The following is a 57,671-nucleotide window of genomic DNA, read 5'->3' on the forward strand; positions in this document are numbered from 1 at the left end:
CAGGTAAGATAAAGATTCCCGTTCCGATAACTGCTCCTACTCCCATAGCTAACAGATCCATGCTAGACAACGATCGAGTCATTTTATGATCGAGTTTCAAATAAGCAGATAATTGTGGTTTGCGAAAAATTTTCATATGAGTCACCTTTTTATTCTTTTCTTATACCACCAAACTAGTCCGTACATCATAAATAGAAGAGCAATTGCCAAAACTATTAAAGAATAGTCTTCAAAAACCAAAACGATTAGTTGCCAATTGCTTCCCATGAAGTAACCAAGCGTGATAATAACCGAATTCCAGATCAAGCTACCTAATGTTGTATAAATGATGAAACTAAAGAGGTCAATTCTTGCAATTCCTGCCGGAATAGAGATCAAACTTCTAACTATTGGAATAAATCTACCGAAAAAACACTTTTTGTGCCATAACGATTGAACCAATTTATTGCTTTTATTACGTCATTCGGTTTAAAACCCAATTTTTTAAACAAATTATGTTGTAGTAGCGACATTAACCGTTCTTGCGAAAGGATTCTTCCTATGTAGAATAAGATTAAAGCCCCAATTAAAGAGCCAATTGTAGAAGCAACGATTAACAAGGGAACTTTTAAGGAACTACTGTGACTTAGAAATCCACTGAATGCTAAAACGACTTCTGAGGGAATAGGTGGAAAGACACATTCAAGAGTAAGCAATAAAATAACTGCAAGATACCCGAAGTGATTAATTAGATGAAAAATCCAGTTTATTATGGACACCCCCTTTGATAAATTAATATTGTTATAATGATAACAAATTTCAATTACAATCGCTATAGTAACCTAATAATCATATACGGCTTGTGGTTGTGGTAAAATTTAAGTGCTGTATTTTGAGGTGATAATTTGGCAAACGAATTGATTGAAAACAAACTAAAACTTTTACCAGAAAAGCCTGGCTGTTATTTGATGAAAAATGTCAATGGAACAGTTATTTATGTAGGAAAATCAAAGAATTTAAAAAATCGCGTTCGTTCATACTTTAAAAGTACGCAAGTCGGTAGACGTGCGGAGTTAGTTAAAGAAATTAGTGATTACGATATTATTACGGTTTCAACGGACAAAGAGGCATTTCTACTGGAAATAACATTGATAAAAAAGTATATGCCTTATTACAATGTCCAATTGAAACAAGGGACAGGATATCCATATATTGAGATTACTAATGAACGAAATCCACAAACAAAATTAACGAGCATTGTAAGAAAGGATAAAGGCTACTATTTCGGACCATATCCTAATGTTTATGCTGCACAAGCAACTTTAAAATTTATTCAAAAAGTTTATCCATTGCGTCGTTGTAATGGTTATCAGGGAAGACCTTGTCTTTACTATCATATGGGTCAGTGTTTAGGCGCATGCTTTAAGGAAGTTCCAGAAACTACTTATGACAAGCAGATTAAAAAAATCAAGCGCTTTTTAAATGGCGATATTGCAGCTGTAAAAAAAGATTTGACTAAAAAAATGGAAGCAGCATCTCAAGATTTAGAATTCGAGCGTGCTGCAGAGTACCGTGACCAGTTGCATTATATTGAAGAAACCGTTGAGAAACAGAAAATTATTTCGAATGATTCAACGCAACGTGATATTTTTAATTTTTATGTTGATAAGTCTTGGATATCTATTCAGATTTTCTTCTTGAGACAAGCTAAGTTATTAAGAAGAGAGACTAGAATGTTTCCACTGACTGATACAAATGATCCTGAAAGTGAATTTTCTTCATTTATTGTGCAATTCTATGGGCAACGAAATCGAGTATTGCCTAAAGAAATCTTGGTCCCAAAGGGTTTGGACAATGATAGTCTAGCAGAACTATTGAATGTAAAGGTGAGAACGCCTGTCCGTGGGCAAAAAAAGGCGCTCTTGGAGATGGCCAAAGAAAATGCACAATTGAAACTTGATGACAAATTTAGACTTTTGGAATTGGGTAATCGAAAAACTAAAGGTGCACAAAAGGAAATATTTGATGCATTAGGGATGCCGTATGGGCATGTGATCGAAAGCTTTGACCACTCACATATTCAAGGTGCTGATCCAGTCTCTGCTTTGGTTGTATTTAAGGACGGTGAGCCTGATAAAACGGCTTATCGTAAATATAAACTAAAGGGAGAAGTCGAGCATCAAAAGGGTGGCGACGAAGTCAAGAATACGAGAGAAGTCGTAAGGCGCAGATATAGTCGCTTATTACGAGAACATAAGCCGATGCCAGATCTGATTTTAATGGATGGTGGTCAAATTCAAATTGAAGCGTGTCTTGATGTGTTGCGCAACGAATTAGATTTAAATATTCCTGTGGCTGGAATGGTCAAAGATGACAAACACCGAACAAATCATTTGCTTTTCGGTGATCCTATAAATGGAATTCCGTTAAGATTAATTCCAATGGATCCAAAATCTCAAGGCTTTTATTTGATGACTAGAATTCAGGATGAAGTTCACCGGTTTGCGATTACTTTTCATAGAAGAACTCATGCTAAAAATGCTCTTTCGAGCAAGTTGGATTCAATTAAGGGAATTGGACCTAAAACAAGAAATAAATTATTACGTGAATTTGGTTCGTTGAAAAAGATCCGTGAAGCGTCAATTGATGATTTGCGAGCGGCTGGATTATCGCTTACTCAAGCGCAAGCAATTAAATTAAGTTTATAAAGAAAACTTAGGAATGATCAATGATATATGGTATCATTAACTAGTTATAGATACGGGGGTTAAAGAGCATGCCTACATTTGTAGATCAAACAAAAATCGAAGTTCAAGCGGGCAAAGGTGGCGACGGAATGGTAGCCTTTCGCCATGAAAAATATGTGCCTAATGGTGGACCTGCAGGTGGCGATGGTGGCCGTGGTGGAAGCATTATTTTTGTTGCTGACGGCGGTCTTAGAACACTAATGGATTTTAGATATCGGAGAAAGTTCAAAGCCGAAAATGGTGAAAATGGTCGCATAAAATCGCAATATGGTCGAGCAGCCAAAGATTTATATTTAAAAGTTCCAGTAGGGACAACGGTCTATGATTTTAATACTAATGAATTAATTGGAGATCTAGTAAAATCAGGACAAGAATTAGTTGTTGCCCATGGCGGTAGAGGCGGAAGAGGTAATATTCACTTTGCCAATAGCGTTAACACAGCACCTGAAATAGCTGAAAATGGCGAACCCGGGGAAGATCGGGTTTTGCGGTTGGAACTAAAACTATTAGCTGATGTAGGTTTAGTAGGATTCCCATCAGTTGGGAAATCGACATTACTTTCAGTAGTAACTAAGGCAAAGCCTAAAATTGCAGCTTATTCATTCACTACTTTGACGCCAAACTTAGGGATGGTTATTTTACCTGATGGCCGTGATTTTTCAATGGCGGATTTGCCTGGATTAATTGAAGGAGCTAGTCAAGGTGTTGGTTTAGGAATCCAATTCTTGCGTCATATTGAGCGTACTAAGGTCATTCTTCATCTAGTATCGATGGATCCTGATAATGGTCGTGAAGCCATTGATGACTATCACACGATTAAACATGAGTTAGCCAGCTACACTACTGACTTATCCGGTAAACGTGAAATTATCATAGCTACTCAAATGGATATCCCTGGAGCTGAAGATAAATTAGCAGAATTTAAGGAAGAATTAGCAAAACAAAACATTGATCTTCCAATTTTTGCTATATCAAGTATAACTCATAAAGGTGTCGACGATTTGATGCAAGCGACTGCATCGTTATTAGAAGAAGTTGAAGCAGAGCAACCAGAAGTAGTTGCTACAGAAGCTGTTAAGGAATATCGCTTCAATCAAAATGAAAAAGCAAGTGACTTTACAGTTGAACAAATTGGTGAGCATGAGTTTGAAATTCATGGAGAAGCATTGGAAAGATTGGTTCAAAGAATTAATCTTGATCACCAAGACGGAGTCATGTTGTTAGCACGTAAGTTGAAGAATCTTGGTGTTGACGAGGCATTGCGTGCAAACGGTGCTGAAGATGGAGACGATGTTTACATTGGAGATTTCACTTTTGAATTTGTACAATAATTAATTATTTAGGGGCTTTAGATATGAAAAAGAATCGTTTTATCTCAGGCTATTCTGGCTTGAGAGCATTAGCCGTAATTGGCGTTATCTTATATCACCTGGATCCAAATCGTTTCATAGGTGGCTATCTTGGTGTGCCTATTTTCTTTGTTTTAGCCGGCTATTTAGTGACAGATCATATATTTAGATCTTATTTAACTACTGGGTATTATGACAATAAGAAGTTTTATTTAGGGCGACTAAAGCGACTTTATCCGCAACTTTTGTCAGTATTGTGGTTATCCTCAACTTGGATATTATTATTTCAGCGAAATTTATTGGCCAAGTTAAATCAAATTGTTTTTGCAAATATCTTTAATTACTACAATTTTTGGCAAATCTTTAATGGTCAAAGTTACTTCGAACGTTTTGCTGCCAATGAATCACCGTTTACCCACTTATGGACAATGTCGATTGAAGCTCAGTTTTATATTCTTTGGCCACTAATTGCTTTTTTGCTCTTTAAGTTTGTTAAGGCGAGAAAACGTATCTTTTGGACTTTAATTGGTTTTTCTTTGGCTTCGGCAATAGAAATGGCCATCTTGTATCATTTAGGGGCCGATATTAATCGTCTATACTATGGTTCTGATACCAGGTTCTTTGCTTTAGGATTAGGTGCAGCTCTAGCAATTGTTTGGCCAATTGAAGATTTAAGAGAAAAAGTCGAAACAAGCACTACCGTAATCTTAGACACGACAGGTTTAATAGCATTCTTAGGGATGATTTGGCTAACTTTCAGTAAAACTATGAATGCAGAAACTGCCTTTCCGTATCAAGGTGGAATGTTTCTTTTTACCTTATTCACTACGATTTTTGTAGGTGTGATCGCTCATCCTGCTAGTCATTGGAATCAAATATTGACAAATAAATTATTCGATTGGATTGGATCGCGAAGCTATGGCATTTATTTGTATCAATTTCCAGTAATGATCTTTTTTGAAGATAAATTTCAAGATATTGCTGATCATGTCATTCTTTATAGAATCATTGAGATTGTTATTATATTGGTTTTGAGCGAAATCTCATATCGTGTTATTGAGAAACCTTTTGCCAAAATCAATCGAGATAAGATCAAGCTATACTTTAATCAGGTTATTTTTAATCCTTCAAAGAAACTGGCAGCTAAAGTTCCATTTATCTTAGGCATTATTGTGTTTGTTTTGGGAACAGTGGCCATAATTGTTTCACCACAAGTAAAAGGTGAAAATTTCAATCAATCGCAACTAGCACAGCGAATAAAAAAGAATAAGGCCGCACAAGAAAAAGACAATAAAAAGTTAATTGATGAATACAAGAAAGAGCATGCTAAGAAGAAAACCAAGCCACAGGTCGCTGAATCAGCAATAGTTAAAAAAGCTAAAGAAGATGCTAAAAAACATCCGGTAAATAAGAGTTTTGAAAAATATGGTATCTCACAAGTGGATTTACAATTAGCACAGAGTCTTTCCCTCACGGCTATTGGGGATTCTGTTATGGCTGGATCGAGTAATGATCTTAAGCTGTTGATGCCTAAAGCAATTATTGATGCTGCAGTTTCACGTCAAGTCAGTGCTGCTTTTCCATTGATTTCAAGTTATGCTTCTCAGGGAGCATTAGGAGACAATGTTTTAATAGGTTTAGGAACTAATGGACCATTCCCAATGTCTGATCTTGATCAAGTTATGAGATTGGTGGGGAAAGATCGTCATGTTTTCTGGATTAATACACATGTACCTTCAAGACCTTGGCAAGGACCAGTAAACCGTCTTTTAAATCAAGCTGCTCAAAAATACCATAATCTTACAATTATTGACTGGTATGGCTATTCTAAAGCACATAAGTCATGGTTCTACCAGGATGGGACTCACCCTAATATTAATGGTTCAAAGTATTACAGTGCTTTCATTGTAAAAACGATTATTAAAAATATGAAGTTTTAGAATTAGGTAATAAATGGAAATACAATTTTTAGGAACAGGGGCTGGACAACCTTCAAAGCAGAGAAATGTTGCTAGTCTGGCTTTAAAGCTATTAGATGAATTAAATGAGATTTGGTTATTTGATGTAGGCGAAGCTACGCAACATCAAGTTTTAAAAACTAATATTAGACTGCGAAAAGTAACAAGAATTTTTATTTCTCATAACCATGGGGATCATATTTTTGGCCTACCTGGTTTATTAGCAACACGTTCTTTCCAGGGGGATGTTGGTCCATTAACTATTTATGGTCCAGCTGGATTAGAGCAGTTTGTTCGTACTGCCTTACGAGTTTCTAAAACAAAAGTGTCATATCCGATTAACTTTGTCGAACTTGATCAAGATGGGCTGATTTGTAATGATCGTGGCTTCAAAGTTTATACTAAAAAATTAGATCACCGAGTTGCCAGCTATGGCTTTAGAGTAGAAGAAGCTTCACATCCAGGAGAATTATTAGTTGATGAATTGGCAAAATATCATATACCAAACGGGCCAATTTATGGTAAATTAAAGGCGGGCGAAAAGATTACGCTCGATGATGGAACAGTAATTGACGGGAAGAATTTCTTAGGCCCTGAAAGACCTGGTAGAATAGTTTCCGTCATATATGATACTCGTTCTACACCTGCAATAGCTGAACTGGCTAAAGATGCTGATGTTTTGATTCATGAGTCTACTTTTGGAGGCAATGAAGCGAAATTAGCCAAAGCATATTACCACTCAACCTCTGTACAAGCTGCAAAGGTTGCAAAGGAAAATAATGTCAAGCTTTTATGTTTAGATCATATCTCTGCAAGATATTTAGGCAGTAAGGCAAAGAAATTAGAAAAACAAGCTCAAAAAGTATTCGAAAATACCAAGTTAGCTAATGATCTGGATTATTTTGTAATTCCAATGAAAGGATCAGAAAAATGAGTGATTCATTGAGAAACAAAGTTGTTGTAGTTACTGGTGCTTCAAGTGGCATCGGTAAGTCGATTGTGATGGAAAGTGCCGGTCGTGGTGCCACTGTAGTTTTGCTAGCAAGAAATCAAGGGAAACTAGCTGAAATTGCAGCTGAAGCGCGGGAACTTTCAGGAGCACAAGCAATCGTATTGCCAACTGATATGGGCAAGGCTGATGATATTGAAGCCAGCTTTAATCAATTAGTGGGTGCTGTTGATCATGTCGACTACTTAGTCAATTGTGCTGGTTTTGGAAAATTTGAAACATTTTTAGAGAGTGATATGCAGAACTCAACTAGAATGTTTCAAGTAAATGTTTTGGGATTAATGTACTTTACTAGACTAGTTGGTCGTTTAATGATGGAGCAGAGATTAGGTCAAATAATTAATTTTGGCTCAATTGCAGGAAAAGTTCCGACAACGAAATCTGCGGCCTATAGTGCTTCCAAGGCAGCTGTAATTCAATTCTCAAATGTTTTACGGTTGGAATTAAAGCCATTCAATGTTGATGTTATGACTGTTAATCCAGGACCTGTATATACTAATTTTTTTAACATTGCAGATGAATCGGGTAACTACGTAAAAAATGTACAAGAATTTATGCTCGATCCAGATGATGTTGCATGGCAAGTAGTACATTATTTTGGTAGCAGTAAGCGAGAATTAAACCTTCCGTTGAGTTTGGCTTTAGCTGCTAAATTATATGCTTTGTTCCCAATGATTGGTGATAAGCTATCGCTAGAATTGGCATCTAGGAAGTAAAAATGGATGAAGAAAAGAAACGACAAGCTAAATTAATTGGAAGTTTAGGGTTGATTTTATTAGCTGTAATTTTTGTAGTATTAAACACTGATACTGTTGCAATTAATTTTGGTTTGTTTAAGTTGAAACTACCTTTAATTATCGTATTAGTAGTAATGATAATTATTGGGGTAATTATTGGCTGGTTTTTTGGTCGAGATAGTAAAACTAACAAAAATTAATATCTTGATTTATTATCGGCAAAATAGTATGATATAAACAATGTAAGTGATCAAGTTACGTCTACTAGTGGTTTGATCCTTAAAGACTACAATAAAGGAGATCAAAGTAAATGGCAGTTCCTGCAAGACATACTTCTAAGCAAAAGAAACGTTCACGTCGTGGCCACATTAAATTGACTGTTCCAGCAATGCATTATGATGCAACTACTGGTGAATATCGTTTAAGTCACCGCGTTTCACCTAAGGGTTATTACAAAGGTCGTCAAGTTGTTACTGAAAGCAACTCAAGTGACAATAACTAATAAGAGGCACCAGAGTTGGTGTCTTTTTTTATACCTAAAATGGAGAAGAATATATAGATGAAATTAGTATTTTTACATTCAAGTGATACGCATGGCTTTTTGATGCCTACTGATTATCAAGTTAGTGGGGATTATACTGCTCCTATTGGCTTAAGTCGAGTAAGTTCTGTAGTTAAGTCAGAAAGAAAAAAGTATGGCGCAGATAAAGTGGTTGTAACAGATGCTGGAGACTGCCTTCAAGGATCTCCACTTGCATCATATGCTCATTCTACTGGGGATATGACTGATCTAGATACTTTTACTCAGGCATACAATAAGATCAATTATGATGCTAGATGCCTTGGCAATCATGATTTTAATTTCGGTCAAGATTATTTGGCATATTACGTAGATAATAATAAAGCATCGATTATTAATGACAACATTTTTGATGCTGAAACTGATGTACCAGCTTTCGGTAAAGAATTCCAAATTATTGAAAAGTCAGGCGTAAAAATTGGCTTTTTAGGAATTACTACACAATACATCCCTCATTGGGAATCTGAGGATCATATCAAAGGCTTGGCTTTTAAGTCGGCATATGACCAAATTAAAAAGTACGCTAAGATTTTACGACCTCAAGTCGATATTTTAGCTGTAATTTATCATGGCGGATTTGAAAGCGATCCTCAAACTGGAGAAGCAACTGAACCTCATCGAGGAGAAAACGAAGGTTATAAGATACTTACAGAGATTCCCGAGGTTGATGTTTTCTTAACTGGTCATCAACATCGTCGATTGAATGATGTTGTTAATAATACTGCTATTGTTCAACCTGGATATCGTGGTGAAGCAGTTGCCAAGGTTGAAGTAGAATTAGATGATCAAACCAAAAAGATTGTCTCAATGAGTACAAGTCTGATTGATACCAAGGATTATGAACCAGATCCAGAAATCGTAGATTTGGTTAGCGATCTTGATAAAAGAACTCAAACTTGGCTTTATCAACCAATTGCTACACTGGATGAACCAGCTCCAATTGAAAATGCCATGAAGGGTAGACTAGAAGGAGCACCATTTATTAACCTATTGCAACAAATGCAACTATGGTTTACCAATGCAGATGTTTCTGCAACTGCAGTCATGAGCGAGAAAGCCAAGGGTTTTGATAAAAAAGTAACTTTAAGAGATGTAATTTTAAATTATCCCTATGCTAATCAATTGTGTAGAGTAAAATTAACAGGAAAAGAATTGAAAGAAATTATTGAACACAGTGTCAGCTTCCTTAAAGAGGATGAGACTGGTAAGATAACATTTTTGGATCGTTGGATTAAGCCAAAACCACAGTTGTATCATTTCGATGTTTTCTATCCTGTTAAGTATGAAGCGGATATTTCTAAACCTGTAGGTGAGCGAATTACTGAATTAACTTTAAATGGTGAAGAAATCGACGATAGTAAGACTTATCATTTAGCCGTAAATAATTATCGTGCAATGGGAGGTGGATTCTATCCAGAATATTCAATGGATAAGATTGAGTTCACTTTAGATAAAGATTATGTACAAATGTTTACGGAATATTTGACAAGCGGTGAAGTAAAAGTTGATCAAACTAAAAACTACCGCTTCTATTAATTAGATGTAACAAAAAAGCGTTAATTCAGAACGAAAACTGAATTAACGCTTTTTGTTTCTTTACTTTAATTTCGAAAACTTGGTTTGATCTTTTCGAGAATGAGCAGTAATTGTTGGCATAATGGCAGCAAATAAAATACCAAAAACTACACCAACAATTAGACTTTGCATTGGATTAAAACTGTTCTGTGTTAATGGTCCTGCGATAAAGCCTACAACCATCATGTAAATTACACTCCAAAAAATTGTTACGAGATAGCGCCCCATAATTCTACCTTCTTTCAATAGATGTATTTTATCAAAATTCAATTTTCATTTCAAACATCATTTAAGATAGTTTGCTATACTTGTTTTAAAAGAAAGGCGGTATTGGTGATGAAAGTTGCAGCTATTCAAAATATTAGCTCTTTTACTTTATTGGAAAGTCCTACAAGAATTAAGCAATTAATTGCAACAGCTGAAAAAAGAGGCTATGGGGCAGTTGCACTTGCTGATGTTAATGTTACTTATGGGCTGGTTGATTTTTATGAGTTAGCGAAGAAATCTGGAAAAATAAAGCCAATATTAGGGATGCAAGCAAGGCTTAATGGAATTAACCAAACGGCTGAAAAATATGATCTAATTATTCTTGCCAAAAATAATAAGGGCCTAGAGAACATCTTAAGACTTTCGACGGCAATTAATATTCTTACTGAAAATGGTCAGAATCAAAAAATTATAACTTTGGAAGCCTTAAAGAAATATCTTACAAACATAGTAATCATTGTTCCTGCTAATAATAGGAGTGAACTTATTAAATTGCATCAAAGCAATGAGGCTTTGGGTAGTGACTATATAAGAAAATTGCTAGAATGTGTTGGAGATAATAGTTCATTGTATTTAGGGGTTTATGCACGAAAAGAACAAAGAAATTATATTTCTTATGTTAAAACCTTAGCTAAGCAATTTTCATTAGAACTAGTAGCAGTTGAGGATACGCAATATCTCAATCCTAAGGATCAATTTTTAAAGAAAACGCTTGTTGCAATAAAAAATGGTGAAAACATACAGGATTTGCTAGCCCTGTCTACTCAAGATGGGTCTCATTTTTTAACTACTGCGACCGAAATGATAAAGCGTTATGAAGAGTTTGATCTAACGGATGCTTTACGTAATACATGGAAAATTGCTGAAGAATGCAATGCGGAAATAACTTTTAGTGATCCAATATTACCTAAATTTAAACAGGATAAGTTTCCAAATTCTAAAGATTATCTTGCTTATTTAGCACAAGCAGGGTTGAAACGAATTTTTCGTAATCGAAATATTCCTAAGACATACATTGATCGTCTTAATTATGAACTATCAGTAATTGACGAGATGGGTTTTAATGATTATTTCTTGATAGTTTGGGACGTAATAAACTTTTGTCATCAAGCAGAAATTACTACTGGACCAGGTAGAGGATCAGCTTGCGGATCATTAGTTTCATATGCTTTAAACATTACAAGGATAGATCCTTTACAGTATAATCTGTTATTTGAACGATTTTTAAATCCTGCTCGTCATGAAATGCCAGATATTGATTTGGACATTCCTGATAATAAGCGGGATTTAGTAATCAATTATATGTATGACAAATATGGGATGAATCATGCCGCTCAAATACTTACTTTTGGAACTTTAGCAGCTAAGCAGGCATTGCGTGATACAGGTAGAGTGTTTGGAATGAGCATGCCCCAAATGGCTAAATGGAGTAAGGCAATTCCCTTTTCTAAGACGCAAATTACTTTGGCTCAAGCTTATGAAGAATCACGTGATCTCAAGGTATTGGTAGGTGCAAGTGCCGAAAATAAATTATTGTTTGAAACGGCACAAGCAATTGAAGGATTGCCTCGACACTATTCAATTCATGCTGCAGGATTGGTTATTAGTGATCGCAAAATTTCAGCTATTTCTGGTCTACAAGCCGGTCAAGATCGTGTGCCAGTAACTCAACAGACAAAAAAGTATGTTGAAAAGTTGGGATTGTTAAAGATCGATTTTTTAGGTTTACGAAATTTAACAATTTTGGGAGATACCTTGGCTTTAATTAAGCAACAAGGACAAAGTGTTGATCCTGAGCAAATACCATTAAATGATGAAGCAACAATTCGGCTATTTCGGGCAGGAGATACTGATGCTGTATTTCAGTTTGAATCTGAAGGAATAAGAAGAGTCTTACAAAATCTGCACCCAGATAATTTTGAGGATTTAGTGGCGGTTAATGCTCTGTATCGTCCAGGCCCGATCAAAAATATCGATACTTTTATTGCACGAAAAAAAGGTCAAGAACCGGTATCATATCCAGATCCTAGTCTCACTGAAATCCTTCGTCCGACATATGGAATCTTGGTTTATCAAGAACAAGTAATGAAAACTGCTCAAATATTAGCAGGCTTTGATCTTGGAGAAGCTGATATTCTTAGACGGGCAATGTCAAAGAAAAATCAACAGGTGATTGATCAAGAACGAGCAAAGTTTATTGCTGGGACTGTAGCGAACGGTCACGACCGATCAGTTGCAGAAAGGGTTTACGATTATATTGAACAGTTTGCTAATTATGGTTTTAATCGATCCCATGCAGTTGCTTATACTAAAGTAGCGTTTTGGTTAGCATATTTAAAAGTTCATTATCCAGCAGCTTTTTATACTGCTTTGTTGAACTCTACAGGGGCCAACAAGTTAAAAGCGCAAAACTATATTATGCAATTACGCAATAGCGGGGTGAGAATAAAAAATCCTGATATCAATTTAAGTAAAATCGATTTTTCAATCAGAGATAACGCAATTATGATTGGTTTGAAAGCGATTAAGGGCGTAAGAATTGATTTTGTAAAAGCAATCGTAACTTCAAACAGTGAGTATAAGTCGTTTGATGATTTTTTACGGAAGATTCCAAATAAATATTTACAAGTTGAGCCAATCAAAGCTTTGATTAAAGCTGGTTGTTTTGATGGTTTTGATAATAATCGAGCAAAATTGTTGGTTAACTGTCAAGATATGATTGAAAATATTCAATTAACGGGTAACAATTTGTCTTTGTCTGAAGCTTTAGGAACCGCTCCAATAAAAGAAGTGTCCGCCCCCTCAAACACGAAAAAAGCAGAGATGGAAGAAGAGGTTTTAGGCTTTGCCGTAACTGATACGCCTTTGGTTGCAATTCAAAAATATGCTCGTAAATATAATGCCCAGGCGCTTAATAGCATAGCCAACACAGATTATGCTGTAGCAGTAGGAAAATTGATGAAAATCAAGTTGATTAGAACTAAAAAAGGGACAACGATGGCTTTTGCAATTTTTGCAGATTCAACTGGACAACAGGAAGTGACGATTTTTCCAGGAATCTATGAAAAAATCAAGAATCAGCTTAGAGAGGGCGAAATATACCTATTAGGCTTAAGAGTACAAAATGATCGTTATGATTTTAACAAACGTCAATACTTATTGACTAATCTACGTCTTGTTCGCTTTAAACAGTAGTTTGAAATACTTAGACTTGATAGGTAGTAGATGTAAGCGATAACACTGATATAAAAGGCTTAAAAGAGAAAATAATCTAAAATTTATAGAGATTTTTTCTCTAAAAAATGTTAATATTTATGTGATGTGAGAAATTACACAAATAATCATGATGAGGTGAATTCATGAAACGGATTGGTATTTTGACTAGTGGTGGAGATGCCCCTGGTATGAATGCAGCCATCAGAGCCGTTACTAAAACTGCAATCCATCACGGATTGGAAGTTTTTGGAATTAGATATGGTTTTGCTGGTCTTGTATCAGGTGACTTTATTCCATTGACCACAGCAGATGTCGATCACAAGATTAGTCTTGGAGGTACTTTCTTATATTCAGCTCGTTATCCAGAATTTGCACAGGAAGAAGTGCAAAAGAAGGGTGCAGAGCAATTAAGGAAGCACGGGATCGACGCTGTTATTGTTATAGGTGGCGATGGTTCTTATCACGGTGCATTAGCTTTGACTCGCCTTGGTATTAATTCAGTTGGTTTGCCAGGAACGATCGACAACGATATTCCTTACACTGAATATACTATTGGTTTTGACTCAGCTTGTCGCACTGCGATGGATGCAATCGATAAGATTCGCGATACTGCAAGTAGTCACCACCGTGTCTTCATTGTCAACGTTATGGGACGTGACTGCGGAGACATTGCTATGAGAGTTGGTTTAGCAAGCGGTGCTGATGCGATCGTTGTACCTGAAAAGTCATACGATGTTAAGAAGATTGCTGAAACTTTGAAGCGTGGCTTTGCTGATGGTAAGGACCATGGTATTGTGGTTGTTGCTGAAGGTGTAATGAGTGCTGAAGACTTCAGAGAAGAACTCTTGAAGTATGGCGACTTTGATGCTCGTGCCAATGTATTAGCTCATATGCAACGTGGAGGTTCTCCAACAGTTGAGGATAGAGTTAACGCAACTAAGATGGGTAATTTCGCTGTAAACTTGTTACTTGATGGTAAAGGTGGTTTAGCTGTAGGAATGGAGAATGGTAAGCCAAATACTCACGACATTCTTGATTTGTTCGATGCTAAACATAAAGGCGACTTTAGCTTACTTGATGTAAATGAAGAAATGACTAGTCTAAATTAGTCGATTTTTGGAGAGGATTTTTTTAATAATGAAGAAAACTAAGATTGTTAGTACTTTAGGACCAGCTTCTAACGATAAGGAAACTATTACTAAGTTAGTTGAAGCAGGTGCAAACGTATTCCGTTTCAACTTTTCACATGGTGACCATGCAGAACACCTTTCAAGAATGAACATGGTTCGTGAAGTTGAAAAGGAAACTGGTAAGCTTTTAAGTATTGCTCTTGATACTAAGGGTGCTGAAATCAGAACTACTGATCAAGAAGGTGGAAAGTTTACCATTAACACTGGTGATACTCTCCGTATCTCAATGGATGCTACTCAAACTGGTAACAAAGACAAGATTTACGTTACTTACCCAGGTTTGTACGATGATACCCATGTAGGTGGTCACGTTTTAATTGACGACGGTACTGTTGACTTGCTAATCACTGAAAAAGATAAAGAAAACAAGGAATTAGTTACTGTTGCTCAAAACACTGGTTTAATCGGTTCTAAGAAGGGTGTTAACGCACCAGGTGTTGAAATTCGCCTCCCAGGTATTACTGAAAAAGATACTGATGATATTAAGTTTGGTTTGCAACATGGTATTAACTACATCTTTGCTTCATTTGTTCGTAAAGCTCAAGATGTTTTAGATATTCGTGCTCTATGTGAAGAAGCAGGTGCAGATTACGTAAAGATCTTCCCTAAGATCGAATCACAAGAAGGTATTGACAACATTGACTCAATTCTTCAAGTATCTGATGGTTTGATGGTTGCTCGTGGTGACATGGGTGTTGAAATTCCATTTATCAACGTACCATTCGTTCAAAAGAGCTTAATTAGAAAGTGCAACGCTTTGGGTAAGCCAGTTATTACTGCAACTCAAATGCTTGACTCAATGCAAGAAAACCCACGTCCAACTCGTGCAGAAGTAACTGATGTTGCTAATGCTGTTTTGGATGGTACTGATGCAACTATGCTTTCTGGTGAATCAGCAAACGGTTTGTACCCAGTTAAGTCAGTACAAGCAATGCACGACATTGATGTAAGAACTGAAAAGGAAATTCAAAAGCGTAACACTTTAGCTCTTCAAAGATTTGAAGAATACAAGGGGTCAAACGTAACTGAAGCTATTGGTGAATCAGTAGTTAGAACTGCTGAAGAATTAGGTGTTAAGACCATTATCGCTGCAACTAAGTCTGGTTACACTGCTAGAATGATTTCTAAGTACCGTCCAGATGCTGACATTATTGCCTTGACTTTCGATGAAAAGATTCAACACTCATTAGCAGTTGTATGGGGTGTTCAACCATTATTGTCAGAAAAGCCAGCTTCAACTGATGACATGTTTGAAAAGGCTGCAGAAGTTGCTAAGGCACAAGGCTTTGTTAAGGATGGCGATCTTGTAATTATCGTTGCTGGTGTTCCTGTTGGTGAATCAGGTACTACTAACGTTATGAAGTTACAAATCATTGGTAACAAGCTAGCTAAGGGTCTTGGTGTAGGTAACGGTTCAGTAGTTGGTAAGGCTGTTGTTGCTACTTCAGCAGAAGAAGCAAACGCTAAGGTTAAGGAAGGCGACATCTTAGTTTCTAAGGTAACTGACCCTGACTACATGCCAGCTATTAAGAAGGCATCAGCTTTAGTTGTTGAAGCTTCAGGTTTGACTTCACACGCAGCTGTTGTAGGTTTATCATTAGGAATCCCAGTTGTTGTAGGTACTACTGATGCAACTGAAAAGATTTCAGAAAACACTACTATTACTGTTGATGCTCGTCGTGGTGCAGTTTACCAAGGCGAAATCACTAACTTATAATAAAATAGTTAGATATATAGATAAAATAGTCAGTTTTTAAACTGGCTATTTTATTTTGCTAAAAATTCTCGTATACTGATTAAAAGGAATATGTAAAGTAGTCAGGAGAATTTTATATGTTAGGTACAATACAAACTGGCAAAGTTACTGATCAAAATGATGATGCCTTTTACGTACAGGTTGAAGGAATTACTTATGAGTTGAAGCGCTACGAGGTAACGCAAGAAAAGATCCCCGAACTTGGAGATGAAGTAACTGGATTTATTTATGAAAATCAACACCATGAAAAGGAAATGACTCAGTTCTTGCCTTTTGCTGGTCAAGACCAATATGGCTGGGGCAAAGTAACAGCTGTTAGACCAGGCCTAGGTGTTTTTGTGGATATTGGGCTTGAGGATAAAGATGTAGTTCTTTCAATGGATGATCTTCCCCGTGATCATGCACGTTGGCCAAGAAAAGATGATCGATTAATGGTTAAACTAGAGACTGATGATAAAGATCGTATTTGGGCTAAGTTAGCAGATGAAAATATTTTTGATCAATTATCAGCACATTTTCCAAATAGTATGGTAAATACAGATGTATTTGCGACGGTTTATGCAAGTCGAGAAATTGGAGCATTTGTGTTAACAGATAAGTACTACCTGGCTTTTATTCATAGTAGTCAGATGGTTCGTCCACTTAGATTAGGGGAACAACTTAAAGCAAGAGTAATAGGTATTAGTAGATATGGAAGGTTAAATCTAAGTAGTTTACCACGCGCTTTTGAAGAAATCGATGACGATGCTGCTATGATTTTAATGAGTTTAAGACGAAAACCAACAAAAACCTTACCATTTTATGATAAATCCGATGCTGTAGAGATAAAAAATTATTTTGGTATTTCAAAGTCAGCTTTTAAGCGCGCTTTGGGACATCTATTAAAAAACGGTTGGGTGACGGAAGATAAAGAAAGTGGAACAATTACTTTAGTTAAAGATCCGGATGAGAACGATGAGTGAACTTAAAGATCAAATCGATGATTATTTGCGCTATGCACAATTAGAAAGAGGCTTGAGCGAAAATACGATTTTAGCGTATCGCCAAGATTTAATGGCATTCTTACAATTTTTGGAAAAAGAACAGCTAATATCCTGGCCAACTGAAGCGATTGAAATCGATGCTTTTTTGGCAGAACAAAAAGATCAACATAAGGCTACTAGTTCAATTAGTAGGATGATTTCAAGTTTAAGAAAGTTTTATCAGTGGTTAGCTCGACAGAATATTCAAAAATTAAATCCAATGATCGAGGTTGATCCGCCTAAAAAGGAACATCGCTTGCCAGTAGCTCTGTCAGTTGAAGAAATTGAAAAATTGCTGATGCAGCCGGATGTTAAAAAGAAATTGGGTATACGTGATAAAGCTCTTCTAGAAATGTTATATGCAACGGGAATGCGCGTAAGTGAGTTGATAAGCCTTACTGAAGAAAATGTTCACCAAGATTTGAAGTTGATCAAAGTCTTTGGCAAAGGATCTAAAGAACGCCTTGTTCCTATTAGTGATCTTGCCCTTTCCTGGCTAGAAAAATACGAAAAAGAAGTGCGTGAGCCAATGCTTTTGAAAAATGGCGATTATTCAGAGTATGTTTTCTTAAACAATCGAGGAGGATCATTGACAAGACAAGCTGTTTGGCAAATAATAAAACATTATTGTCAAACGGCTGGAATCGAAAAAGATGTTACTCCACATACTTTAAGACATACTTTTGCCACACATTTGCTTGAAAATGGTGCAGATTTAAGAGTTGTTCAAGAGATTCTAGGACATTCTGACATAAGCACGACGCAAATATACACGAATTTAACACAAAAGCATATTTATGAAGTATATCAAAAGACACATCCACGAGTTTAGGGAAGAATTATGTTAATACCTTATAAAAAAGATTATGAAAAAATTGCCATGGGCTTACTATCATACTTGCCTGACTACAAAAATCTGATAAATTTGCAAGCTGAAATGTCTTTGATTCAAAAAGACAACGAATTCCACCTATATTTATATAGGGATAATAAAAACAATGTTATGGGAATTATTGGAACACAGGAAACTGATAAATTTGTAGTAATTCGTTATATTTCGCTTGCACCAGGATATCGAGATGAGTTGGTTGCTAAAGAGATGGTGATAGAGCTAAAACAAACACATCTTGATAAACAACTTTCAGCTTTACCAGAATATACCTACCTATTAAAAATGCTTGGATAAAATAAATGGAAAATGATGATTTAAAATTAGAATTGCCGAATTTTCAAGGACCGCTTGATTTATTGTTACATTTGATCAAAGTTCAAGAAATCGATATTTATGATATACCGATAGCTAAAATCACTCGACAGTACATGGCATACCTACAGCGGATGCAGAGCTTAAATTTGCAAATTGCTGGCGAATATTTTTTGATGTCTGCCACGCTTTTGCGGATAAAGTCACAATATTTATTACCTAAGAATGACTTCGAAGATGATGTAGCTTACGAGGAAGATCCTAGAGATGAATTGGTAGAGCAGTTGATTCAGTATTCTGTTTTTAAAAAGGCTTCTGAATATTTTAAAGAAAGGGAGCAGAACGTACCGATTATTGTTAGCAAAGAACCAAGTACTTCTTCTGAAAATAAGCTTAATCTGTTGCCTAAAGGAAAGATTTCTGTGTCTGATTTAACTGCAGCTTTTGCTACTGTAGTTAGAAAACAAAAGTTGCGACAACCAGTTGCAGCAGAAGTTAAGTTGCGTGCTAAAAGTATTCCTGAGATGATATCTTTTTTACAAGAAAAACTGACTTTGAATCAAAAAGTAAGTTTTTTCACTTGCTTAAATAATTTTTCTACATTAGCAGATGCAATTGCATTATTTTTAGCGACTTTGGAGCTTTGCAAAAATCATCAAGCAACTGCGTGGCAGATTGATAATTTTGAGGACATACAACTTGAGAAGGTATCATATAATGGATGATAGTAAATTAATACGAAATTTGGAGGCAGTGCTTTATTTAGCTGGCGATGATGGCATTGATGTGCATAATTTGTGTGAATTGCTTAATATTTCTATTCCAGAACTAGAAATGCTAATTAAAGAGCTGATAGAAAAATATCAAAGGGATGCAAGTAGTGCGCTTCAAATTATTCAAATAAATAATATCTATAAATTAACAACTAATCGTGAAGTGAGCTCAATTGTAGAAAAATATTTTGCTAAAGACTTGGCAAAGAATTTGAGTCAATCGGCATTGGAAATTCTTTCGATCATTGCCTATAAGCAACCAATCACTCGAGTTGAAATTGATGAAATTAGAGGAGTAAATTCCTCAGGTGCGATTCAAACATTAATTTGGAGAGGTCTCGTCAAAACTGATGGAAAAAAAGAAGCGCCAGGACATCCTAATTTGTATCGTACAACGGATTATTTTTTGCAGTACTTTGATTTTAAGTCGCTAGCAGATCTACCTTTAATTGAGGACTTTGAAGAAGATAGCACTCCTACAGATTTGTTTGAACAAAATGGTAATTTAGATCCTAAATAGTATATGAAAGGATAATTATGACATTAGAAAGATTACAAAAAGTAATTGCTGAAGCAGGAATTGCTTCTAGAAGAAAAGCAGAACAGATGATTGTTGCGGGGCGCGTGAGAGTAGATGGAAAAGTAGTTACTAAGCTAGGAACTAAGGTAGAAACTTTTAGCAATATTACTGTTGATGGTGAACCAATTGAACGTGAAAGCTTGCATACGTATCTTTTTTATAAACCACGTGGCGTTGTTTCAACAGCAAAGGATGAAAAAGGAAGAAAAACTGTTGTAGATTATTTTGCAGACGTACCATATCGGCTTTATCCTGTTGGTCGTCTTGATTATGACACTTCTGGTGCACTTCTGATGACGAATGATGGTAAGCTGGCAAATTTATTGATGCATCCTAAACATGAAGTAGATAAAGTTTATGTGGCCAAAATTGAAGGCAGTTTGTCTGAGGATGAGATTATCAAACTAAAACAGGGTGTTCGCTTTGATGGACACAAGAGTGCTAAAGCTAGGGTGAGAGTACTAAAAACTAATCCTAAAAAGGATACTCAGTTAGTCCAGTTAACGATTCATGAGGGACATTATCATCAAGTAAAGAAGATGTTCAAAGCCGTTGGACATCCAGTGATAAAACTATCAAGAGAGCGGTACGCATTTTTAGATTTAAAGGGACTAAATTCTGGTGAATATCGGGAATTGTCACGCGTAGAAGTTGACAGATTGCATCGAGTTGATTAGAATACAATTGTAATTGAATATTAGTTTGTTGTCTTCAGGGCAGGGTGAAAGTCCCGACCGGCGGTAAAGTCCGCGACCCACGCAAGTGGCTGAATTCTTAAGTGATACCGATAGTTAAAGTCTAGATGGAAGAAGACAGACACCTTAAAAAGAGAATAACTTACTTTTTAAAGGTCTGTTGCTGAAGCAACAGACCTTTTGTTTATTCAGAAAGGAAGAGTAAGTTATATGGAACGTTCAACTACCGGAGTAAAAAATTTAGCTAATGTAATTGCATATGCACTAATTGGAGCAATTGCTTTTGTGATTATGAAATTTGAATTTCCAATTTTACCAGGAATTGGATTTTTGAAATTTGACTTTTCTGATGTTGTAATTACAATTGGGACTTTTTTGTTTGGAGCAGGCCCAGGAATGTTTATTGCATTTGTTAGAATGCTTTTAGGGTTAGTTTTAAGTGGCTTTGCTTTGCCAAGTGTGGTAGGTCAAATTGCAGCCTTTGTAGCAACAATGTCTTTTGCTTTGCCATTCTATTTCATTGCTAAAGGAATTACTAAGGAAAATAGAAACACTGTAAAAGGCCATTTGTATCCAGTATTGGGCTTATTAATTGGAATTGTAATGATGACTTTGGTTCTATCTTTAACTAATGCATTTATTTTAACTCCAGTATATGCAGTAACGTCTATGGCTAATGTACCACACATTGCTAACTATGCAGCATTGTACAATTTCACTGAAAAAGTCTATCTTGGTCAACTATTACATTTGCCTTCAATGTCAGCTTATATTTTTGGCATTATCGTACCATTTAATTTGATCAAGGGTGCTATTAATGCAGTAGTAGTATTCATTTTATTTGAATCAGTATTAAAGAGCATTAGACCATTTGTAAGAAGGAAATTTAATTTGAGCAAGTAATATTAAACTGACACAGCACTTGGTTGCTGTGCTTTTTTGATAGATTTTTTTATGTAATGATAAACGATATATGTTAAAATCTAGATTAGAAAATAAATGGGAGGAGGATTCTTATGGATGATAATTCCAAGGGTCCATATAAACACTATGAGCGCCCAAATAAACCTAGATCTACCAAGACTAGTCCAGATAAAAAATCATGGAAAGTTTGGCTTGGCTTAATAGTTGTGGTTTTAATCGCATTAGTTCCAACTGTCTATTATTTATCTGCACAGCAAAGAACTGCTAAAGTTTATACCCTTGAAAAAACTAGTAAGAGCGACAGTGCAAAGAGGAAGTCATCAAAGTTGTCATCTAAAAAGGGATCGGTAGAATCCTCGAAGAAGTCAACAGCTTCAAAGAAATCAGTAACTAAAGCTGCGTCCACTACTAAGAAGAATTCGACTTCAGCCAATAATGCTGATACTTATGTAGTTAAGTCTGGCGATACTCTTTCAGGTATTGCTACGGAAAACGGCATGACAGTTGACCAGCTCGCTGAATTAAATGGAATTACTGATACTTCACAGCTTTACGCTGGACAAGTCTTAAAACTTAAATAGATAAAAGAAAGGAAAACGAGTTTTAACTCATAAGTAAAGAATGCAAGTTGCAATTGATGGTCCTGCTTCAGCAGGAAAAAGTACAGTAGCAAAGATTATTGCTAAAAGATTATCTTATATCTATATTGATACAGGAGCGATGTATCGTGCTTGTACAGTAATTGCTAAGAATCATAATTTAGATTATGGCGATGAAAAAGGTATTTTAGAAGCCGTTGCTAGCGACGGAATTGAATTTAAAACTGAAGGTGGAGAACAGCTGGTTTATTCAGCTGGAAAAGATATTTCATTAGAGATCCGTACACCTGAGATTTCTGCAAATGTTTCGCAAGTATCTGCTTTACCAGGAGTAAGAGAAGAAATGGTGAGTTTGCAGAGAAAAATGGCAGGTTCAACTAATGTAGTCATGGATGGCCGTGATATCGGAACAACAGTTTTACCTAATGCTGAAGTTAAGATATTTTTAGTGGCATCAGCAAGATCAAGAGCTGAACGACGGTTACTTGATTTAAAGCAGAGGGGTATTAAGTCAGACCAAACTGTTGAAGAAATTGAAGCAGATATTGCCGCTAGGGACTACAAAGACTCTCATCGTGCAGTTTCACCATTAAAAAAAGCCGATGATGCTGTTGAAATAGACACTACAAATATGACTATTGAAGAAGTAGTTCAGAGCATTTTAGAACAAATTCAAAAAAAGTTATAAAAAACATCGTAAAATAGTAGAAAAAAGTCTCGCTTTCCTATAAAATGGAGATTGATATTTGGGAGGTACATATGTCAGATAATAGTAATCAATTTTTAGACGCATTAAAACAAATGCAAGGAGTTGAGGTCGGAGATATTGTTGATGTCGAAGTATTAGACGTTGAAGATGGTCAACTTGATGTTGGCGTAGTTAACGCTGGTGTTGAAGGTGTTATTACTCGCCGTGAATTCACTACCGACCGTAATGCAGATTTAACTGAATTAGTTAAACCTGGTGAAACTATCAAGGCTTTGGTATTAAAGAGAGCTGGTGGCGATAAGGAAAATGGTGAATTCTTCTTCTCAGTTACCCGCTTGAAGGAACGTGAAGCATTTGATAAGTTGCAAAAGGACTTTGAAGAAGGTAACGCAATTGAAGGTACTGTTACTTCTTCAGTTCGTGGCGGTTTGTTAGTTGATGTTGGTACTAGAGGTTTCTTGCCAGCTTCACTTATTTCAAGTCGTTATGTTTCAGATCTTAAGCCATACATTGGTAAGACTATGAAGCTTAAGATTACTGAGATTGATCCTAACAAGAATCGTTTAATCCTTTCACACAAGGATCTTGTTGAAGAAGAACGTGAAGAAGCTTTTGACAAGGTTGCATCACAATTAGTTGTTGGTGACGTTGTTGAAGGTAAGGTTTCTCGTTTAACTAACTTTGGTGCTTTCATTGATGTCGGTGGCGTTGATGGCTTGGTTCACATTTCAGAAATTTCATACAAGCACATTGATAAGCCAAGCGATGCTTTGAGGGTTGGCCAAGATGTTAAGGTAAAAGTTATCGGTATCGATGATGATAGACACCGTATCTCCTTGTCAATTAAGCAAACTGAACCTTCTCCATTTGAACAAGCAACTTCAAGCTTGAACGAAGGTGACGTTTTTGAAGGTGAAGTTAAGTCTTTAACTAACTTCGGTGCTTTTGTTGAAGTAACTGATGGTATTCAAGGTTTAGTACACGTTTCAGAAATTTCAAACAAGCATGTTGATAAGCCAAGCGATGTTTTGAAAGTTGGTCAAAACGTTAAGGTTAAGGTTTTGAACATTGATCCAAGTGAAAAGAGAATTTCACTTTCAATCAAGGCAACTGAAGAAAATGCTGCTAGTGAAAGTGCACGTCCACGTCGTCCACGTACTGACAATTCAGTAAATAAGAAGTACATGAACAACGATGACAATGGTTTTGCATTAGGCGACATTATCGGTGACCAATTAAAAGATCGTAATTAATCATTAATCAAGAGGGCCGGCTCTAAGTCGGTCTTTTTTGATAGCAAAGGAGATGACAAGACATGTTACCAACTGTGGCAATTGTTGGACAACCAAATGTAGGTAAGTCGACATTGTTCAATCGGATTATTAATGAACGGTTAGCCATTGTAGAAGATCGACCTGGAGTTACAAGAGATAGAAATTATGCTCCTGCAGAATGGTTAGGACATAAGTTTAATATCATTGATACTGGTGGTATTACTTGGGAAGATGGCAAGATCGAAGAAGAGATAAGAGCACAAGCTGAAATTGCAATTGATGAAGCTGATGTAATTATTTTCCTAACCAATGTTCTTTCAGGAATTACGGATCTTGATGAAAAAATTGCTCAACTTCTTTATAAAACTACTAAACCGATAATTTTAGCAGTTAATAAGGCTGATAATCCTGAACAAAGAGTTAATATTTATGATTTTTATAGCTTGGGATTAGGTGATCCAATCCCAGTTTCAGGAAGTCATGGAACTGGGATCGGGGATTTGCTTGATAAAGTTGTCGACAGCTTCCCTGAAAAATCCGATAAAGTTGATGATGAAACTATTGCATTTAGTGTAATCGGAAGACCTAATGTTGGAAAATCATCGATCGTTAATAAGCTTCTTGGTGAACAACGAGTAATCGTTGCAAACATGGAAGGTACTACCCGAGATGCAATTGATACTCCTTTTACAGATGAAGATGGTACTAAATTCCGGTTGATTGACACCGCTGGAATTAGAAGAAGGGGAAAAGTCTACGAAAAAACTGAAAAATATTCAGTTATGCGTGCGCTGGGTGCGATTGAACGCTCTGATGTAGTTTTATTGGTTTTAGATGCAAGTACTGGCATTAGAGAACAAGATAAGCATGTTGCTGGATATGCTCACGATGCTGGTAAAGGCGTAATTATAGTAGTTAATAAATGGGATTTGCCTAAGAAAGACAGCAATAGCGCTAAAGACTTTGAAAAGGTAATTCGTGATGAGTTTCAGTATCTAGACTATGCTCCAATTATCTTTGTCTCTGCAGAAACTGGGCAAAGAATTAATCAATTACCGCAACTGGTAAAGAAAGTTCATGAAAATCAAACTCAACGAATCCAATCAAGTGTGTTGAATGAAATGCTACTAGAAGTAAGTAAATTAGTTCCAACTCCAATGGTTAAGGGAAAGCGGCTTAGAGTGTACTATATAACTCAAGTTAAAGGAAATCCGCCTACATTTGTTGTGTTTGTTAATGATCCAGAACTGATGCATTTCTCCTACAAGCGTTTCTTAATTAATCAATTGCGTGAAAACTTTAATTTTGAAGGTACACCAATAAAAATTATTGCTAGAAAGCGAAAATAATTGTTCAAACCCTTGTTATTAAGCGGTTTCTGTGCTATTTTATCAGTGTGGGAGTAAAGTTCCTCCCAGAATATTTTCTGGTTTTTATAGAATGTATAGTTTTTGACCATGGACCCTTTCCTGGTCAGGAGGTTTTCAATTATGGCAAATAAAGCAGAATTGATTTCAGAAGTAGCTGTTAAAACTCAATTAACTAAAAAAGAAGTTAGCGCAGCTGTAGAAGCTTTACTTAGCTCAATTCAAGAAGATTTAGCTAAAGGCGATAAGGTGCAATTGATTGGCTTTGGAACTTTTGAAGTTCGTCACCGTGCTGCACGCAAGGGTCGTAACCCTCAAACTGGTGAAGACATTGAAATTCCTGCAAGTCAAATCCCTGCATTTAAACCAGGTAAAGCACTTAAGGATGCTATTAAATAAGTATTTTAATAGTGAAAAAGCATTGGTATCCTAATCGAACCGATGCTTTTTAATTTGTTGTAGAAAGATAGGAAAAAAGAATGATGTTTTCTGAACAATTACTAGATGCAATTGAAGGACATGATTTTTCTCAGAGTAAGATCCTATTAAGAAAAGCTTTGGAAAACGATGATCCTGAAGTACTTGCCTCTTTAGCCGAAAATTTAACAGATTTTGGGTTTTCAGATTTAGCCAAAGATGTTTATCGTGATTTAATAGCTAAGTTTCCAAGAGAAGATATTTTTAAAGTATATTTAGCAGAAATACTTTTCAACGATGGTAATGATAATGATGCTCTTACTTTACTGTACGGTATTTCAGAAAGCTCCCCAGCATATCTTGATAGTTTGTTGGTTCAAGCAGATTATTATCAAACTGAAGGCTTATTAGAAGTAGCTAAAGACAAGTTGCTTAAAGCTAGTGAAATTGCACCTAAAGAAGATACAATTAAATTTGGTTTGGCTGAATTGGATTTCTTAGCTGGTGAATTTGAAGAAGCAAAATCGCTTTATGAAGATTTATTGACTAGAGAAAATCAAATTGGAGAGGTTAATTTAAACCAACGTTTATTCCAAACAGAGGCTAAGCTGGGAAATTATGAAGAAGCAGCTGAAATCATCAAAAAACATACAAGTGAATTATTAGATATTGACAGTAAGTATCAAGCAGGGGTAATTCTTCTTTATGCCAATGAAGTTGATGATGCAATCAAACAGCTAGATAGTGTAATTGACCAAAATCCGGATTATGTTAATGCATACCCAATGCTAGCTCAGGCATATCAACTGAAGAATGATTATGATCAGGTTTTGCGTTCGGCTCAAGCAGGGTTGGCTTATAACGAGTTAGATGAAACCCTGTATTCGATGGGAGCAATTGCTGCCGCTAAATTAGGAGAATTGGAAACTGCAGAAGACTTGCTACAAAAGGGCTTAAAAGTAGCACCAGATAATAGTGAACTACGCTTACAGTTGTCAAATGTCTACCTAAGCGAAAGAAAATATCAAGATAATATTGATTTGTTTGCCAAGCTTGATGATGAAGACAAGGATGCACAGGTTCATTGGAACTTAGCACAATCATATCAATTTTTAGAAGACGACAAAAAAGCCAAAAGCGAATATCTTTTGGCTTATCCTGACTATCAAACTAATCCTGACTTTTTGAGACAGATGATTATATTCTTTAATACACAATTTGATAGTAAAAATATTGTTCTTGAATTGCTTCGTAAATATTTAGAACTAAAACCTGAAGATTACGAGATGCAAGATCTGTATAATGATTTGGCTAAATAATTATTTACGTATGAAAAAATGATTTTTCTTGGTTTTATAGGTAAAGCCTTCGCCAAGTGCTTCATGTACTTCAAAAATCGTTATGAAAGCATTTGGGTCTTCATGATGAATTAGTTGCTTAATCTGTGGTATTTCTCTAGGAGAAACTACAACATAGATAACTTTTTTTTCATCCTCTTGATAGCCACCAAGTGCGTTTAAATAAGTAAATCCTCGTTCCAGTTCAAGATCGATCATTTTAGCGATTTCTTGATAGTGATCGGAGATAATTAATAAACCTCTCGCACTATAAGCACCTTGTTGTACTGTATCTAAAACTCGCGAAAGAATGAAGGAAGCTAGCAATGTATACATCATATGCTTTATATCAAGATATGACAGCGATGCGAAAAGAACAACTGCATCACAAAGTAGTAGCATCTTTCCAGATGAAATTCCAAATTTTATTTGAAAGATTCGGGCGATAATATCAGTACCTCCAGAAGTTCCGTTATATCTGAAGACAATTCCGAGGCCAAAACCAGATAACGTTCCTGCTAAAATAGCTGAAAGAAAGAGATCGTGATCTAAATTTAATTGCGTTATAATAGGGAATAGGCGCCAAAGCCAAAGAAAAAACGACAGTGATACGGTGCCCCAGATAGTGTAAGCAAGCAGGAGCTTTCCCATATAACGATATCCTAAAATAATTAGAGGGATGTTCAAAACTAGGGTGGCTAATCCCATGTCAATGTTCCAAAAATGGTGAAGGATCAAAGTTACCCCACTTAGTCCGCCGTCGGCTAGTTGATTAGGAACAGAGATCATATCTAGACTAAGAGCATAAATGGCACATCCAAGGGATACCATGATTAGTTCAAAAGTTACTTTTTTGTAATTTATTTTTGGCATATCAGTACCTCCAAGTTTGTCACTAATAATAAAATAACACAAAAAGAATAGAAATAATATTAAAACGAGTTGGTTTATTTGATGATGAAAATTACAGAACTACCGCAAATTTTTATTGATGCTTTACCTGTTTTGAAACAATTAGAAATTTCAGGCTATGAAGCATATTTTGTTGGCGGATCCGTTAGAGATTTGATGTTACATCGCCATATTCATGATATTGACATTGCTACTAGTGCATATCCTGAAGAGGTTAAAGAGACGTTTGACAAGACGATTGATACTGGAATTAAGCATGGAACGGTCACGGTTTTATATAATGGCCAAAGTTATGAAATAACTACCTTTAGAACTGAGTCGGAATATCAAGATTTTAGAAGGCCAGATCATGTAACCTTTGTGCAAAGTCTAGAAGAAGATTTGAAACGGCGCGATTTTACCATTAATGCATTAGCAATGAATACAAAAGGTGAGATCATTGATTTGTTTAACGGCTTAACTGATTTAGACAATAAATTAGTTAAGGCAGTTGGTAATCCAGAGAAGCGATTTCATGAAGATGCGCTGCGAATGATGCGTGCTGTACGTTTTGTAAGTCAATTAAAATTTAGCTTGGAACAACACACGGAAGCAGCTATCCTCCAACATCATAAGCTACTGAGCAAAATTTCAATTGAACGAGTAAGAGAAGAATTCGTTAAATTAGGCTTGGGTCCAAATTCAAGAGAAGCATTCCAAATGTTTATGGACACGAAATTAAGCGAAGAAGTTCCATATATGGAAGGTAAACAGCATTTATTAGAAGTATATCCAAAACTGCAGTTCAGTCCTAGTGAAGAGACAAGTCTATGGTCAATTATCATTATTTTGCTCAAGTTACAGAATGATCAAATTTCAAAATTTATGCGTGCGTGGAAGAATTCCAATGCAATGAGCGATGAAGTTGAAAAAATAGTAAACTTTTTTGATTTATTATCTGAAACTTCTCCAAGTGACTATCAGCTATTTGAGGTAGGAAAAACAACGCTATTGAATACAATTGATGTGGCTCATATCTTGGGTCAACCGATAGATTCTAAAGTATTGGTTGATCGCTATATGGCGTTACCAATCAAACATAACGATGAATTAGCAATTGACGGTAACTTCTTAATAAAGTTAGGAATTACGCCAGGACCACACCTAGGAAAGATCCTTGAGGACATCAAGAAGCAAGTAATTGCTGGTTTGTTAGAAAACGATATTGATGAAATCAAATCATACATAAAAAAAGTTATGTAAAAAAGAAGGCCGATCGGCCTTCTTTTTTGGTGGATAAATATTTTTATACGTAAAATAAAACAGAAAAGTACATCAAAATCGATCCCAGCATTACAAATAAATGCCATATAACATGGATAAATGGCACGCCTTTCATTGTGTAAAGCAAAGCGCCAAGAGTGTAAGCTACGCCCCCAGCAACCAACAGCCAAAAGCCAGTTGGACTTAGACGATGATATAGATAATTTCCAGAAAAGATAATAAGCCAACCCATAATGATATACAAAATGGTATCAAAGATAACATGCTTGCCTCGATTGAAAATATAATATAGAATTCCAAAGATGGTTGTTGCCCAAATCAATCCAAAAAGTGCCCATCCCCAAATACCACCGATTGCTACTAAAGAATATGGCGTATAGGATCCTGCTATTAATAAAAAAATTGATGAGTGGTCAAATATTTGAAAGACATTTCGTGCTTTAGTAAAAATAAGGCTATGAAATAATGTTGAAAAAAGATAAAGTAAAACTAAACAAGAGCCATAGATCATAAAAGTTACTATTCTCATTGGATCACCTGTATGAGCAGCCTTGACGATTAGAATGACTAGCCCAGCAACAGCTAAGCCAAAACCAATCCCATGAGTAATCGAGCTGAAAATGTTGTCGAGAACATAATATTTATGAGACTGATTTGTTGGTTTTTGCCAAAGTGAAGACAATTTCATGTATTTAACTCCAATCAATTAGTTCGAATTGCGGTTTTTTTGATATACTTACTTTATAAGTTAGTCCATATTTTAACATACTTATTTATGTATGGACGTAATAGAATTGAGGGCATTAAATTGACAAAAATTAAAATAATGACGGACTCTTCTGTTCAATTGACACCTGAGGAAATCGATAGGTACCAAATTACAATTGTACCATTAACAATATCAATTGATGGTAAGACTTATATCGATGGGGAAGATATCAGTCGAAGTGATTTTGTCAAGAAAATGAAGGAATCGGTTGAGTTGCCGAAAACCAGTCAACCATCTATTGGTCGCTTTGTAGATGTTATTAAGAATCTTACTGCAGACGGTAGTAAAGTAATTGGTATTTTTTTGGCTAAATCACTAAGTGGTACAATCGATGCTGCTAGACAGGCTGTTGAAATAGCAGGCGTAGGTGATCAAGTAACCTTAATTGACTCAGAATTAACAGATCGAGCAGAAGGACTGCAGGTTTTAGCTGCTGCTAAAGACGCACAAGCAGGTAAAACTGTGGAAGAAATTATTGCTCATGTGGAGCAACTTAAAAAAGGTCAAGAGTTGAGAATGATGGTTGTCGATCTGAAAAACTTGATCAAAGGTGGACGACTTGGAGCATTAACTGGAAAGGTAGCCACTTTATTAAATATTAGAGTTGAATTGCATATGCCTGATGGGCAGCTGGGTGTTTTCAAAAAGGGTAGAGGAAAGAAATTTTCCAAAGCTTTTGATGAACAGGTTTTAAAAGAAATCGAAGAGAAGAAAGATCGAATAACTGATGTCGGTATTTCCTATGTGGATACTCCAGAAGAAATGGAGTTATTGGCTGATCGAATTCATGAAATCAATCCAAGTATTAATGTACTAGTTAGACAAACAAGCCCAATTGTTGCTACCCATGCAGGTACTGGGGCTTATGCTATTTTGTACATCGTGAAATAAGGTATATTAATGTATCGAGAGAGTTTTTATCGTTTTTTGATGACTCAAATTGATCCAGATTCAACTGATCCAGTTGCAGTATTTGCAGGTAATGCTCAACATGATCAGACTTTTCCAAAGCAGGAACAAAATTATGAAAAGCTTTCGGACTATCTGGAATTAAATGCGAGCTATTTACCAGCAATGAGCATTTTCGATGAAGCATACGAAAAATATCGTGAGAAAATGCAATATTAACATGAAAAGCCTTTTAATAGGTTTTTTTTATGTTCTACAATATTATTAAATGAAGTTGTTACTAAATTATATTAAAAAGGAGATAAAAATGCCAACAATACAATGGTACCCAGGCCATATGAATAAGGCCAGAAACCAGCTAGAAGACAAATTGAATCTTATCGACGTGATTGTTGAAGTATTAGATGCAAGAATTCCTCAAGCTTCAAGAAATCCGATGATTGGTGAATTAGTTGGTCAAAAGCCACATATCGTAATTTTAAATAAAGCAGATTTAGCTGATCCAGTATTAACTAAATTTTGGCAAAAAGAATTACAAAAGACAGCTAATTATGTTATTGCAATGGACTCTTTGCATAACACAAATATGCAAGGACTGATCCATTTAATAAAAAAAGCTGGTAGTGCTAAAACTAAGAAATTTGAAGATAAAGGAGCAGTTAATCCGACTATTAGAATTGCTTTTGCTGGTATTCCAAATTGTGGAAAATCAACGATCATAAATCGCTTAGTTGGTCGCAATGTTGCTGAAGTTGGCAATAAGCCAGGTGTTACAAAAGGACAAACTTGGTTGAAGACTAAATCTAATATTCAAATTTTAGATACACCAGGAATTTTATGGCCTAAGTTCGATGATCAACAAGTAGGATATAAGTTAGCTGCTTTTGGAGCAATTAAGGATACAGTTTTTCATGCAGATGACGTCGCCTTGTTTGTACTTGAATTATTACGTAAATATTATTTGAATGATTTAATTAAGTTTGCACGTTCAAATAAGGAAGAATTAGAGCAGATTAGCAATCCTGATTTATTATTGGCTTTAACTGATATTTATGGCATGAGGGATGATTACGATCGTTTTTCTTTGTATATGTTGCAGAGATTGCGTAAGGGTAAACTCGGAAGGGTAACATTGGATCGATTATGACAATCAAAGAAGTCCAGGAACTATTAAAAAACTACAAGGTTGATGTAGATATACTTGCTGAATTAAAAAAGGATCAAAGGGCTGGAGTACAGAAGGCCGTTAAGTCTTTTGAACGTCGCCAAGAAAAGCTACGTCTCAAGCGAGAAGCTTTTCAACGACGTTTTTCTTATGAAAAAGAATTTTGGCAAGAGAAGAAACTGGTAGCAGGGGTTGATGAAGTGGGAAGAGGACCACTTGCAGGGCCTGTTGTTACCGCTGCCGTCATTTTAGATGAAAATTTTGATCTTTTAGATGTTAACGATTCTAAAAAGCTAACTCCTGAAAAACGCTTGGCGCTTTACCCACAAATCTTATCGCAAGCCGTAAGTGTTTCAGTTGGCGTTAAGTCTTCTAAGATAATTGATGAAGTTAATATTTATGAAGCAGATCGATTGGCAATGGCACAAGCCGTTGATAATCTCGATCGCCGACCAGATGTATTATTGGTAGATGCAATGGATGTACCGGTTAACATTCCACAAGTAAAATTAATTAAAGGCGATGCAAAATCAAATTCAATTGCTGCTGCTTCCATTATTGCTAAAGTTTTTAGAGATCAATTGATGGATGATTATGATCAGCTTTACCCAGAATATTGTTTTAGACATAATGCAGGGTATGGTACTGCTGACCATTTAAAGGCTTTGCGTGAATTCGGACCAACGCCAATACATCGAATGAGTTTCGCTCCTGTTAGAGAATCAGCAAAAAATAAGTCCTAAAAATAAATTTGTAGATAAAAAATTGCAATTTTTGCGTATCTATATATTAGGAGGTTTTTTATCTATGAGTATAAATAAGACTGATTTTTTATTAGGATTAAAATTACAAAGAGGTATTGGCTATGTCAAACTTCTTAGAATTGCTAAAGAACTTGATGTTGATAAAGTTAATCAAGCTTGGATAGATCGCGTAGATTTGCCACAAGAACTAAAGAGTGCAATTATAAAGGCATGTTGTGATGAAAAAACGGCAAAGATGTGTCAGCAAATTAAGCAACAATGCCGAGTCATCAGTTTCTTTGATGACGAATATCCCGAATGTTTACGACAAATATATCGACCACCGTTGATCTTGTTTGCTAGAGGTAACATTGAGTTACTGAAAAAAGATATTATTACAATCGTAGGTTCAAGATTAGCAACACACTATAGTCAAAAAGTGATTGAAAAATTGGTGCCAAATATTGTGGCGTCAGGGAAAGTAATTGCTAGTGGTTTAGCCAAAGGTGTTGATACTATGGCTCATATAGCTACTCTTGAAAACGATGGAGCAACTATTGCTGTAGTTGGTAATGGCTTAAATCATTATTATCCTGTACAAAATCAACTGTTACAAAAAAGGATTGAAAAACGGGGCTTAATTCTAAGTGAGTATCTACCGGATACTATTGCTAAGCCTTATCGTTTTCCAGAAAGAAATCGTATTTTAGCAGGAATAAGTCAAGGAGTAGTAGTTACAGAAGCTAAAGCTAAATCAGGTTCCTTGATTACTGCTAATTTAGCGCTACAGGAAAATAGGGATGTGTATGCGATACCTGGTCCGATCACTAGCGCATTGTCTGAGGGGCCTAACCGTTTGATTGAATCAGGGGCTATTCCGGTAGTCGATTACAGACTTGATGAAAAAGAAACATTTGACAAGGAGGATAAGAATACTTTATTCTCAAGTTGAATAAATAAAATCATATAATCATAAAAGGAAGCATTATATGCCTACTAAAAGTAAAAAAGCAAAAACTAAAAAAAATCTGGTAATTGTTGAATCACCAGCAAAAGCAAAAACTATTGAAAAATATTTAGGTAGAAATTATCACGTAATTGCATCTAAAGGTCACATTAGAGATTTGCCAAAGTCTCAGATGGGAATTGATTTTGAAAATGATTATCAACCAAAATATATTTCCATTCGTGGCAAAGGTGATACGATCAAAGAATTAAAAGCGGAAGCAAAAAAAGCTAAGCAAGTCTATTTGGCATCCGACCCGGATCGCGAAGGAGAAGCTATTGCATGGCACGTAGCGCATGTTTTGAAATTGGATGAGAATCAAAAAAACCGGGTAACTTTTAATGAAGTGACAAAAGATGCAGTTAAAGAAAGCTTTAAGCATCCAAGAACAATTGATATGGACACGGTAGATGCCCAACAAGCTAGAAGAGTTTTGGATCGAATCGTAGGTTACTCATTATCACCAATTCTTTGGTCTAAAGTTAAAAAAGGCTTGAGTGCTGGTAGAGTTCAATCTGTAGCTCTTAAATTAGTCATTAACCGTGAAAAAGAAATCAAAGAGTTTAAGCCACAAGAATATTGGACGATTGAAGCTCAATTCAGTAAAGGTAAAGAAAAATTTCAATCTAGCTTTTATAGCATTGATGGCAAAAAAGCAGAGTTGAAAAATATCGATGACGTAAAAAATGTTCTTACAAAAATTGACAAGAAAGCTAAATTTGAAGTGTCACAGGTTGTTGCAAGCGAAAGACGTAGACAACCAGCAGCACCATTTACTACTTCGACGATGCAGCAAGAAGCAAATAAACGCTTAGGTTATCGTACTAGAAGAACCATGAGCATTGCTCAGCAACTTTATGAAGGAATCAGTTTGGGTAAAGAGGGAACTGTAGGGCTAATTACTTATATGAGAACTGACTCCAAACGGACATCACCAGTTGCACAACAGGAAGCCTCAAAGTTTTTACATGAACAATATGGTCCTGAATATGCTTCTAAGAACCAACGGCACTTTAAGAATCAAGAAGATGCTCAGGATGCTCACGAAGCAATTAGACCGACGAGCGTTTATCGTACGCCAGACTCTTTAAAAGAGCGACTAACAACTGAGCAGTATCGCTTATATAAGCTAATTTGGTCACGTTTCTTAGCTAGTGAAATGACGCCAGCAGTTTACGATACTGTAAGAGCTGATATTGTTCAAAATGGTGTAACTTTTAGAACTATTGGTTCAAAGATGAAATTTGCTGGTTATACCAAGGTTTATGATAATCAAAAAGAAAAAAGTGTTGAATTGCCGGATCTTCAAGAAAAGGATCAAGTTAAACTAGAAAAATCAGATAATAAGCAACACTTTACTTTACCACCTGCTAGATATACAGAAGCAAGTTTAGTTCGGGCTTTGGAAGAAAATGGTGTTGGTCGTCCATCAACTTATGCTCCAACAATTGATACCATCCAAAGAAGATACTACGTCAAATTGGAAGGTAGATCGATTGTACCAACTGAACTAGGTGAGATTGTTGATCAATTGATTGAGGAATTTTTCCCAGATATCGTAAATATCGATTTCACCGCACAATTAGAAAATGATCTTGATAGTGTTGAAGATGGCCAAAAGAACTGGGTTAAAGTAGTTGATGAATATTATCAACCACTAAAAAAAGAGTTGGATACTGCAAGTACCAAGATCGAAAAAATTCAAATCAAGGATGAACCTGCTGGCTTTGACTGCGACATCTGTGGAGCACCAATGGTAATCAAATTGGGCAGATATGGTAAATTTTATGCTTGTTCACGCTTCCCAGATTGTAGAAATACGAAACCAATCGTTAAAAAAATCGGTGTTACTTGTCCTAAATGTGGTAAGGGCGAAATCGTAGAAAAGAAATCAAAGAAAAATCGCAAATTCTATGGGTGTTCACGCTATCCTGATTGTGACTTTGTTTCATGGGATCAACCAATTGGTAGAAATTGTCCTAATGATGGACATTATTTGGTACAAAAGAAGACCAAGAAGAATCTGGTAGTTTTGTGTCCAAATGGCGATTACCGAGAAGAAGCTAAAGAAGATAGTGATGAATAAGATGAAGCTTGTGCTTTATTAATTAGAATTGGAAACGTTGAGATATGCTCAGCGTTTTTTATTTTTAAAGATACTTAATAAAAAGTTGATCATTGGTGATACTATTGTAAGTAGGTTATAATATTTATCAAGTGGAATTTTTTTGACAAAATAAACTAATAAAAGGATGAAGAAGATGGTACAAAAAGTCACTGTTATTGGTGGTGGATTAGCTGGTAGTGAAGCTACTTGGCAACTCGCTAAGCGTGGAATTCAGGTTGATTTATATGAAATGAGACCACAAAAAATGACGCCTGCTCACGAAACAAGTGAGTTTGCAGAATTGGTTTGTACGAATTCAATGAGATCAAATCAACTTTCAAATGCTGTTGGATTGTTGAAAGAAGAAATGCGCCAACTTGATTCTCTAATTATGAGTGCAGCTGATAAAACACAAGTTCCAGCCGGTGGCGCACTTGCAGTTGACCGTGATAGTTTTAGCAAATATGTAACTGAAAAGATCAGAAATTTAGATAATGTTACTATTCATGAAGAAGAAATAACTGAGTTGCCTAAGGAAGGGATTGTAGTTGTAGCTACAGGACCTTTAACTGGTGATAAATTAGCTGAGGATATTCAAAAATTCTCAGGTAGTGACTCACTCCATTTCTTTGATGCAGCCGCTCCAATTGTTGCAGCTGATTCAATCAATATGGATATTGTTTATAAGAAATCTCGCTATGATCGTGGCGAAGCTGCATATCTAAATTGTCCTATGAATAAGGAACAATATGAGACTTTTATTCAAGAATTGATTAAAGCAGAAACTGCTGAATTACACGGCTTTGAAAATAGTGAGGTTTTCGAGGGATGTATGCCAATTGAAGTTATGGCATCCAGAGGATTCAAGACGATGCTTTTTGGTCCACTTAAGCCTGTTGGCTTGGAAGATCCACATACTGTGGAAACGCCTTATGCCGTAGTACAATTGCGTCAAGATAATGCAGCTGCTTCAATGTACAATATTGTTGGTTTCCAAACTCATTTGAAATATGGCGAGCAAAAGCGTGTCTTTTCAATGATTCCTGGCTTAGAGAATGCACGTTTTGTAAGATATGGAAAAATGCACCGAAATACATATATTGCTTCACCTGAAGTATTGGAAGCAACTTATCAAACAAAAAAGCAACCAGGGCTTTTCTTTGCCGGACAAATGACGGGTGTTGAAGGATATGTAGAAAGTGCTGGATCTGGATTAGTAGCAGGAATCAATGCTACACGTTTAGCCAATGGCTTAAAACCAGTAGCATTTCCTAAGACTACGGCTTTAGGTTCAATGGCAAATTATGTAACCACGACTGATGCTAAGCATTTCCAACCAATGAATGCCAGTTTTGCTTTAATTCCAACTTTGACTGGTAAAAAGATTCGTAATAAGAAGGAACGTCACGAAAAAATAAGTGAACGTGGTTTAACTGATTTAAGTCAATTTAAGAGCGATATATTAGATTAATGAAACAAGAACAAGATGAAGTAGCATTATTCATTTCATATTTAAAAAATGAACGCGGATATAGTGAAAAAACGCTTTTGGCATATCAAACGGATTTGTTAAAGGCAAAATCATTTTGGCATGACAATGGCGGTTTTAATGGCTGGACCTTGGTAACAACTCGTGATATTGAGGTATACCTTCAGTATCTTGCTAATCAAAGTCTAGCTCGAAGTTCTCAAATCAGAAAATTGTCAGCATTGCGATCATTCTTTAATTTTTTGGCTAGACGTCAGATTGTCAAGATTGATCCAACGCAGACGATTTCCCTAAAGAAAAAGGACAAGCCACTTCCCGAGTTCTTCTACAGTGAAGAAATGCAACGAGTGCTAACCAGTCTTAATAAATCAGATCAATTATCTAAGCGCAATCTTGCGTTGTTTCGTTTGCTGTATGCTACCGGAATAAGAGTAAGCGAAGTTAGTGAGATGAAAATCGATCAAATAGATTTTTCAATGGATACCATTCTGATCCATGGTAAAGGAAATAAAGATCGATATGTCGTTTTTGATAAAGATACAGCAAGGGCGCTTGCTACATATCTGAACGATGTTCGTTCAGATATGCTAGGAAATGAATCAGACCAGAACTTCGTTTTTTTGAATAATAGAGGTCAGAAGTTATCTGCGCGTGGAATTGAATATATTATGCAGAAAGTTTTTAATGCTGCTGGTATATCTGGAAAAGTGCATCCCCATGAATTGAGACACAGTTTTGCAACGGCAATGTTGAAAAATGGAGCCGATTTGCGAACAGTTCAAGAGCTATTGGGACATAGCAATTTATCAACGACACAAATTTATACGCATGTAACTATGGCTCATTTACAAGATGAATACGAAAAGTATTTCAATAAAAAGAGGAAAGAAGATAAATGACAACAATTTGTTCAGTTAAATATAATGGAAAAACCGCTATTGCAGGGGATGGACAAGTAACCCTTGGGGAAAAAGTCATTGCTAAAGCAACAGCCAAAAAAATCAGAAGAATATATCATAACAAAGTAGTGATTGGCTTTGCTGGTGGTGTTGCTGATGCTGTTAGTTTGCAAGAAATGCTTGAAGGAAAGCTTGAAAGCTACAGCGGTAATTTACGAAGAGCAGCAGTAGAAATGGCGCAATCATGGAGAAAAGATCCAACTTTGCAAAAGCTTAACGCAATGGTAATTGCTTTTAATGACACAGACTTGTTATTGATCTCTGGAAATGGAGAAGTATTGGAACCAGATGAAAATGTAGTTGCAATCGGATCGGGTGGCAATTTTGCTCAAGCAGCAGCTATAGCAATGACGCGTCATAGCGAAGGGATGACTGCTACTGAGATTGCCAAGGAAGCAGTATTAATTGCTTCGGGGATCGATGTCTTTACCGATGATCATATAACTACTGATGAATTATAAGAAAGGCAATTAAGCTATATTATGACAATTAAAACCCCAAGAAAAATTGTTGATATCTTAAATCAATATATTATTGGCCAAGATGAGGCTAAAAAGGCAGTGGCGGTTGCTCTTTATAATCGCTACCGCAGAATGCAATTATCTAAGGATATGCAAAAAGAAGTGACGCCCAAGAATTTATTGATGGCAGGTCCTACAGGAGTTGGTAAAACTGAAATTGCTAGAAGATTAGCAAGTATTGTTGATGCTCCATTTGTAAAGGTTGAGGCTACTAAATTTACGGAAGTAGGCTATGTTGGTCGTGACGTAGAGTCGATGGTGAGAGATTTGGTAACGGAAGCTGTTCGTATGGAAGAACAGGATCAATTTAGCCAAATTAGAGGAAAAGCTGAGAAAGAAGTAAATAAGGAACTTGTCAGATTACTGGTACCAGTGGCAAAGACTGAAAATCGCGATTCGATGAATGGATTGATGGATATGATGTCAATGCTCAGAACTATGGAATCCGGAAATCGTGATACTGAAGAAGAAAACGTGACTGATGAAATAAGGGAAAAGCGCTTAGATGTTGCTGAAAAATTAAAGCAAGGTCTACTCGAGAATAAGGAAGTAACCATTGAAGTAGAACAAGCTCCTCGTGTAAATCCAATGGGTGACATGATGGGAATGGGAATTGATGTTAGCTGGATGATGAGTGACTTAATGCCTAAAAAGAAGATCAAGCGAACTTTACCAGTAAAAGAAGCTCGAGAAGTTTTGATTCAAGAAGAATCTCATAAGCTAGTTGATTATGATGCTTTATATCAAAAAGCCATTACTCGTACAACTAACAATGGAATAATCTTTATCGATGAAATTGATAAGATTGTTGCTGGTGCTCAAAAAAACTCTGGTGAAGTATCTCGCGAAGGCGTACAAAGAGATATTCTTCCAATTGTTGAAGGATCTACGGTACAAACTAAGTATGGTCCAGTTTCAACTGATCATATTTTATTTATTGCAGCCGGAGCATTCGCCGAAAGTAAGCCGAGCGATCTAATTCCTGAATTACAAGGTCGTTTCCCAATTCGAGTTGAATTGAATGCCTTGTCTAAAGATGATTTTGTTCGAATCTTGAAGGATCCAGAAAATTCGTTATTGAAGCAATATATTGCGTTATTAAAGGCTGATGGAATCAAACTTGTCTTTACTCAAGAAGCTGTCGAAAGAATTGCTGAAATTGCATTTGATGTTAACCAAGGAACAGATAATATCGGTGCAAGAAGACTTTCTACAATTCTTGAAAAATTGTTGGAAGATGTACTTTTTGAAGGTCCAGACATGGAAATAGGAGAAATAACCATTACTGAAGCCTATGTGGATGAAAAACTAAAAAATATCATTACCAATAAAGACTTAACTAAGTTTATTTTGTAATCGAGGCAATAATTATGAAAATTGGCATTCCTTGTGAAAATGGCCTTTTTCTTGCTTTAGAAAATCCATTGATAGACGCAGAAAAATTATATGAGCTAATTGATGAAAACAGGTCTTTTCTGAGTCAATGGTTACCATGGGCTGAAAATGAAACTTTAGCTGATCTTAAACAGTTTATGGCATATGGTGCTAATGAATTTGCAAAAGGCAAAGCTGCTAATTTTTTGATTTATGACCATGATGAACTAGTTGGCAAAATATCATTGAAAGATATGATTTTCCAGCAAAAGGCGGAAATTGGCTATTTTTTAAAGCAAAGTGCCACAGGAAAAGGTATTATGACTAGAGCCGTAAGGGTAATTACGACTCTAGCTTTTCAAGAATATCAGGTTCAGCGTTTAGTTATTAAGGCGGCTCCACGCAATCTTCCTTCAAATAAAGTAGCTCAAAGAACCGGATTTACTTTCGAAGGTACTTTACGATCAGTTGAAAAGAGTAATGATGGTAGTTTTCTTGATATGAACATATATTCATTGTTGAAATCAGAATGGCAGGGAAAATTATAAGACTCTCCGAATAAATAGATTACTTTTAAAGAGATTGTGATACAATTAACATGAAGAGTTAAAAATGCTTATGTAGAGGACGTATAAAGATGAACTATACAATTAAAAATAATATTTTGACAGTCACAATTTCTAGCAAAGGGGCAGAAATTCAGAGTGTCAAGGGTAGCCATACCGACTATGAATATATTTGGCAAGCTGATCCCGAAGTTTGGAATCGACATTCTCCAATCCTCTTTCCAATTGTTGGCCGTTTGAAGAACGATCAATATACATATAAAGGTAATACTTATCATCTAGGACAACATGGTTTTGCTCGTGATCAAGAATTTGAGGTTGAACGTCAATCAGACGAGAGCATCACTTTTTTGCTTAAGGATTCTGAAGAGACAAGAAAGATCTACCCATTCAGCTTTGAATTACGGGTAACCTATAATTTAATGAACAACCTGCTGGAAGAAAATTTCTCAGTAACTAATAAGTCTGATGAAGAAATGATTTTTGGTATTGGTGGTCATCCTGGATTTAATTTGCCTGCAAATGAAGAAGTTCATAAGAATGATTACTTCTTTACTTTTAAGCCTTCACAATCTAGAGTAAGAATTCCTTTGAATGGTGCTTATCTTGACTGGGATAAGCGTTCATTAGGCTCGACTGATACAATGATAGAATTAAGTGACGAATTGTTTAAGGATGATGCATTGATCTATGTCTTAAAGGGTCATGATAACAAAGTATCCTTGAGAACTGAAACTAGTGGTTATCATGTAAATGTTTGGACACGAGATGCACCATTTGTTGGAATTTGGTCACAATATCCTAAAGTTGCTGATTATGTATGTATTGAACCATGGTGGGGAATCGCAGACAGATCAGATACAGATGGTAGCTTGGAAAATAAATTTGGGATGAATCATCTAGCTCCAAAAAAAGAATTCAATGCAGGATTTAGCATGGTATTCCATTCGGAAAATGAATAGTAATAGTAAGCAAAAAGACATTGGTTTTGATAGCTAATGTCTTTTTAGCTGAGCTAGTTAATAGGTAATTACATCTAAATAATGCCATTTGTAGCAGTTAAAAAATCATCCTACTAATAAAAAATAGTACTAGACCGGTTAAAACGCCATACAGGAAAACTTTCTAATATTTGTTAATAAATGAATACATTTTAGCCATAATAATCGCCCCATATAAAAATAAAATTATGACAAATCACTATAACTAGCTTTCACTATCATGATATCATGTGTGTTTGCATATGTAAAAAATAAGATGGTCAACTAAAATTTAAGGCAACAAATATAGTAGGTATTAATTTATCTAATGAGATAAATTGTATTAAGTCGCTTAGAAGTATCGATAAATATATCTTCATTGATTAATATAATTAATTGACCGATAATAATGCATCAACTATTATATTTTTGTCGTTCAATTTTTTAATTTTTAGCTTTATAATCAAATTTAGGTATCTTAGGTTAATCAATATTGAGATTAATTATGATTATAAAAAACCAACAAGTATCGAGCTTGCTGGTTCTATTTGTTTGGATTATTTCTGATGTTTGGTTTTGTACCAGTAATAAATACCGAAAGGCACCATGTTTTCTTTTCCGGATATAATTCTTTTAATATTGCTGCGATGGCTCCAATAAATAAGAATAATCAAAGTGCCTGCCATGATGCTTAATGCTAAATCTTTAAAAAATAGGGAGGCAATAAAGATCAAAACAACCGCTATTAAACTAGTTAATGAAACCATGCTAGTTAAAAATAGAAGTGGGAAAAAGATCAGGGTGCAAATACCAAAGAATTGCAAATTGTACCCTAAAAGAAAACCTGCGGAAGTAGCAACAGCTTTTCCACCTTTAAATTTTAAAAAGATCGAAAAGGCATGTCCGAGAATAGCAGCTAAGCCGAAGATTAGGCATAGCCAATGAGGTCCTAATTTAAAGAATACTGGTAGTAAAGTAGCAATTGTACCTTTAAAAAAATCAATTAAAAATACGAAGACTCCTGCTCGGGGACCTAAAACTCTAAAGGTATTAGTAGTCCCAATGTTGCCAGATCCATAGTCGCGAATATCGCGCTGGAAAAAAGTCTTACCTACGATCACACCCGTAGGAAATGATCCTAACAAATATGCTAAAATAAGTAGCGATGCAATTTTAAATGCAGTCATAATTAACAACTCCTAATCTATTCGCTATTTTAGCAAAAAACTACTTGTAAATACATGGAGTTGTAAAAATAATTGGAGGTAATTAGGTGGCTAAAGCTAATACTTATGACGATTCATCGATTCAAATCTTACATGGTCTTGAAGCCGTAAGAAAACGTCCAGGTATGTACATTGGATCTACTGATATTCATGGCTTGAATCAACTTGTTTATGAAATCGTAGATAATTCTGTTGATGAGGCAATGGCAGGATTCGGGACTGAAATCGATGTTACTATTCATAAAGATAACAGTATCACTGTACGTGATTTTGGACGTGGAATGCCTACAGGGATACACAAGTCAGGGAAACCAACAATTGAAGTTATTTTGACAGTTCTTCATGCAGGTGGAAAATTTACTGAACAGAACTATAAGACTTCTGGTGGGCTTCATGGCGTTGGATCTTCAGTAGTTAACGCTCTATCAAGTTATATGAAGGTAAGAGTAGTTCGTGATGGCAAAGCTTACGAGGAAGAATTTGAAAATGGCGGTCATCCCATTGGTACATTGAAGTATGTTGGCCCTACTAAAGATAAAACCGGTACAACAATCACCTTTAAGCCAGATGCAACCATTTTTTCTACGACTAAGTATAAATATGAAACCATTCAAGAAAGAATACGGGAATCAGCCTTTTTGCTTAAGGGTGTTGAATTTAACTTAACTGATGAAAGAGAACCGGAACATCATGATACTTTTAAGTATGATGATGGTATTAAGTCCTTTGTAGCTTACTTAAATGAGGGGAAAGGTACGATTAGTGATATTTTCTACTTTGAAGGTAAGCAAGACGGAATGGAAATTGAATTTAGTGGTCAATACAGCGATGGCTATTCCGAAAATTTGGTTTCTTTCGTTAATAACGTTCGTACCTCAGATGGTGGTAGTCATGAGACTGGTGCTCGTTCCGGTTTTACGAGAGCATTTAATGATTATGCCAAGAAACAAGGACTGTTGGGGAAAAAGGACAAAACAATTGATGGGTCTGATTATCGTGAAGGCCTAAGTGCGGTGCTCTCGATTAAGATACCTGAAGAATTGCTTGAATTTGAAGGTCAGACCAAAGGTAAATTAGGTACGCCTCAAGCTCGGTCTGCAGTAGATGCTTTGGTCTATGAGAAGATGTCGTATTATCTCATGGAGAATGGCGAATTAGCTCAAGAATTGGTTAAAAAAGCACAACGAGCTAGAGATGCCCGTGAAGCTGCTAAAAAGGCTAGAGACGAGAGTCGTAATGGTAAGAAAAAACGAAAGAAAGAGGTTTTATCAGGCAAGTTAACCCCGGCTCAATCAAGGGATGCTAAGAAAAATGAACTATTCTTAGTCGAAGGTGATTCTGCTGGTGGTTCAGCTAAGCAAGGGCGCGATCGAAAGTTCCAAGCTATTTTGCCGCTTCGAGGTAAGGTGTTAAATACCCAAAAAGCGAAACTACAAGATATTTTCAAGAACGAAGAGATTAATACGATGATTTATACGATTGGCGCCGGTGTGGGAACAGACTTTAATGTAGCTGATTCCAACTATGATAAAGTTATCATTATGACAGATGCCGATGATGATGGTGCGCACATTCAGATCCTGTTGTTGACATTTTTCTATCGCTATATGAAACCGATGATTGAAGCAGGAAAGATCTATATTGCTTTACCACCTTTGTATCGCTTGCAAAAAGGTCGTGGAAAAACAACCCAAATCGAATATGCTTGGACAGATGAGGAATTAGCTCAGGCACAGAAGCAGATGGGTAAAGGCTACTCGTTGCAAAGATTCAAAGGACTTGGTGAAATGAATGCTGAACAGCTTTGGCAAACGACCATGAATCCTGAATCTAGAATGTTGATTAGAGTTACGATTGATGACGCTGCTTTAGCTGAAAGAAGAGTAACTACCCTTATGGGAGATAAAGTTGAAGCTAGAAGAAAATGGATCGAAGAGAATGTAAAATTCAGAATGGGTGAAGAAGGATCACTTCTTGACTCAGAAGAATAAGGAAGGGTTTTAAATAATGTCATTAAAAGAAAGAATTCGCGAGATGTCACTCGAACAAGTAATGGGTGAGCGTTTCGGAAGATATTCAAAGTATATTATTCAAGAAAGAGCTCTTCCAGATATCAGAGATGGATTAAAGCCCGTTCAACGAAGAATTTTGTATGCAATGTACAAAGACAATAATACTTATGATAAAGCCTTTAAGAAAGCCGCTAAGGCTGTAGGTAATATTATGGGTAATTATCACCCACATGGGGATAGTTCAATTTACGGAGCTTTAGTTCACCTTTCTCAAGATTGGAAGATGCGTGAACCATTGGTAGAAATGCATGGTAACAATGGTTCTATGGATGGCGATGGTCCAGCAGCAATGCGTTATACTGAATCACGCTTAGCCAAAATCTCAAATTTGTTACTCCAGGACATTGATAAAGAAACTGTTAATATGGTATTGAATTTCGACGATACTGAATATGAACCAACAGTTTTGCCAGCAAAATTTCCTAATTTGTTGATTAATGGTTCAACAGGGATTTCTGCTGGATATGCAACCGAAATTCCACCACATAATCTTGAAGAGGTTATTGATGCTACGATTTATCTTTTAAATCATCCAGATGCATCCCTAGATGATTTAATGGAATACGTTAAAGGACCTGATTTTCCAACAGGTGCTATAGTTATGGGCACAAAAGGAATTAAAGAAGCCTATGAGACTGGTCGTGGACGGATTCAAGTTAGAGCTAAATCAACGATTCAAGAAATTCGTGGACATCGCCAACAAATCGTAGTCACTGAGATCCCATTTGACGTCAACAAAGCACTTTTAGTTAAGAAAATCGATGAAATACGTCTTAATAAGGAAATAGATGGGATATCCGAGGTAAGGGATGAGACTGACCGTCATGGCTTATCTATTGTAATCGAACTTAAAAAAGATGCTGATGCCGAAAATATATTAAACTACTTATTTAAGAATACAGATCTACAAGTATCCTATAATTTCAATATGGTTGCCATTGACCATATGACTCCTGTTCAAGTAGGACTTAAGAGAATTCTTAGCTCATATCTTGAACATGATAAAGAAGTAGTAACTAAACGAACACAATATGATTTAAAAAAGGCTGAAGATCGTTTAGAGATTATTGAAGGCTTGATCCATGTTATGGATATTTTGGATCAAGTAATTAAGACTATTCGTGCTTCCAAGAATAAGGCTGATGCTAAAGACAATTTGGTTAAAGAATATGATTTCAGTCCTAGACAGGCTGAAGCTATTGTATCCTTGCAATTATATCGTTTAACCAATACCGACGTGGAAGCATTGGTTAAAGAACAAACTGATCTAAATAAGAAAGTACTTGAATATCGAAAGATACTTACTGATGAAAGTACCTTGGATAAAGAAATTATCAAGGAATTGCGTCAGGTTAAGAAGGATTTTAGCAATCCAAGAAGAACAGAGATTTCTGATCAAACTGCAAAGATCGAAATCGATGAGAAAGCCTTGGTTGCAGATGAGCAGGTAAGAGTATTGATTAGTAGGGACGGTTATCTTAAGCGTTCATCATTACGATCCTATCAATCTACTAGCGATGATGACAACGGATTGCCTAAACGTGATCAGGTTATCTTTGAAAAAGATATATCGACCTTAGCTAACTTATATTTGTTCACTAATAAAGGAAATCTGATTTATCGTCCAGTTCATGAATTAATCGATACTAAGTGGAAAGAAACCGGTCAGCACCTTTCACAAGAGATTGGCTTGGCAGCAGATGAACAGATAATCCGCGTGTTTGAAATTCCTGATTTTGAACGGGATGATTTGACATTTGTTTTAGCTACTAATGATGGCTACATTAAGCGTTTAAACTTGAGTAATATCCAGCCTACAAGAACGTATCGTTCACGAGCTATGTCAGCAATTAAGTTGAAAAACGATAATAGTACTGTTGTTAGAGTTGATTTAACTAGCGTAGATAGTAAGCAGGAAATTATGCTCTTTACGCAAAAAGCATATGCTGTTCGGTTTGATTTAGCAGAAGTTCCAGAATCTGGAGCTAAAGCAGCAGGTGTGAAGTCAGTAAATCTCAAAGATGATGATAATATTGTCGCTTACGTTTTAGCTGATCCTGCTTATCTTGACTTATTACGAGTAGGGATTATTACTAATCGTGGAGCATTTAAGCAAATGCAGCTCGATATTATAAATAAAGTATCACGTGCCAAACGCGGAGTTTTAGTACTTCGTGAATTGAAAAATAATCCTCATAGGATTGCTGCAATTCAATTATATGGTCAAGATCATCTCTTGAAGATAATGACCTCAAGCGATCGCAAGTTAGAAGTTAATACGCTTGACTTCCCAGTAAATGATCGTTATTCAAATGGTTCATTTATTGTAGATACAACAGTTGACGGTACACCGGTAGCAATGATTTTAGGTAAACCAGTAGCTAATGGTGATAGCAAAAGTTTGTTTTAATATCAATTAATAGAATCCTGTTGATGAGATTTCGCAGACCATCAGCAGGATTTTTATTAACTGTTTTGATACAACAATTTATTGCTTATCTTTTAGGGATGTAAACGGTATGTCGTTATTGCTTATAGTTCATCTTGATTAATGATTTTTGTATTATTTAGAGTAAAGATTATCCTTGTACAAAATTCTCAGCCAGATTAAATTTGCTGGGCTTTTTTTGCGATAAAAGTGTTAATATTTTGACAGCTGACGAGTTAGGGTAGACAATGGAGTTGTAGGCTTATTGATTAATAATTATTTACTTAGAAAGAGGCAAAATTATGCCTAAAAGTGATACGATACTATCAGCTAAATCTTTACGCTATTTTTTACAGCTGATTGATACCATGAATTACACGCAAGCCGCACAAATCTTGGGGATTACCCAGCCAGCTTTAACTCAACAAATCAAGAAATTAGAGAAAGCAATTGGAGCTCCTTTATTTGGTCAAATTGGGAAAAAGTTATATCTTACTGAAGCTGGAAATGAGATGAAGTCAGCGGCTGTTGAGTTACTTAATACAATCAACTCAGTAGTTGATGATATTCAAGAATTTACTCAATTAGATAAGGGTACTATTACCATCGGGATATTGAAGACATTAGATTTGGAAGTTCTAGAAGATTTTCTGATTTCTTTTAATAAAAAATATTCCAAGATTGTTTTAAACGTTGACACTTATGAACGTGAAGAATTATGGCGGAAACTCGATTCAAATGAAATTGACTTAGCGATAATGTATCTTCCAGATACTACTAAAAAGGATGAGATCAATCTTCACAATCAATACGAGCATAAAGCTCTTTATGATGATCAAGTGGTAATTCTTACACACAAGAAGAATTTAGAGTCGGAAGATGAATACCCAGTTTCAAGATTTTTAACTAGAAAGTGGGTAACTTATCCTGAAAGTTTCTACTTAACTCAAATCATGAAAGAGAGTTTTGGTCAACGAAATCAACTTGATATTAAGATGTTTTTACCAACAACAGCTCAATTAGTTGATTTAGCTACTAAAACTGGTTATGATACGTTTGTTACCAAATCATATTATGAAAATAATAAACAAAATATCAAACTAACACCAATCTATCTAAAGAAAACAAAACAATTCTACATTTCAATAATATATAGAAAAGGAAAATTAGAAATTCCAAGAATAAAAAATATTCTGACTGAGTGGAATAAATTCTTGGATAAAAAGGATTATTCTAGTAGACTAGAAGAGAAACATTAATTTTAGTATTGGAGAAGAGATTTAATGGAAAAAGAATTTGTTTTTGGTCATCAAAATCCAGATACTGATGCCATTGGCACTGCTATCGCTTATTCATATTTACAAAATAAATTAGGTTACAATACAGAACCAGTTGCATTAGGTGAACCTAATGATGAAACTGCTTATGCATTGAAAAAATTTGGCTTTGAAGCTCCTACGGTAATCACTACTGCAGCTGACAAGGTAAATGCAGTAATGCTTGTGGACCACAACGAACCTCAACAAAGTGTTTCTGACATCGATAAGGTTAAGGTTACCCACGTAGTTGATCACCACAGAATAATGAATTTCAATACCGCTAATCCATTATTCTATCGTGCAGAACCAGTAGGATGTACTTCAACTGTTGTTTGGAAGATGTTCAAGGAGAACAAAGTTGAAATTCCTCAAAACATTGCGGGAATTATGTTGTCCGCTATCATTTCAGATACATTGTTGTTGAAGTCACCAACTTCTACTGATTTTGATAAAGCAGCTATTGAAGATTTGGCAAAGATTGCTGGTATTGATTACCAAGAATATGGCTTGGCTATGCTTAAAGCTGGTACTAACATTGCTTCAAAATCTGAAGAAGAATTAATCGACTTAGATGCTAAGAGTTTTGAATTAAATGGTCACAATGTTCGTGTTGCTCAAGTTAATGTTGTAGATCTTCCAGAAGCCATGGAAAGAAAGGCAGCGTTTATTTCAACCATGGAAGCTGCTTCTAAGGAAAATGGCTATGATATGTTCATGCTTTTAATTACTAACATCTTAGATTCAGATTCTCAAGCAATTGTTGTTGGTACTGATGAAACTAAGAAATTGTTTGAAAAAGCATTTAATGCTACATTGACTGATTCATCAGTAGCATTACCTGGCGTTGTTTCAAGAAAGAAGCAAGTTGTGCCACCATTAACTGAAGCTTTTGAAAACTAAGAATTAAAGAAGACGACTATTCTGATTCTATAGTCGCCTTTTTTGTCGAAAAATATTAAATGAGGAGCGGATTTTATTGTTACCACAATTAGATTTAAAAAATGTCAAGGGTCCAAAGGCTCTTATTAAGACCAATAAAGGTGATATAGAGATACAATTATTCCCTGAAGAAGCACCTATGACAGTTGAAAATTTTGTTCGTTTAGCACAAAAGGGATATTATGAAGATACTACTTTTCACCGCGTAATTAGTGATTTCATGATTCAAGGTGGAGATCCTAAAGGTGATGGAACTGGTGGAGAAAGTATCTGGGGACATCCCTTTGAAGACGAATTCTCTAGAAACCTTTTCAATATACGAGGTGCACTCTCAATGGCTAACTCTGGTCCAAACACTAATGGTAGCCAGTTCTTTATTGTTCAAAATAAGAATATGCCTAAACGCTACATTAAACAAATGGAGCCAGCAGGCTATCCTAAAGCAATAATTACTGCATATAAGCAGGGTGGGACTCCATGGCTTGATGGAAGACATACTGTGTTTGGTCAGGTTATCAATGGAATGGAAGTAGTAGATGCAATTGCTAAAAGTAAAAAAGATAAGATGGATCGTCCAACTGATCCGATAACTATTTCAGCAATTGAAATTACCGAATAACTAAAAAAGACGCAAGTTCAAAATGCACTTGCGTCTTTTAGTTTTAATTGACTTCTTTCAACAAAATGATAAAGGCTTTACACATTCTTTCAGCTTTGTCTTTAGGAAGCTTCCTTAATTCATTAGCTACTTTCTTAACGAAAACAGGTGTACTGTCCAAAGAAACCTCACTGCTTTTAACAGGTTTCGAACGGTAAGCATTATTAATAATATCAGGAGTAGTTGTATTCAAAGCACGTGCAATTGAATCTAACTTTTGAATACTGATATTTTGATCCTTAGTTCTTTCTAAACGAGAAATAAAGTTAACAGAAAGATCACTTAATTCAGCTAGATCTTCCTGAGTTAACTTTTGTTCGCGCCGACGACGCGAAATCTCAGCTCCCAAATTTATAGTCATGAAGTACTCGACCCTTTCACTTAAACTAAATATACGATATATATATTATATAAAAATAAAGCTTAATTTAACCAATTATGTTAATAAATTTATTCTTTTATTATATAAATATATCTATTAAAACATATAAAAAAGATATATTTTACGCTGGGAAATAAGATGGTTAAATATCTGCTCATAGTTTTTTATCCATGTATAAATGACACAATGTCAAGATATTGTGGATAGAGAAGGAACAATTGCATTCTATGTATTTATTTCTTCAGTTGAATATATTTTAGAACATTTCTTATTATTAGGAAAATATTTTGTATTAATAATCGAAGAAATTAAACTAAATGGTAAATACCTATAAAATAAAGCGCTATTATATTGCAATTGTTTGAGTAATTGCTTTGTGAAAATTTTGTAAAAATTGTAATACTAAGATAGCATTAATAAAACAAACAAGTCTCATGACTTAGATCATGAGACTTAATCTGTGTAGACCATCCAAGTGATTATCTGGATAATAACAATTATTATTGCCAATATAGGTAAAAAGAAAGTAGCAGCAATTGCTAAAATAAGAAGAATGATATCTAGTTTAGCATGTAATCGAACTACATTGAATTCTTTATCATTCAGATTAACATTGTTATCAATAAGTAAGAAAAACTGTAATGCATAATATGACAAACACCAAAGAATATAAACTGAAATGTAAAAAATTTGAGGTAAAGTAGCAAATGGATATTTACTGATCCATCCAGTAGCCATAGGAAACAGACTCATCATAATTAGCCAAATCACATTAGCCAAAAAACCCGTTTAGAAATATTGGTTACTTTAGCGAATAAGCAATGATAGTTGTACCAAAAAGCCATTGCAATAGTAAAGCTAACGATATACGCGATAAAATAGATGATTGGATTCTTTAGACTACTCAATTTAATACCTGTAGGTACTTCAATTTGTAAGGCCATGATGGTCATTAAAATAGCAATTATGGCATCACTCAAAGCTTCAAGTCGACTTTTATTTATCAATTTGAAACACTCCTAACTTTTTATTATTAAACCAATAATCAATAATAATGTAGCATGAACTAGTGATCATTACAATTTTAAAGAGATAGGAGAAAGCTCAGATACAACTTCGTATAATATATATTATGTAAAGTAAAGCGAAAATAATGAAGAGAGGTAGCAAATTATCAATATTGAGATGACTTATTACGAATTGATTTAATTAACAAACTTATGTTTGTTTTTAAAATCTAACAAATAATTATATGAATAACTGAGTTGCGCTTGAATGTGCTTATTCATTTTAAAATGCCAAAACTCCTCCGTATGATAATTCTTTTGCTGATGCTGAGATCGCAATTCTGTGGCAATCTAAATCAATTTTAGTGATTAGTTGTAAGTTGTAGTTGTTAAATTGTTGTTATGAGATTCAAAAGTTATTAGTTGTTAGTAGTATGATCAATAATGGAATTATCGATTGTATTAACGATAATGCTTGTAATGTAGAATTGGATTATAAATATCAAGGATATGAAATAATTTGTTGCTGAATAATCGATCTCGTTTTTATGCTTTCATTAAAACTATAATTTTAATGAAAGCATATTTTTTTTAAAACTATAGAGTATTGTGCTAAATTTTGTTATGACGATAATATGATCATAATAGTATTGATTGAAATTATCCAAGCATCTAGATAAACAAGTTGAAAGTAAAGATTGCTGTCATACTATGCAATACATATTTAATAGTAAATTTCTTTTCTATATAATGTGTTTTGCCTATGTCCTATTCTCTGCTTTAGTATTAGATTCTTGACTTGCTATCTTGTAGTAGCCTTTAGCTCTTTCCTCTTTAGGATACAAGCAAAACCACTGATATTAGAACTTAAATGATATAATTTTCTTAGTTTATTTTTTGACGAAAGTAGGATAAATATGGAAACTCAACGTTATCTTAGATTGATTCAAACAGAACTCGCAAATATGCCTGATTTTGTTAAAAAGTATAATTTGAATACACAACACTCGCTTACTACTACCTATCAATATCTTACTGAATTACGGCGCTTTTTTGATTGGTTGCGTAGCGAAAATTATGATCAAGCTAAAAAGAATGCTGATCTAGATTATCATACACTTGAGCATCTAAGACGAAGTGATGTGATGTTGTATATCGATTATTTACAACATAGTAAAAATCAACAAGGACACCTTAATTCCCCTACGACAATTAATCGTTCTATTAATGCCATGAGATCATTTTTCAAATATATGACGATTACTTCTGAAGCTCAAGATGGCAAACCGTATTTTGAGCATAATGTTATGTTGAAAATCAAATCTTTGAATAATACACAAACTTTGAATTATCGGGCTCATATTTTGGAATCTCATATGTATACAGGAGAACGGAAGTTTGATTTTTTGAATTTTATACAAGATAGGTATGAAAAAGAAGCTACAAATCGCCAATCTATACCGGCTTTTAGATTGAATAAAGAACGAGATCTAGCAATTATTGCGTTGATTTTGGGAACGGGCATAAGAGTTTCAGAATGCGCTGGAGTAAATTTGAAAGATTTAAATCTTAAAGAAGCAACATTAGATGTGATTCGCAAAGGTGGACAAAGAGACAGCGTACCAATTGCTGAATGGAGTTTGGACTATCTTGTTCAATATTTGGATATTAGAAATAAGCGCTATAATTCATCTGAAAAAGACCAGGCACTATTTTTAACAATTTGGCATGGCCAAGTAAGACGGATGACGCCTAGTGCTATTGAAAAGATGGTAAGTAAGTATTCTGCAGCATTTGGACATCCGTTGACTCCACATAAATTAAGACATACGCTTGCTTCTGAATTATATGGAGTTACTAAAGATCAGGTCCTAGTTGCACAACAATTAGGACAAAAAGGCACCACAGCTACTGATCTTTATACGCATGTTGATCAAAAGAAACAACGACAGGCATTAAACAAAATATCTGATAAGCAATAACAAAAATATAATAGTAAAATGCATAACAAAAATGTTATATATTATAATAGTAAAAATATTATTGATAAAAATAACAATTTTATTATTAGTCTCACTGCTGAAGAATATAGATAATATTTTTGCTATTGCCAATAACAAAAAAACAAAAAGAAAAAATAAGAATCTTCCCTCTATCAGTGATATCTGTAAGAAAGAAGATTCTTATTTTTATCGTAAATCAATTTTATCTATGTCGATCATCCAAGCAATAGCAACAGATTTTTCGCCTAAATGAGTTGCTATAACAGGACTAAATTCTGCCTCATCAATTGGCAATTCTGGAAAATTGCTTGAAATAAATGACTCGATTTCTTTTGCTTGAGTCAAATCATTAGAATAGAATACAAAGAATCGCAATTTATCTTTATATGATAGTTCTGCAGTTCTTTGTAATGCTAACTTTTCAATTTTAGAAACTGCACGCTTCATAGATCTAATCTTATCAAAGGCTACAATTTGTCTATCTTTAAAAGTTAACAAAGGTTTGATATGAAGCATTGTTCCAATAAAAGCACTTGCATTGCTTAGTCTTCCACCACGACTTAAATTGTTTAAATCATCAACAACGAAAAGCTCATCGATTGTATCTCTAATCTCATCTAATTTCTTGATGATCTTTTCGGGTTGTAAACCTAATTTGATCATTTTTGCAGCAGCTAAAACCAAGTATCCCTGTAAGCGAACAGTCATCTTGGAGTCATATGGATAAAGATGATATTCAGGATTATTTTTAGCAATATTTTTAAGCGTATCGTTGTACCCTGAAATTCCACCTGATAGCGTGATGTCTATAATCGCTTCGTATCCCTCGGAAATTAAACGATTATATAGCTCAATCATTTTACCCATGCTTGGTTGAGAAGTTTTAGGAAAAGCTGCCCCTTCTCTTTGAGTTTGAAATAGCTTTTCTGAAGTAATGTCAATTCCGTCGAAGTATTCTTTATCGCCAATGATAACGGGAATTGGCATCACAATAATATTATTTTTTTCTATCTCTTCATTTGTCAGCCCAGCAGTGCTGTCTGTTACCAATGCTATCTTCATAAATAGCCCCTTCACTAATTGAATTTATATAGGCAGATTATAGCATAAAAAAGCTATTTATCATAATTGATCAGATGTTTCTGTGAATTCAGATAATTTAAGTAATTCCTTTAAAAAGATTGAAGATACATCTGAATTAATTTGATTGAGTAGCCCCCGTTTTATCAATTCTAGAGTTTTAGCTAGTTCAGTAGCCTTTTCCATTCCTGCATCATTTAGACAGACATTTTTGCTTGAATCACTATCGGAACGTCTGATAGTGATGAGTTCTTGAGTTTTCGCTTGTTGCAATTGCCTACTTAAAGTAGATAGAGAAATGTTCAATCCTGCGGCTAAATTACCCATGGTTAAAATCTCGTTGTTATGAGTATAGAAGAATAATAATATTCTAGTTTGTGAAAGATTCAATCCGCATTTGTGATTTATTTCTCTTTTGATGTAATCAGCAATTGTATTAAATGATAAAACATCCATATGTTTAAACCTTTTCTGTGAATAAGAATATACTGCAATTATATCATTTTATTTACTTTTATGGGTATCGGTTTTTCTGAAGCTGAGTTTATAATTATAAATAAGCTAAAACTTATCGACAAAAATATGTGTAAAAAGTACTATCGCAAAATAGTACGCTTTTTACATATAACGCAAAATGTGTAAAAATTAGTGTTTATTGGTATAATAAATCAAGTATTTCGAGGTGATAATATGGCATTTGATGGATTATTTATTCATAGTTTATTGACAGATTTAACCCCTACTCTACTTGAGGGACGTTTATCAAAAATATATCAACCATTTAGCAATGACTTAGTCTTGGTATTTAGGAAAAATAGAAAAAACTATTCTTTGCTGATATCAGTGAATGCTCAATATCCACGAATCTATTTGACCAACCAATCAATTTCAAATCCAGATAAAGCTCCTACTTTTGTCATGGTGCTAAGAAAGTATCTTGAAGGATCTGTTTTACAGTCAATTGACCAAATTGGACTTGATCGAATTATAAATTTCCATTTTAGTAATAGGAATGAACTTGGAGATCAAGTCCAATTAGTACTATCTGTTGAATTAATGGGACGTCATAGTAATGTGATTCTGTATGATCAACAGGATAACCATATAATTGATTTGATAAAGAGAATTAATCCTGATGAAAATCGAGCAAGAATGTTACTTCCCAAGGCGAAGTATGAATTACCACCATTAAATCCAGGGATTAATGCATTTAAATTGACTAAAGACGTATTTGATACATTAGTTAAAGAAACACCTGATGTTTCTGAACTGGTTAAAAAGTTTTCTGGATTAGATCGTGATGATCGGCTTGAACTAATGGGTTATTTGGAAGATGATTTGTCATTTGAATCATTGCAAGCATTCTTTGGACAATTCTCTCGTCCCAAAGGGGTAACCTTACTTACCCCAAATAATAAAAGAAAGATTTTTACTTACCTACCCTACCATTTAGATCTTCAAAAAGAGAGTGTCGATCCTGATATTAATCATGCTTTAGATGAATTTTATGAGTATCAAGCAAATCGAGATTGGGTAAAACAAAAATCTGCAGCAATTGAAAAAGTTGTAAAAAATGAACAAAAGAAATTATCTAAAAAGCTAATTAAGTTAAAGAATCAACTAGATCAAGCTGAGAACTCAGAAGGTTACCGTATAAGAGGTGAGATTTTGAATGCCAACTTATACTCGGTAAAATCAGGGATGAAAGAAGTAAAACTTCCAAATTATTATGACAATAATAATTTGATAACAATAAAATTGGATCAAGCATTATCGCCTACTAGAAATGCACAGAAGTATTTCAATAAGTACAAGAAATTACGTAATTCGATTAAGCATGTTAATGAACAAATTCAAATTACAAAAGTAAATTTGGATTATTTTGACTCTATTCAAACTGCAATAGATAATGCTGATCCAGAAGATATTGATCAAATAAAAGATGAACTTGCTAGTCAAGGCTATATTCACAAGCAAACCAACAATCGACGGAATAAGAAAATTACTGAAAAAGTCATCAACAAATTCCGACTAACGTCCGGGAAAATCGTTTTAGTAGGTAAAAACAATTATCAAAATGATTGGCTAACCTTTAAAAAAGCCAATAAAAATGATTATTGGTTCCATGTAAAGAATATTCCAGGATCGCACGTTATTTTGACAAGCGATGATCCAACTGATCAAGATATTGTTGAAGCTGCTGAGATTGCTGCTTACTTTTCTAAGGCTAAAATGTCAGCTCATGTTCAAGTAGATTATGTGATTGATAAACGCGTTAAGAAGCCTAATGGTGCCAAACCTGGCTTTGTAATTTATACAGGGCAAAATTCAATCGAAGTAACGCCTAATAAGGAAAATGTTTTAGCTAAGAAAATAAACTAAAAAAACTCAACTATATTGATACCCAATGTATCATAGTAGTTGAGTTTTTTTGTTTTAAATTGGTTGAGTAGTTAATGCTAAAGCTTCTAATACATTCAAAATTAGTTCAGTAGTTTCAATACTTGAAAATACAGGGATATGAGTAAAC

The 57,671-nt window shown here is 35.2% G+C and carries 53 protein-coding genes, 1 pseudogene and 1 riboswitch (1 of these 55 running past the window's edge); of the genes and pseudogenes, 44 read left to right on the forward strand and 10 right to left on the reverse strand.

Features of this window, described 5'->3' with window-relative positions:
- Positions 1 to 141 precede the first annotated feature (141 nt).
- Positions 142 to 752: pseudogene (locus tag BN52_RS08365) on the reverse strand (DedA family protein).
- A 132-nt stretch (positions 753 to 884) separates the two neighbouring features.
- Here BN52_RS08365 and uvrC point away from each other — a divergent pair.
- The 8 genes from uvrC (at position 885) to BN52_RS08405 (ending at position 9,895) form a co-directional block, all read left to right on the forward strand.
- The gene (gene uvrC / locus BN52_RS08370; RefSeq protein WP_008474087.1) at positions 885 to 2,687 is read left to right on the forward strand and encodes an excinuclease ABC subunit UvrC; all 1,803 of its coding nucleotides are present in this window, start codon (positions 885 to 887) and stop codon (positions 2,685 to 2,687) included.
- Between the two features lie 68 nt (positions 2,688 to 2,755).
- Positions 2,756 to 4,057 (forward strand): GTPase ObgE, encoded by a 1,302-nt coding sequence (obgE, locus tag BN52_RS08375; RefSeq protein ID WP_008474089.1) that lies wholly within the window; start codon positions 2,756 to 2,758, stop codon positions 4,055 to 4,057.
- Positions 4,058 to 4,080: 23 nt separating this feature from the next.
- On the forward strand, positions 4,081 to 6,015 hold the full coding sequence (locus BN52_RS08380) for an acyltransferase family protein (RefSeq protein ID WP_008474090.1): 1,935 nt from the start codon (positions 4,081 to 4,083) through the stop codon (positions 6,013 to 6,015).
- Positions 6,016 to 6,028: 13 nt separating this feature from the next.
- Positions 6,029 to 6,967 carry a ribonuclease Z gene (rnz, locus tag BN52_RS08385; RefSeq protein WP_008474091.1) on the forward strand — a complete coding sequence of 313 codons (939 nt, stop codon included), beginning with the start codon at positions 6,029 to 6,031 and terminating at the stop codon, positions 6,965 to 6,967.
- A complete protein-coding gene (locus tag BN52_RS08390) occupies positions 6,964 to 7,758 on the forward strand; it encodes an SDR family NAD(P)-dependent oxidoreductase (RefSeq protein WP_008474092.1) in 795 nt (264 codons plus the stop codon). Before rnz ends, BN52_RS08390 begins: the two co-directional genes overlap by 4 nt.
- Before the next feature lie 2 nt (positions 7,759 to 7,760).
- Positions 7,761 to 7,979 carry a lipopolysaccharide assembly protein LapA domain-containing protein gene (locus BN52_RS08395; protein ID WP_008474093.1) on the forward strand — a complete coding sequence of 73 codons (219 nt, stop codon included), beginning with the start codon at positions 7,761 to 7,763 and terminating at the stop codon, positions 7,977 to 7,979.
- Positions 7,980 to 8,089: 110 nt separating this feature from the next.
- Positions 8,090 to 8,281 (forward strand): 50S ribosomal protein L32, encoded by a 192-nt coding sequence (gene rpmF, locus BN52_RS08400; RefSeq protein WP_008474094.1) that lies wholly within the window; start codon positions 8,090 to 8,092, stop codon positions 8,279 to 8,281.
- 57 nt (positions 8,282 to 8,338) lie between these two features.
- Entirely contained in the window at positions 8,339 to 9,895 is a 1,557-nt protein-coding gene (locus BN52_RS08405) for a bifunctional metallophosphatase/5'-nucleotidase (protein ID WP_008474095.1), read from the forward strand.
- 60 nt (positions 9,896 to 9,955) lie between these two features.
- Here BN52_RS08405 and BN52_RS08410 read toward each other — a convergent pair whose 3' ends face one another.
- Positions 9,956 to 10,162 carry a YjzD family protein gene (locus tag BN52_RS08410; RefSeq protein WP_008474097.1) on the reverse strand — a complete coding sequence of 69 codons (207 nt, stop codon included), beginning with the start codon at positions 10,160 to 10,162 and terminating at the stop codon, positions 9,956 to 9,958.
- Positions 10,163 to 10,270: 108 nt separating this feature from the next.
- On the opposite strand from BN52_RS08410, the gene BN52_RS08415 reads away from it, so the two are divergent.
- From BN52_RS08415 to BN52_RS08490, 16 genes are all read left to right on the forward strand, one after another.
- A complete protein-coding gene (locus BN52_RS08415) occupies positions 10,271 to 13,396 on the forward strand; it encodes a DNA polymerase III subunit alpha (RefSeq protein ID WP_040473521.1) in 3,126 nt (1,041 codons plus the stop codon).
- 164 nt (positions 13,397 to 13,560) lie between these two features.
- Complete coding sequence (gene pfkA / locus BN52_RS08420; protein ID WP_008474099.1) at positions 13,561 to 14,526, forward strand: 6-phosphofructokinase; 966 nt, start codon at positions 13,561 to 13,563, stop codon at positions 14,524 to 14,526.
- Between the two features lie 28 nt (positions 14,527 to 14,554).
- On the forward strand, positions 14,555 to 16,324 hold the full coding sequence (pyk, locus tag BN52_RS08425; protein ID WP_008474100.1) for a pyruvate kinase: 1,770 nt from the start codon (positions 14,555 to 14,557) through the stop codon (positions 16,322 to 16,324).
- Positions 16,325 to 16,440: 116 nt separating this feature from the next.
- Complete coding sequence (locus BN52_RS08430; RefSeq protein WP_008474101.1) at positions 16,441 to 17,325, forward strand: CvfB family protein; 885 nt, start codon at positions 16,441 to 16,443, stop codon at positions 17,323 to 17,325.
- Positions 17,318 to 18,217, forward strand: coding sequence for a site-specific tyrosine recombinase XerD (gene xerD / locus BN52_RS08435; protein ID WP_008474103.1), 900 nt, complete (start codon positions 17,318 to 17,320; stop codon positions 18,215 to 18,217). Before BN52_RS08430 ends, xerD begins: the two co-directional genes overlap by 8 nt.
- Before the next feature lie 9 nt (positions 18,218 to 18,226).
- Positions 18,227 to 18,571 (forward strand): hypothetical protein, encoded by a 345-nt coding sequence (locus BN52_RS08440; RefSeq protein ID WP_008474105.1) that lies wholly within the window; start codon positions 18,227 to 18,229, stop codon positions 18,569 to 18,571.
- A 5-nt stretch (positions 18,572 to 18,576) separates the two neighbouring features.
- Entirely contained in the window at positions 18,577 to 19,314 is a 738-nt protein-coding gene (locus BN52_RS08445; RefSeq protein WP_008474107.1) for a segregation and condensation protein A, read from the forward strand.
- Positions 19,307 to 19,882 (forward strand): SMC-Scp complex subunit ScpB, encoded by a 576-nt coding sequence (scpB, locus tag BN52_RS08450; protein ID WP_008474108.1) that lies wholly within the window; start codon positions 19,307 to 19,309, stop codon positions 19,880 to 19,882. The genes BN52_RS08445 and scpB overlap by 8 nt, the downstream gene beginning before the upstream one ends.
- Before the next feature lie 17 nt (positions 19,883 to 19,899).
- The gene (locus BN52_RS08455; protein ID WP_008474109.1) at positions 19,900 to 20,619 is read left to right on the forward strand and encodes a pseudouridine synthase; all 720 of its coding nucleotides are present in this window, start codon (positions 19,900 to 19,902) and stop codon (positions 20,617 to 20,619) included.
- Positions 20,620 to 20,645: 26 nt separating this feature from the next.
- A riboswitch (FMN riboswitch) is annotated at positions 20,646 to 20,760 on the forward strand.
- An 87-nt stretch (positions 20,761 to 20,847) separates the two neighbouring features.
- The gene (locus BN52_RS08460) at positions 20,848 to 21,540 is read left to right on the forward strand and encodes an ECF transporter S component (protein WP_008474110.1); all 693 of its coding nucleotides are present in this window, start codon (positions 20,848 to 20,850) and stop codon (positions 21,538 to 21,540) included.
- A gap of 113 nt (positions 21,541 to 21,653) precedes the next feature.
- Positions 21,654 to 22,142: an SAG1386/EF1546 family surface-associated protein gene (locus BN52_RS08465; RefSeq protein WP_008474111.1), complete on the forward strand. Its 489-nt coding sequence runs from the start codon at positions 21,654 to 21,656 to the stop codon at positions 22,140 to 22,142.
- Between the two features lie 40 nt (positions 22,143 to 22,182).
- Entirely contained in the window at positions 22,183 to 22,848 is a 666-nt protein-coding gene (gene cmk, locus BN52_RS08470; protein WP_008474113.1) for a (d)CMP kinase, read from the forward strand.
- Positions 22,849 to 22,919: 71 nt separating this feature from the next.
- Positions 22,920 to 24,122 (forward strand): 30S ribosomal protein S1, encoded by a 1,203-nt coding sequence (gene rpsA, locus BN52_RS08475; protein WP_008474115.1) that lies wholly within the window; start codon positions 22,920 to 22,922, stop codon positions 24,120 to 24,122.
- Positions 24,123 to 24,184: 62 nt separating this feature from the next.
- On the forward strand, positions 24,185 to 25,492 hold the full coding sequence (der, locus tag BN52_RS08480; protein WP_008474117.1) for a ribosome biogenesis GTPase Der: 1,308 nt from the start codon (positions 24,185 to 24,187) through the stop codon (positions 25,490 to 25,492).
- Positions 25,493 to 25,633: 141 nt separating this feature from the next.
- Positions 25,634 to 25,909 (forward strand): HU family DNA-binding protein, encoded by a 276-nt coding sequence (locus BN52_RS08485; RefSeq protein WP_008474118.1) that lies wholly within the window; start codon positions 25,634 to 25,636, stop codon positions 25,907 to 25,909.
- 80 nt (positions 25,910 to 25,989) lie between these two features.
- Positions 25,990 to 27,246, forward strand: a complete 1,257-nt coding sequence (locus BN52_RS08490) for a tetratricopeptide repeat protein (protein WP_008474119.1) — start codon at positions 25,990 to 25,992, stop codon at positions 27,244 to 27,246.
- Here the strand turns inward: BN52_RS08490 and BN52_RS08495 are convergent, their stop codons facing one another.
- Complete coding sequence (locus BN52_RS08495; RefSeq protein ID WP_008474120.1) at positions 27,247 to 28,137, reverse strand: YitT family protein; 891 nt, start codon at positions 28,135 to 28,137, stop codon at positions 27,247 to 27,249. It lies immediately after the preceding gene.
- A gap of 81 nt (positions 28,138 to 28,218) precedes the next feature.
- On the opposite strand from BN52_RS08495, the gene BN52_RS08500 reads away from it, so the two are divergent.
- Positions 28,219 to 29,418, forward strand: coding sequence for a CCA tRNA nucleotidyltransferase (locus BN52_RS08500; protein WP_008474121.1), 1,200 nt, complete (start codon positions 28,219 to 28,221; stop codon positions 29,416 to 29,418).
- A gap of 43 nt (positions 29,419 to 29,461) precedes the next feature.
- Here the strand turns inward: BN52_RS08500 and trhA are convergent, their stop codons facing one another.
- Positions 29,462 to 30,127 carry a PAQR family membrane homeostasis protein TrhA gene (gene trhA / locus BN52_RS08505; RefSeq protein WP_008474122.1) on the reverse strand — a complete coding sequence of 222 codons (666 nt, stop codon included), beginning with the start codon at positions 30,125 to 30,127 and terminating at the stop codon, positions 29,462 to 29,464.
- Between the two features lie 120 nt (positions 30,128 to 30,247).
- Between trhA and BN52_RS08510 the strand changes: the two genes are divergently transcribed.
- The 12 genes from BN52_RS08510 (at position 30,248) to BN52_RS08565 (ending at position 42,009) form a co-directional block, all read left to right on the forward strand.
- Positions 30,248 to 31,099 (forward strand): DegV family protein, encoded by an 852-nt coding sequence (locus tag BN52_RS08510; RefSeq protein WP_008474123.1) that lies wholly within the window; start codon positions 30,248 to 30,250, stop codon positions 31,097 to 31,099.
- A gap of 9 nt (positions 31,100 to 31,108) precedes the next feature.
- Positions 31,109 to 31,336: a YozE family protein gene (locus BN52_RS08515; protein ID WP_008474124.1), complete on the forward strand. Its 228-nt coding sequence runs from the start codon at positions 31,109 to 31,111 to the stop codon at positions 31,334 to 31,336.
- A gap of 88 nt (positions 31,337 to 31,424) precedes the next feature.
- On the forward strand, positions 31,425 to 32,264 hold the full coding sequence (gene ylqF / locus BN52_RS08520; protein WP_008474126.1) for a ribosome biogenesis GTPase YlqF: 840 nt from the start codon (positions 31,425 to 31,427) through the stop codon (positions 32,262 to 32,264).
- Entirely contained in the window at positions 32,261 to 33,025 is a 765-nt protein-coding gene (locus tag BN52_RS08525) for a ribonuclease HII (RefSeq protein WP_008474127.1), read from the forward strand. Before ylqF ends, BN52_RS08525 begins: the two co-directional genes overlap by 4 nt.
- A gap of 70 nt (positions 33,026 to 33,095) precedes the next feature.
- Entirely contained in the window at positions 33,096 to 33,977 is an 882-nt protein-coding gene (gene dprA / locus BN52_RS08530; RefSeq protein WP_040473529.1) for a DNA-processing protein DprA, read from the forward strand.
- A 37-nt stretch (positions 33,978 to 34,014) separates the two neighbouring features.
- Positions 34,015 to 36,117, forward strand: a complete 2,103-nt coding sequence (gene topA / locus BN52_RS08535) for a type I DNA topoisomerase (RefSeq protein ID WP_008474129.1) — start codon at positions 34,015 to 34,017, stop codon at positions 36,115 to 36,117.
- A 175-nt stretch (positions 36,118 to 36,292) separates the two neighbouring features.
- On the forward strand, positions 36,293 to 37,609 hold the full coding sequence (gene trmFO / locus BN52_RS08540; protein WP_008474130.1) for a methylenetetrahydrofolate--tRNA-(uracil(54)-C(5))-methyltransferase (FADH(2)-oxidizing) TrmFO: 1,317 nt from the start codon (positions 36,293 to 36,295) through the stop codon (positions 37,607 to 37,609).
- Positions 37,609 to 38,526, forward strand: a complete 918-nt coding sequence (xerA, locus tag BN52_RS08545) for a site-specific tyrosine recombinase/integron integrase (protein ID WP_008474131.1) — start codon at positions 37,609 to 37,611, stop codon at positions 38,524 to 38,526. Before trmFO ends, xerA begins: the two co-directional genes overlap by 1 nt.
- Positions 38,523 to 39,047: an ATP-dependent protease subunit HslV gene (gene hslV / locus BN52_RS08550; protein WP_008474132.1), complete on the forward strand. Its 525-nt coding sequence runs from the start codon at positions 38,523 to 38,525 to the stop codon at positions 39,045 to 39,047. The genes xerA and hslV overlap by 4 nt, the downstream gene beginning before the upstream one ends.
- A 21-nt stretch (positions 39,048 to 39,068) precedes the next feature.
- Complete coding sequence (hslU, locus tag BN52_RS08555) at positions 39,069 to 40,463, forward strand: ATP-dependent protease ATPase subunit HslU (RefSeq protein ID WP_008474133.1); 1,395 nt, start codon at positions 39,069 to 39,071, stop codon at positions 40,461 to 40,463.
- A 14-nt stretch (positions 40,464 to 40,477) separates the two neighbouring features.
- On the forward strand, positions 40,478 to 41,029 hold the full coding sequence (locus BN52_RS08560; RefSeq protein WP_008474134.1) for a GNAT family N-acetyltransferase: 552 nt from the start codon (positions 40,478 to 40,480) through the stop codon (positions 41,027 to 41,029).
- Positions 41,030 to 41,118: 89 nt separating this feature from the next.
- Positions 41,119 to 42,009: an aldose 1-epimerase family protein gene (locus tag BN52_RS08565; protein ID WP_008474135.1), complete on the forward strand. Its 891-nt coding sequence runs from the start codon at positions 41,119 to 41,121 to the stop codon at positions 42,007 to 42,009.
- Positions 42,010 to 42,584: 575 nt separating this feature from the next.
- Here the strand turns inward: BN52_RS08565 and plsY are convergent.
- Entirely contained in the window at positions 42,585 to 43,214 is a 630-nt protein-coding gene (plsY, locus tag BN52_RS08570) for a glycerol-3-phosphate 1-O-acyltransferase PlsY (RefSeq protein WP_008474136.1), read from the reverse strand.
- An 86-nt stretch (positions 43,215 to 43,300) separates the two neighbouring features.
- Here plsY and parE point away from each other — a divergent pair, with 86 nt between their 5' ends.
- The 5 genes from parE to BN52_RS08595 all read left to right on the forward strand — a co-directional run bounded on the left by parE (position 43,301) and on the right by BN52_RS08595 (position 50,630).
- Positions 43,301 to 45,244, forward strand: a complete 1,944-nt coding sequence (parE, locus tag BN52_RS08575; RefSeq protein WP_008474137.1) for a DNA topoisomerase IV subunit B — start codon at positions 43,301 to 43,303, stop codon at positions 45,242 to 45,244.
- A gap of 16 nt (positions 45,245 to 45,260) precedes the next feature.
- Positions 45,261 to 47,735, forward strand: a complete 2,475-nt coding sequence (gene parC, locus BN52_RS08580) for a DNA topoisomerase IV subunit A (protein ID WP_008474138.1) — start codon at positions 45,261 to 45,263, stop codon at positions 47,733 to 47,735.
- A gap of 320 nt (positions 47,736 to 48,055) precedes the next feature.
- Positions 48,056 to 49,012, forward strand: coding sequence for a LysR family transcriptional regulator (locus BN52_RS08585; RefSeq protein WP_008474140.1), 957 nt, complete (start codon positions 48,056 to 48,058; stop codon positions 49,010 to 49,012).
- A gap of 24 nt (positions 49,013 to 49,036) precedes the next feature.
- A complete protein-coding gene (locus tag BN52_RS08590) occupies positions 49,037 to 49,972 on the forward strand; it encodes a manganese-dependent inorganic pyrophosphatase (protein WP_008474141.1) in 936 nt (311 codons plus the stop codon).
- A 76-nt stretch (positions 49,973 to 50,048) separates the two neighbouring features.
- Positions 50,049 to 50,630, forward strand: coding sequence for a peptidylprolyl isomerase (locus BN52_RS08595; protein WP_008474142.1), 582 nt, complete (start codon positions 50,049 to 50,051; stop codon positions 50,628 to 50,630).
- Positions 50,631 to 50,673: 43 nt separating this feature from the next.
- Here the strand turns inward: BN52_RS08595 and BN52_RS08600 are convergent, their stop codons facing one another.
- Both BN52_RS08600 and BN52_RS08605 read right to left on the reverse strand, forming a co-directional pair.
- On the reverse strand, positions 50,674 to 51,030 hold the full coding sequence (locus tag BN52_RS08600) for a helix-turn-helix domain-containing protein (RefSeq protein ID WP_008474143.1): 357 nt from the start codon (positions 51,028 to 51,030) through the stop codon (positions 50,674 to 50,676).
- Between the two features lie 788 nt (positions 51,031 to 51,818).
- On the reverse strand, positions 51,819 to 52,058 hold the full coding sequence (locus BN52_RS08605) for a TMEM175 family protein (protein WP_008474145.1): 240 nt from the start codon (positions 52,056 to 52,058) through the stop codon (positions 51,819 to 51,821).
- Positions 52,059 to 52,975: 917 nt separating this feature from the next.
- Here BN52_RS08605 and xerS point away from each other — a divergent pair.
- Positions 52,976 to 54,040, forward strand: a complete 1,065-nt coding sequence (gene xerS / locus BN52_RS08610) for a tyrosine recombinase XerS (RefSeq protein WP_008474147.1) — start codon at positions 52,976 to 52,978, stop codon at positions 54,038 to 54,040.
- A 207-nt stretch (positions 54,041 to 54,247) separates the two neighbouring features.
- On the opposite strand, the gene BN52_RS08615 is transcribed toward xerS, so the two are convergent.
- The gene (locus BN52_RS08615) at positions 54,248 to 55,123 is read right to left on the reverse strand and encodes a DegV family protein (protein WP_008474148.1); all 876 of its coding nucleotides are present in this window, start codon (positions 55,121 to 55,123) and stop codon (positions 54,248 to 54,250) included.
- A gap of 60 nt (positions 55,124 to 55,183) precedes the next feature.
- On the reverse strand, positions 55,184 to 55,597 hold the full coding sequence (locus tag BN52_RS08620) for a MarR family transcriptional regulator (protein ID WP_008474150.1): 414 nt from the start codon (positions 55,595 to 55,597) through the stop codon (positions 55,184 to 55,186).
- 234 nt (positions 55,598 to 55,831) lie between these two features.
- Between BN52_RS08620 and BN52_RS08625 the strand changes: the two genes are divergently transcribed.
- On the forward strand, positions 55,832 to 57,523 hold the full coding sequence (locus tag BN52_RS08625; RefSeq protein ID WP_008474151.1) for an Rqc2 family fibronectin-binding protein: 1,692 nt from the start codon (positions 55,832 to 55,834) through the stop codon (positions 57,521 to 57,523).
- 54 nt (positions 57,524 to 57,577) lie between these two features.
- Here BN52_RS08625 and BN52_RS08630 read toward each other — a convergent pair whose 3' ends face one another.
- On the reverse strand, positions 57,578 to 57,671 hold the 3' end of the coding sequence (locus BN52_RS08630; RefSeq protein ID WP_008474152.1) for a carbamoyl phosphate synthase large subunit. It continues 3,101 nt past the right edge of the window; the window shows 94 of its 3,195 coding nt (coding positions 3,102-3,195); its start codon lies off the right edge, out of view; it ends in the stop codon at positions 57,578 to 57,580.

Origin of the sequence: Lactobacillus gigeriorum DSM 23908 = CRBIP 24.85 (genome assembly GCF_000296855.1) — a bacterium.
GTDB lineage: Bacteria > Bacillota > Bacilli > Lactobacillales > Lactobacillaceae > Lactobacillus > Lactobacillus gigeriorum.

Excerpts from the sequence above, each read along its gene's own strand:
- obgE (WP_008474089.1), top strand. The coding sequence starts at position 2,756 with ATGCCTACATTTGTAGATCAAACAAAAATCGAAGTTCAAGCGGGCAAA.
- BN52_RS08380 (WP_008474090.1), top strand. The coding sequence starts at position 4,081 with ATGAAAAAGAATCGTTTTATCTCAGGCTATTCTGGCTTGAGAGCATTA.
- rnz (WP_008474091.1), top strand. The coding sequence starts at position 6,029 with ATGGAAATACAATTTTTAGGAACAGGGGCTGGACAACCTTCAAAGCAG.
- BN52_RS08390 (WP_008474092.1), top strand. The coding sequence starts at position 6,964 with ATGAGTGATTCATTGAGAAACAAAGTTGTTGTAGTTACTGGTGCTTCA.
- BN52_RS08395 (WP_008474093.1), top strand. The coding sequence starts at position 7,761 with ATGGATGAAGAAAAGAAACGACAAGCTAAATTAATTGGAAGTTTAGGG.
- rpmF (WP_008474094.1), top strand. The coding sequence starts at position 8,090 with ATGGCAGTTCCTGCAAGACATACTTCTAAGCAAAAGAAACGTTCACGT.
- BN52_RS08405 (WP_008474095.1), top strand. The coding sequence starts at position 8,339 with ATGAAATTAGTATTTTTACATTCAAGTGATACGCATGGCTTTTTGATG.
- BN52_RS08410 (WP_008474097.1), bottom strand. The coding sequence starts at position 10,162 with ATGGGGCGCTATCTCGTAACAATTTTTTGGAGTGTAATTTACATGATG.
- BN52_RS08415 (WP_040473521.1), top strand. The coding sequence starts at position 10,271 with ATGAAAGTTGCAGCTATTCAAAATATTAGCTCTTTTACTTTATTGGAA.
- pfkA (WP_008474099.1), top strand. The coding sequence starts at position 13,561 with ATGAAACGGATTGGTATTTTGACTAGTGGTGGAGATGCCCCTGGTATG.
- pyk (WP_008474100.1), top strand. The coding sequence starts at position 14,555 with ATGAAGAAAACTAAGATTGTTAGTACTTTAGGACCAGCTTCTAACGAT.
- BN52_RS08430 (WP_008474101.1), top strand. The coding sequence starts at position 16,441 with ATGTTAGGTACAATACAAACTGGCAAAGTTACTGATCAAAATGATGAT.
- xerD (WP_008474103.1), top strand. The coding sequence starts at position 17,318 with ATGAGTGAACTTAAAGATCAAATCGATGATTATTTGCGCTATGCACAA.
- BN52_RS08440 (WP_008474105.1), top strand. The coding sequence starts at position 18,227 with ATGTTAATACCTTATAAAAAAGATTATGAAAAAATTGCCATGGGCTTA.
- BN52_RS08445 (WP_008474107.1), top strand. The coding sequence starts at position 18,577 with ATGGAAAATGATGATTTAAAATTAGAATTGCCGAATTTTCAAGGACCG.
- scpB (WP_008474108.1), top strand. The coding sequence starts at position 19,307 with ATGGATGATAGTAAATTAATACGAAATTTGGAGGCAGTGCTTTATTTA.
- BN52_RS08455 (WP_008474109.1), top strand. The coding sequence starts at position 19,900 with ATGACATTAGAAAGATTACAAAAAGTAATTGCTGAAGCAGGAATTGCT.
- BN52_RS08460 (WP_008474110.1), top strand. The coding sequence starts at position 20,848 with ATGGAACGTTCAACTACCGGAGTAAAAAATTTAGCTAATGTAATTGCA.
- BN52_RS08465 (WP_008474111.1), top strand. The coding sequence starts at position 21,654 with ATGGATGATAATTCCAAGGGTCCATATAAACACTATGAGCGCCCAAAT.
- cmk (WP_008474113.1), top strand. The coding sequence starts at position 22,183 with ATGCAAGTTGCAATTGATGGTCCTGCTTCAGCAGGAAAAAGTACAGTA.
- rpsA (WP_008474115.1), top strand. The coding sequence starts at position 22,920 with ATGTCAGATAATAGTAATCAATTTTTAGACGCATTAAAACAAATGCAA.
- der (WP_008474117.1), top strand. The coding sequence starts at position 24,185 with ATGTTACCAACTGTGGCAATTGTTGGACAACCAAATGTAGGTAAGTCG.
- BN52_RS08485 (WP_008474118.1), top strand. The coding sequence starts at position 25,634 with ATGGCAAATAAAGCAGAATTGATTTCAGAAGTAGCTGTTAAAACTCAA.
- BN52_RS08490 (WP_008474119.1), top strand. The coding sequence starts at position 25,990 with ATGATGTTTTCTGAACAATTACTAGATGCAATTGAAGGACATGATTTT.
- BN52_RS08495 (WP_008474120.1), bottom strand. The coding sequence starts at position 28,137 with ATGCCAAAAATAAATTACAAAAAAGTAACTTTTGAACTAATCATGGTA.
- BN52_RS08500 (WP_008474121.1), top strand. The coding sequence starts at position 28,219 with ATGATGAAAATTACAGAACTACCGCAAATTTTTATTGATGCTTTACCT.
- trhA (WP_008474122.1), bottom strand. The coding sequence starts at position 30,127 with ATGAAATTGTCTTCACTTTGGCAAAAACCAACAAATCAGTCTCATAAA.
- BN52_RS08515 (WP_008474124.1), top strand. The coding sequence starts at position 31,109 with ATGTATCGAGAGAGTTTTTATCGTTTTTTGATGACTCAAATTGATCCA.
- ylqF (WP_008474126.1), top strand. The coding sequence starts at position 31,425 with ATGCCAACAATACAATGGTACCCAGGCCATATGAATAAGGCCAGAAAC.
- BN52_RS08525 (WP_008474127.1), top strand. The coding sequence starts at position 32,261 with ATGACAATCAAAGAAGTCCAGGAACTATTAAAAAACTACAAGGTTGAT.
- topA (WP_008474129.1), top strand. The coding sequence starts at position 34,015 with ATGCCTACTAAAAGTAAAAAAGCAAAAACTAAAAAAAATCTGGTAATT.
- trmFO (WP_008474130.1), top strand. The coding sequence starts at position 36,293 with ATGGTACAAAAAGTCACTGTTATTGGTGGTGGATTAGCTGGTAGTGAA.
- xerA (WP_008474131.1), top strand. The coding sequence starts at position 37,609 with ATGAAACAAGAACAAGATGAAGTAGCATTATTCATTTCATATTTAAAA.
- hslV (WP_008474132.1), top strand. The coding sequence starts at position 38,523 with ATGACAACAATTTGTTCAGTTAAATATAATGGAAAAACCGCTATTGCA.
- hslU (WP_008474133.1), top strand. The coding sequence starts at position 39,069 with ATGACAATTAAAACCCCAAGAAAAATTGTTGATATCTTAAATCAATAT.
- BN52_RS08560 (WP_008474134.1), top strand. The coding sequence starts at position 40,478 with ATGAAAATTGGCATTCCTTGTGAAAATGGCCTTTTTCTTGCTTTAGAA.
- BN52_RS08565 (WP_008474135.1), top strand. The coding sequence starts at position 41,119 with ATGAACTATACAATTAAAAATAATATTTTGACAGTCACAATTTCTAGC.
- plsY (WP_008474136.1), bottom strand. The coding sequence starts at position 43,214 with ATGACTGCATTTAAAATTGCATCGCTACTTATTTTAGCATATTTGTTA.
- parC (WP_008474138.1), top strand. The coding sequence starts at position 45,261 with ATGTCATTAAAAGAAAGAATTCGCGAGATGTCACTCGAACAAGTAATG.
- BN52_RS08585 (WP_008474140.1), top strand. The coding sequence starts at position 48,056 with ATGCCTAAAAGTGATACGATACTATCAGCTAAATCTTTACGCTATTTT.
- BN52_RS08590 (WP_008474141.1), top strand. The coding sequence starts at position 49,037 with ATGGAAAAAGAATTTGTTTTTGGTCATCAAAATCCAGATACTGATGCC.
- BN52_RS08600 (WP_008474143.1), bottom strand. The coding sequence starts at position 51,030 with ATGACTATAAATTTGGGAGCTGAGATTTCGCGTCGTCGGCGCGAACAA.
- xerS (WP_008474147.1), top strand. The coding sequence starts at position 52,976 with ATGGAAACTCAACGTTATCTTAGATTGATTCAAACAGAACTCGCAAAT.
- BN52_RS08615 (WP_008474148.1), bottom strand. The coding sequence starts at position 55,123 with ATGAAGATAGCATTGGTAACAGACAGCACTGCTGGGCTGACAAATGAA.
- BN52_RS08620 (WP_008474150.1), bottom strand. The coding sequence starts at position 55,597 with ATGGATGTTTTATCATTTAATACAATTGCTGATTACATCAAAAGAGAA.
- BN52_RS08625 (WP_008474151.1), top strand. The coding sequence starts at position 55,832 with ATGGCATTTGATGGATTATTTATTCATAGTTTATTGACAGATTTAACC.